This window comes from Prevotella ihumii, assembly GCF_900155655.1.
Classification (GTDB): Bacteria; Bacteroidota; Bacteroidia; order Bacteroidales; family Bacteroidaceae; genus Prevotella; species Prevotella ihumii.
In genome coordinates, this window is the sequence record NZ_LT706987.1 from 325,688 (window position 1) to 383,358 (window position 57,671).

Sequence of the window (57,671 nt, forward strand, 5' to 3'; positions counted from 1 at the left end):
GCTATACGTCAGCGTATGGCACCATTCGTCGATTTCCCTATCATCTTTGCATCGGCTGTAACCAAGCAACGCATCTTTAAGATACTTGATGTAGCAGAAGAGGTGTATCGAAATCGTAAGATACACATTGGAACAACCAAACTAAACGAAGTATTGTTGCCAATTATTGAAGCTACACCACCACCATCGGTAAAAGGAAAGTATATTAAGATAAAGTATTGTTCACAGTTGCCTAACACACAGATACCTTCTTTCGTGTTCTATGCCAACCTGCCACAATACATTCGTGAACCTTATAGACGTTTCTTAGAGAACAAAATACGCGAACATTGGCATCTTACAGGTAGCCCAATACACGTGTTTATCCGTCAAAAGTAAGTAGAATACAATGCGTTACAAAGGACTTTTTCTTGCTATAGCGTTAGGCATTTTGGCTTCTTGTTCGAAAGAAAAGGAGATAGATCATAGTGCCATAGCTGCTAAGGCTGCACAACATTACTATGAGAATTTAGCTCACGGCAAGTTTGAGTTGTTTCTTGATGGTACGAATATGGCAAAAAAGCTTCCAACCTCTTATCGTCAGCAGCTGATAGCTAATCTTGAGCGTTTTACAGAACAACAGCAGAAGGCGCATAGTGGTATAAAATCTGTTTCAATAGCCAATGCCCAGTTCTTTGCAAAGGATAGTACAGCAAGCGTGTTTCTTATCTTACATTATGGCGACAGCAGTTCCGAACAAATTGTAGTTCAAATGTTGAAGCGCAAAGACTTGTGGATAATGCGTTAAGCAATTTATCTTTTTAGTAAAAAAAATATAGCTATTAATGATTAAGTCTCCAATCGAGGTTTTCGATTGGAGACTTTTTGTTTCTCAAAATGTTGTGTATCTACTGAAAATGCGGTAAATTTGTATGCTAAAACCCAAATAAAACAGAACATTATAATGGAAATCCAGCAGACTGAGCGCTATGCTATCGACCTTTTGCGTTGTGTATTGATGGTGTTTATCGTCACCATTCACACCAATTTGGTTGTAGATTTGCATTTAGACAATACATCTTACGGACAGGCATACGCTTACCTATCAGAGCTTTTATGGTTGTCCAATTCGCTTTTCTTTACCATCTCTGGCTATCTTTATTTTAAAGGTTCTACCTTCAATCTTGATACTTATATCGACAAAACGAAGCGTAGAATACGCTCATTAGTGCTACCTTATTTTCTTTGGAATACCATCATTTGGGGACTATATAGCGTAGGAGCGTGCTTTGTTCCTTCACTTTCTAACGATATTATCAAGCCCATTGGTAGTGCAAATCTCGTAGATGTATTTCACGTTTATTTTGCTACTTATGGCGAAGGGTTGGCGTCAATGCCTATTAATGGGCCATTTTGGTTTCTTCGCAATCTTATTTTCTTGTCGCTTCTTACCCCTCTTTTCTATCTGTTGTTTAGAGGGCATCGGTTCACATTCCTTGTTCTTCCCCTTGTGTGCTTTATTCCTATGCCGTCTGCTCCATTAGCCTCTATTATCTTTTTTGGCTTGGGTTGCTATGTTGGGATTTGGTCTGTTGATGTTATGAAATTAACGTCTAAGGTTCGTTATGCCCTTGTGACCTATTTGTTTACTCTTGCTTTGCCTTATTTGTTCACTATTCCTGAGCAATATGCTATGCTATTGGGCTGCTTTAAACATTGTGCTGCTTTTGTTATTGCATTGTGGCTTGCAGAACATTATCTTGCAGCAAAGCGTTACATCCCTAATACTTTGTTCCACAAATCACTATTTTTTATCTTTGCTTTTCACGGCTTTGTAGCTCGTTTTCTTACCAAGTCTTCAGCGTTATTGATAACGAAATACCCCGAAATACCCCCAGCTTTGCTCCATTTTGTGAACGTCGTTTTAAGTATTTTGGTTTGCATTTTACTTTATAAAACATTGCAGAAACTCTCGCCTAAACTCTGCAAAGTGCTTGGCTCACGTGCATAGTGGAATGGGGTTCACATGTAGCGTGGAAAAAGAAATATGTAATACAGCGAAACTTATAAACCAACGTTTATTTCACGATTGTTGAAATTTTGGGGCAAAAAACCTCCTCCAAATAGCCTTTCTTATGCTATCAATGGGGTACGTGATGAGGCATATAGCAAGCACTAACCCCACAATATAAGCAATGGAGGTAATACCTGATGAAGCGAAAAAAATACGTTTTACCGTTGGGAAAAAGTAATATTGGTACATCAAATTATTATCGTGGAGCAAGTAGACAGCAAAAGACAAGCCCCCAAGTATATTGATAAACTTGCTTTGCACGCTAACTTTTACAAATGTAAGCAAGAATAAAACGCTAAGTGCAATGGTAAATGGAGATGCATAACTTATGAGTTGACAAGCTTTGTCCAATTGCTTGTTAAGTGTAAACATGGTTACTCCGCCTGCAACTAATGCTACCAATGCGCCTAAAATAATAAGTGTATGCTTTGTTGTCAGCTTGTTATAACATTCTGGATAAAGCCGTAAATAGCGTGCCAATAGATAGATGCCAATAAAAGAAAGCGGCGAAGCACCATTGTCATAGAATGGTAGTTGAACTATCCAACCATAATAAAAACTAAGCAGATAAAAGCCTATCAGCGTATTGCGAAATGTTTTGCGGTCAACATTCTCAACAAAGATATTAAGAACAGGCGAAAGAAACATTAACACAAGATAAGCTGCTACAAACCAATAACCATCTAAAGCTACTAAATGAGCTGTGTAGCGAAAAGAAAAAATTACGGTAGGAATGCAAGCGAGCGTTACCCCGTATGTTAAAATGAGATAGAAAAACACTTGAAACCAAAGGCTTGCTAATTTCTTGAACGAAAAAAGGATGCCATACCAACCTGATATAAGAACAAAGATGTTGACACAACAGCAAGTGAAAGTTTTTACCAATGCATAGCTATATATCTGCCAGTCTGAGAACAACGTTACATCAGTAGCCTCTGAAGCCAAAGACAAAAAGTCGCAATGGTAAACCACCACCATAAGGGCAGCAATAAATCGCAATAACTCAAGGTTAGAATTGCGCATTAGTAGTTTGTCCTTTGTGGTCTGCATTATGCTTTCCTTTCCTCTTCCAATTCCACTTCTTTCACCTTTTTAAACAAGTCTGAAGCAAAGACAAGGTCGTTTAGCTTTTTGTTCTTTGCAGAAATTACCGTATCTTTCGTACCTTGCCATTCCTTCTTACCATCAGCAATAAAGATGATATTTTCACCTATGCCCATCACCGAGTTCATATCGTGGGTATTGATGATGGTTGTCATATTGTATTCGCGTGTAATTTCTGTTATCAGTTGGTCTATCACTAACGATGTTTTAGGGTCAAGACCAGAGTTTGGTTCGTCGCAAAACAAGTACTTAGGGTTCATCACTATGGCTCTTGCTATTGCCACTCGCTTCTGCATACCACCTGATATTTCACCAGGGAACTTTGCTTCTGCGCTCGTAAGATTTACACGGTCAAGACATTTTTGTGCCTGTTTGTCGCGCTCTTTGGCTGTCATATCCGAGAACATATCTAACGGAAAACGCACATTCTCAAATACTGTTTGCGAGTCGAACAATGCAGATCCTTGGAATATCATACCCATTTCACGGCGCATCAAGATTTTCTCACGCTTGGTCATTGTTACAATGTTGCGACCATCGTACAGCACTTCGCCCTTTGTAGGGTCAAGCAGTCCCACGAGGTTTTGCATCAATACCGTCTTTCCCGCACCACTCTGTCCGATGATAAGATTGGTTTTTCCGTCCTCAAACACCGTGTTGATGTCGTGAAGCACTTCCTTTTCGCCAAACGATTTATAGAGATGTTTTATTTCAATCATAATGTTTTTTAGCTGAGAAGTTGGGTTAAGAACACGTCACTGAAAAGGATTAGCACGCTGGAACTTACCACTGCATCGGTAGAAGCCTTACCAACGTTTACCGAACCTCCTTTTACAGTGTAGCCAAAGTAAGATGCCACGCTCGAAATGATGAACGCAAAGAACAAACTCTTCAATATGCTCATGTACATAAACCACGGATTGAACGAGTGCTGAATACCTGCTGTAAGGTCGGTAGGTGTAATAATGTGGGCAAAATATGCAGTGGCGTAAGCTCCTACCATACCCATTGCAGCTGAGAAAATAACGAGGAAGGGCATAATGGTTATCAGTCCTGCAATCTTGGGCAAGATAAGATAGCTGGCTGAGTTGATACCCATAATTTCTAAAGCATCAATTTGTTGGGTTACACGCATTGTTCCCAACTCGGAAGCAATGTTCGAACCCACCTTTCCCGACAAGATGAGACACATAATGCTGGACGAAAACTCGAGCAGCATAATCTCTCTTGTTACGTATCCCGACACCCAATGTGGCATCCAAGGGCTTTGCACGTTAAGTTTTATCTGAATACAAATCACTGCTCCGATGAAGAACGATATGAGCAAGACAATGCCAATAGAGTCGACACCCAACTGCGACATCTCTGTTACATAGCGTTTTAGAAACATTCTGAAACGTTCAGGACGGCTAAAGGTTCGACCCATAAGAAGCAAATACTTGCCAAAAGCTGTGAGCCATTTTGTTATAAGCATAATTGTTGTTTGTGAATACGAGTACAAAAGTAATTAAAATCAAATAAAATACTGCAATATATTCAAGAGTTTTAGCATATAACAAGGTTATTAGCGTTTATTTTACTACTTTTGCATCGGAAACTAAAGGTATGCTATGCTTTCTGTTTGGGCGGATAGGTTAAAAGTTTGGTCGGACAAGTCGGACGAGTCGGACGAGTCTGACAAAACTAAAGGACGGGTCTGACAAAACTAAAGGGCTGGTCTGACAAAACTAAAGGACGAGTCTGACAAAACTAAAGGACGAGTCTGATAAAACTAAAGGGTTGGTCTGACAAAGCTAAAGAAAGAAGCTTACTGCTTAAAGAGAGCGCAAAGCATAGTATTTCTTAAAACAAAACGCAACAAAAATGGCTGAAACAGATAATATTATAGTACGTCCAGAGGAAGAAAAAAGCAGCCTTCTGCGCACCGAAGGATTGGTAAAGCGATATGGCAAACGCACCGTGGCTAATGGTGTGAGCATCAATGTGCGACAAGGCGAAATCGTTGGACTATTAGGTCCGAATGGTGCAGGTAAAACCACATCGTTCTATATGACCACAGGGCTTGTTATCCCAAACGAAGGTCACGTTTATATAGACGATGAGGAGATAACCAATTACCCCGTGTACAAGCGTGCCAAAGCTGGCATTGGCTATCTTCCACAGGAAGCAAGCGTGTTCCGCAAAATGAGTGTGGAAGACAATATTATGAGCGTACTCGAAATGACAAAACTCACTAAGGAGCAGCGACTTGAAAAGATGGAAGGCCTCATTCGAGAGTTTAGATTGGAAAAGGTACGCAAGAACCTTGGCGACCGCCTGTCGGGAGGTGAGCGACGTCGTTGCGAGATAGCGCGTTGTTTGGCTATCGACCCCAAATTTATTATGCTTGATGAGCCTTTTGCAGGTGTCGACCCTATTGCTGTGGAAGATATTCAGCACATTGTGTGGCGTTTGAAGTTCCGCAACATTGGTATTCTCATCACCGACCATAATGTACACGAAACTCTCAACATTACCGACCGTGCCTACCTGCTCTTTGAAGGGCGCATACTTTTTAAGGGTACGCCTGAAGAATTGGCACAAAACAAGGTGGTAAAAGAGAAGTATCTCGGTACCGACTTTGTGCTTCAGAAGAAAGACTTCCAATTGTTGGATGAGCGCAAACGTGCCAAGGAAGCAGAAGCAGAGCAAGAAATGCAACTTTAAAATAAGGTAGGGTATAGCGTTTTGATGGCTTTCGTAAATCATTGAACCATAGAAGAATAAATAGAATATAATTTGAATACGACAAGAGCGTGCATCACAAAAAGGGTGCACGCTCTTTTTGGTTTCTTCATATTTTAACAATAATTCCAATATTATTTGATATTAAAATATTATCTTTGGCAATAGTTTAGTTAAAAATAGGATAAAATAATAATAATAAATAGATTTCTTAAAAAATATGGCAATATTAATATCAATTATTCCCATCGTCTTACTATTTGTATTGATGTTAGGATTTAAAATGGCAGGACATAAGAGTGCCTTTCTTACGCTTGTTGTTACCATAGTTTTAGCTTTGTTCGTAGCTCCCCAAATGGGCTTTACACCTAATGATTTTACCTCCGTTGGAGTGGGGTGGGCTGTGGTAGAAGGTGTGCTAAAAGCAGTTTTCCCTATTCTTATCATCATCTTGATGGCGATTTTTAGCTACAATGTGTTAGTAGAAAGCAAAGAAATAGAGGTGATAAAAAATCAGTTTACCTCCTTTTCCGATGATGATGGCATCACCGTTCTTATGCTTGTATGGGGCTTTGGTGGACTTTTAGAGGGTATGGCAGGCTTCGGAACAGCTGTAGCCATTCCTGCTGCTATCCTCATTTCGTTAGGTTATAAGCCTGTGTTCTCTGCCCTTGTTTCGCTCATTGCCAACACTGTGCCTACGGGCTTTGGTGCTGTGGGTGTGCCTATCATTACGTTGTGCAACGAGGTTGCGCCTACTGGGGCAGCCACACCCGAACTAATCCACACCGTAGCTGGCAATTGCGTCTTGCAGCTATCACCCTTGTTCATCATTTTGCCTTTCATTATTCTCACATTGACCAATCACGACAAGAAAGCCATTCTACGCAATGCACTGTTGTCGTTATGGGTAGGCGGTATATCGCTTGCAGCCCAATATGCGGTGGCTGTATTTTGGGGAGCAGAAACGCCAGCCATTATCGGAAGTATAGCTGCCATCGTGGCTATTTTGGCTTATAGCAAACTCTTTGCACCTAAGAAGAATACGGACAATATGAAGCGATACACCGCTGCCGAAACCTTCCGTGCGTGGAGTGTTTACCTCTTCATTTTGCTCTTTATTCTCGTATCTGGTCCGTTGTGTCCACCTGTCAATAGCTTCCTCAAGTCGCATCTTGTCAGTCACGTGGCTTTACCTATCTATGCTGATGGACACACGTTCAATTTTGGTTGGATAGGCAATGCGGGATTGATGTTGCTTTTGGGGACAACCATTGGTGGACTAATTCAAGGTTTAAGCCTCCGTCAGCTTGTTGTTATTCTTGCCCGTACAGCGGTAAATCTGAAGAAAACAGTCATTACTATCATTAGTCTTGTATCGTTGGCATCGGTAATGAACTATGCAGGAATGATACTTGTCATTGCTTCGGCATTGGCTTTCATCACGGGGCAACTTTACCCACTTTTTGCGCCACTCATTGGTGCGATAGGCACATTCGTTACGGGTAGCGATACATCGTCTAATATCTTGTTTGCTAAGCTTCAAGCCAATGTGGCGCACCAACTGAACTATAGCGACCCCAACTGGCTTGTGGCTTCTAATACCACAGGTGCTACGGGCGGCAAAATGATTTCGCCACAGAGTATAGCCATTGCCACAGCGGCTTGCAATATGCAGGGCAGAGATGGCGAAATACTTCGTGCAGCCTTGCCTTACGCTGTAGGTTATATCCTCATCGGTGGACTTATGGTGCTGTTGGCTGTGTAAGCAGTCTAAAAAGCGTGCAACCTATTTTTGCGTGTAATATACTTGTTAGGTTCTTCGCTGAGTTTGGTGAATGTTTCGGTTTTATCACATAGATGGGCTAAATGTTAAATCCCATTTCTCACGATATGTTTTTGGCATACTGTTTGCCGTGTTATGGAAACAAAAAAAGCGAGCAAATAGTTGGCTCTATTTGCTCGCTTGTATGGTGGAGGTAGTCTGTTTTATATTATTTCTTGCACACTTTGTACACCCTCTATCTGTTTTAGGCTGTTCATTATCATACTCACATCTTCTCTGTCGTGTACGCCTATTTCTATTCTTCCCTCGCAGATACCATTATTGCTCGATAGTGCAACCTTGTGAATATTGATACCCAATTGGTCGGAAATAACGTTTGCCACATCACGCAACATACCTTGGCGGTCGATGCTTCGAATGGCGATGGTGGCATCAAAGAACAATGTTTTGTGCATATCCCATTTGGCATCTACAATACGTGGACCGAAGCTGGCTTTCAGACGAGTAGCAACAGGGCACGCACGCTTGTGTATCTCTATGTGACCATTGTTGTCGATGTAGCCTAATGCGTCATCACCTGGGATAGGGTGGCAGCAGTGAGGAATGATGTATCGTGATATGTTGTCCTCGTTGATGTAGATAGGTTTCTTCTTGTTGAAGTCTTTGCCCACAACTATCAGTCCGCCTTCCACTTTAAGTCCTTTGGAGGTAGGTGTTGTTTGCGCTTCTTCGTTGGTTTTGGTCTTGAGGAAAGGCACGTACTTGCGCCAACTTGAGGTGTTGGTTTCTTTCTTTTGCTTGTTCTTACCTGTCAATTCGTCAAGGTCGGGTTCGCCCAAAATAATGCTTTTGTTGCCAATAGCCACAAACAATTCGCTGTGTTTGTTGGTGTTGTGTAGGTCGCAAAGTTTGTCAAGCACCGAGGTGGTCATCTCAAAGTTGTGCGCTATGAGCCATTTCTTCAACATCTCTTCACCACTCTTTTGCACTTCACGATTTTCGCGGCGTAGTATGGCAAGCACTTTGCCCTTTGCCTTGGCTGTAGAAACAAAGTTTATCCACGTAGGTTCTACACGTTGTGCCTTAGAAGTGAGGATTTCCACTTGGTCGCCGCTTTGCAGTTTGTAGCTTAGCGGTACAAGTTTGTGGTTCACCTTTGCACCTATGCAGTGGCTACCTAAGAAGGTGTGAATTTGGAAAGCAAAGTCTAAGGCTGTACACCCTGCAGGCATCATTTTTATTTCGCCCTTTGGTGTAAAGATAAATATCTCTGATGCAAACAGGTTAAGCTTAATGGCATCGAGGAAATCCATAGCATCGGGCTGTGGGTCGTCGAGTATTTCTTTGATGGTTTGTAACCAGTCGTTCAGTTCGTCTTCTTCCTCTGTTACCTCTTCGCCCTCTTTGTATTTCCAATGAGCTGCAAATCCTTGCTCGGCTATTTCGTCCATACGGCGTGAACGGATTTGTATTTCAATCCACTGACCCAATTTCGACATCATTGTAACGTGCAAAGCTTGGTAGCCATTGGCTTTGGGGTGGTTCACCCAATCGCGAAGTCGGTCGGGGTGACTCTTATACAACTTGTTGATAGCAACATAGATTTGGAAGCACTCGTTGGCTTCTTCCTCCTTGCTCTTTGGGTCGTAGATAATTCTTACGGCAAGTATATCGTAGATTTCTTCGAAAGGTACGTGCTTGTTTTGCATCTTATTCCAAATAGAATAAGGGCTCTTTATGCGGGCTTTGATTTCATATTTTAAGCCCATTTTGTCGAGTGCTTCACGTATAGGAGCTGTGAATGATTCGAAAAGGAAGTCGCGTTTTTCTTGGGTTGAGGCTATCTTGTTTTCGATAGCTTTATATGCGTCAGGGTGTTCGTATCGGAAGCTAAGGTCTTCAAGTTCGGTCTTTATCTTGTTCAAACCCAATCGATTGGCCAATGGAGCATAGATGTAAAGTGTTTCTCCTGCTATCTTATATTGCTTGTTGGCAGGCTGCGAAGCAAGTGTACGCATATTGTGGAGGCGGTCGCATATCTTGATAAGGATTACACGAATGTCGTCGCTCATCGTGAGAAGTAGCTTTTTGAAGTTCTCAGCTTGTGCTGAGGCCTTGTCACCAAAGATACCTCCTGAGATTTTGGTCAATCCATCAACTATCATTGCTATCTTTGCGCCAAAGATATTTGCAATGTCTTCTACCGTATAATCGGTGTCTTCCACCACATCGTGCAATAGGGCAGCGCAAATACTTGTAGACCCTAAGCCTATTTCTTCGCAGGCTATTTGTGCTACAGATATAGGGTGAAGGATATAAGGCTCGCCCGATAAGCGGCGCACACCTTTATGTGCTTGCTTTGAAAAGTGATAGGCTTTTGTTATAATATCCACCTTTTTGCGGTGTGGCGATGCCAAATAGGTCTGTAAAAGGTGCTGGAAGGCTTCCTCTATGACTTGGTCTTCCTTTACCTCGTCTATGCTATTGTTTTTAATATCTTTCTCCATAAGCGTGCCTCCATTCTATATAGTTAATGTAAAAAATGTTGTTTGGGTGTTGATAGCTTCATTAATAGACCTCAATAGTTTTTCCTTTATATTTTTATCGTTTGTTCTTTTTGGTTTTATTGTTTGTGTTTCTTTGTTTTATCGTTTATGCTTTCTTGTTTAAGGAATGGACTAAAAATTTAGGCTACACCCTATTCCTATTGCCGAACTCTTGAACGGATTGCGTTCTGTGGCAAAGGAATTGTCGCTGATTACTGTAGGTTGGATATGCAAAGATAGGTCGTCAGAGATGTCAAAATCGGACAAAGAAGCGTCAACATACGCATCAATAACCGATAGCGCATAAACTGCCACAGTGGCAAAGATGCTTAAATCGCGCCAACGGCGGAATTTATCCTTGCGTTTCTTAAATACATTCTTGTAATAGTCTTTGTTTGCTTCGGTGATGGTATTGCCCAAATGAAGAAACTCGTTGTAACTTTGTGTATTTGGGTCATCATCGGCTATGTCGATATAGGCTTGCGAATAATCCTTATACTTCTGATTATTCCACGTCATAGCATAGATGCAGCCTGCTATACCACCATAAAAGATGGGCAGTTTCCAATACTTTCTGTTGTACACCTGGCCAGCTCCTGGGAGGGCAATGGCCAACCATACGGCTTTTTTAGGTTTAGGTTTCCATTTGCTCCAATCCTTTTTAGCCTTCTTTTCGTCCATCTTTGCAAGGTCGGACAATTGAGTATCATAAGTGTCCACGTGCATAGTTGGTTCGTTTTTCATCAAGTTGACAGCCTTAACAGTTGTGCTATCTTCTGGATAAAGTACAGTAAGGGTATCTGTAGCTATGGTTTGTGCCACTGCTGAAACCGAGCTAATAGCCACTGCTGCGAGTGCTATCAATTGTCGGCGAATGATATTTTTTGAGCTATACACGTATCGAACAGTATTAAAAAAACTATGCTTTATTTCATTTTGTCCATTACTTCCATAATGTGCAAGAGCTCTTCTTCAGATGCAAAAGGTATGCTTATTTTGCCTTTACCATTTGCGTTACAACTCATTTGAACCTTGGTATCGAAGAAGTCGGATAGACGTTTCTTGAGTATATTAAACTCTTCGGGAAGTTTAGACTTTGCTGCAATCTTCTTCTTAGCCGATGTTATGTCCTCACCATTTTTAAGTTGTTGACAAAGTTCCTCCACCTTTCGCACGCTGTATCCATTCTTTTGAATTTCCTTAAACAACTTCAACTGCAACGAAGGGTCGTCCAAAGAAAGCAATGCACGAGCGTGTCCCATATCTATTTCTTTCTTTTGCAATGCCATTTGTACCTGTGCAGGAAGTTTGAGCAGGCGCAAATAGTTGGCTACGGCTGCACGACTCTTGCTCACACGTTCAGCCACACGCTCTTGGGTCATACCGCTCTTCTCCACTAAGTGTTCGTATGCCAAAGCTATTTCAATAGCGTTGAGGTCTTCACGTTGAATATTCTCCACCAAAGCCAGCTCCATAACGTTTTCATCCTTTATCATTCGGATGTACGCAGGTATGGCTGTGAGGCCCGCAAGTTGAGATGCGCGCCATCGGCGTTCACCTGCCACAATCTGATACTTATGGTCTGCAATCTGACGGAGCGTAATAGGCTGAACGATACCCAACTGCTTGATGCTGTTAGCCAACTCTTCCAAGCCTACTTGCTCGAAGTCTCGGCGTGGCTGGTTGGGGTTTGGTTCTATTTGGTCTAATGGTATTTCGTTGATGGTTGAACTTCCGTGCGTGCTAACGCTTTCTGTTGAAATCAACGCATCAAGTCCACGTCCTAATGCACTTGTCTTATTGCCTAAATTGTATTTCTTGTGTGTAGCCATTCGTTGAATTTAATGTTTATTAAAGATGATACTTTCAGTCCTTTTCCTTAGTTCTTTTTATTCTTTTCGATTATCTCTTTAGCCAACGCTAAGTGATTTTTTGCGCCTGTAGAATCGGCATCATAGAGAATAACAGGCAAACCGTGGCTCGGACTTTCTGACAGTTTCACATTACGTTGGATAACGGTCTTGAACACCAACTCTTGGAAATGGCGTTTTACCTCGTCATATATCTGGCGTGCCAAACGGAGTCGGCTGTCGTACATTGTGAGCAAAAAGCCTTCAATCTCCAACTTTGGATTGAGCTTACTCTTAATAATCTTGATAGTATTGAGCAATTTACTAATTCCTTCCAATGCAAAATACTCGCATTGTACAGGGATAATTACAGAGTCGGCAGCTGTAAGTGCATTCACTGTAATCAAGCCTAATGAAGGGCTACAGTCGATGAGAATAAAGTCGTAATCATTGCGAACGGGTGCCAAAATAGCTTCTAACACATTCTCACGCTGGGCAATTTGGAGCATCTCTATTTCAGCTCCGACAAGGTCGATATGGCTCGGAACGATGTCCAACCCCTCTATATCAGTAGTGTAAATTGCTTCCCTTATGTCAGCTTTGTTAATGATACATTCGTATAATGAGCAGTCTACCTCGTTCAATTCCACACCCAACCCACTCGAAGCATTAGCCTGAGGGTCGGCATCGATTACAAGTACGCTCTTTTCAAGTGTAGCCAATGAAGCAGCAAGGTTGATTGTGGAGGTTGTTTTGCCCACACCACCTTTCTGATTTGCCATTGCAATTATTTTTCCCATTTCCGTTTTATCCTAAGATGTTTTGCCTACAAAGATACATATTTATTGTGAGATTGCGCCAAGTATGAACCTTTTTTAGTATTTTTGCAATCAAAAGAAAACGGAAATATGAATTCAAACAAACCATTAATTCTCATCTCAAATGATGATGGATACGATGCAGTCGGCATAAAAACCCTTGTAAGTTTCTTAACCGACTTTGCTGAAGTCTTTGTATGTGCGCCCGATTCGGCTCGTTCGGGCTTCTCTTGCGCCTTTACAGCAAGCAATTATCTGCGATTAAAACAACAAAATAATATTCCTAACTGCACAGTATGGTCGTGTAGCGGTACACCTGTCGACTGCGTAAAGATAGCAATGGACCAATTGCTTGACGGACGTCGCCCCGACTTAATATTAGGTGGTATCAATCACGGCGACAACTCTTCGGTGAACAATCATTACAGCGGAACAATGGGCATAGCAAAGGAAGGATGCTTGAAGTATATCCCTTCGATAGCTTTCTCATCGTGCGATTATAACCCAAATGCTAATCTCGACCACCTAAAATCGTATGTGGTAAAAATAGTAAAACGGGTTTTAAACGAAGGATTACCTAAAGGAATATGTCTTAATGTCAACTTCCCTGCGCTGCAAGAATTTAAGGGTTTAAAGGTGTGTCGAATGGGGTGTGGCTCGTGGATAAATGAAGTTCTTCGCTGCGAACATCCAAGGGGTTTCGATTATTACTGGATGTTAGGCGAATATAGGAACGACGAACCCTCTGCAACCGATAATGACCAGTGGGCTTTGGCGAATGGATACATTTCTGTAACACCTACACGCATCGATGTAACCGATTATGAATGGGTAGAGAAAATGAAGAGTTGGGAGGCATAATCTTTCAATTCTGAAATGCTTTAGATAGGTAGCAAATAGCAGTTGAACACAATGGTTGAGCAATAGGGAGGAAATTGTGAGGGGGAGAAAAATAGAACAATTCTGTTTTATAGATGAAACTCCGATATGCAATTTGTAACCTATTGTAAATCAAAGGATTAGTGATGTGTCCTGAAACATATATGTTTCACCACCCAAAACATATATGTTTTACCCTGTCAAAGTTGAACTTTGGGAACGTCAAACATATATGTTTGGGATTGTGAAAGTTGATGTTTGGGGAAAGGAAAGATGGACGAGGAAGAATAGAACAATAATAGCCAAACGGCAAAAGGTAGTTTTCTCCTTGCTGTATATAATGTAGTGGACGGCAAAGCGTAAGTGTAGTTTCTTATGAAATGAAGACTTGTGCACAAGAAATTGAACAATATCTGTATAAAATATGAAATATTACATCATTGTAGGAGAGGCTTCGGGCGATTTGCACGCATCTCGACTGATGGCTTCGTTAAAGAAATTTGATGCTAACGCTGACTTTCGCTTCTTTGGAGGCGACCTTATGAACAGCGTAGGTGGCACACGTGTGCGTCATTACAAGGAGTTGGCGTATATGGGCTTTATACCCGTGTTGCTCCATCTGCCTACCATCATCAAGAGTATGAAGATGTGCAAGGAGGATATTGTGGCGTGGAAACCTGATGTGGTAATACTTGTAGACTATCCTGGGTTCAATCTAAAGATAGCTAAGTTCTTGAAAAAGAACACCCAAATCCCTGTTTACTACTATATCTCGCCTAAGATTTGGGCGTGGAAGGAGTGGCGCATACGTGCCATAAAGCGTGATGTGGCTGAGATGTTTTCCATTCTGCCGTTCGAAATACCATTCTATGAGGGGAAACACAATTACAAAATACATTACGTGGGTAATCCTACGGCAGAGGAAATTGTGACTTTTAAAACGGAATACACCGAAACAAAGGAGGCGTTTTGCGCTCGGCACAACCTACCCAACAAACCTATCATTGCTGTATTGCCAGGGAGTAGGAAACAAGAGATAAAAGACAATCTGCCTGCGATGCTTGAGGCGGCTTCACACTTCGAGGATTATCAAATAATAGTTGCTGGTGCACCTGCCTTAGATAATGCTTATTATCGACAATATGCAACTAATTGCGTTGCGAAGACAATAAAAAATGAAACGTATGAACTGCTTTCGCACTCTATAGCTGCACTTGTGACAAGCGGAACGGCAACCTTAGAGACGGCTTTGCTCAATGTTCCACAGGTGGTTTGTTACGAAACGCCACTGCCATCATTGATACGTTTTGCCTTCAAACATATTATTAAGGTGAAGTATATTTCACTTGTCAATCTTATTGCAGATAGAGAAATTGTGCAAGAGTTGTTTGCTGATCGTTTCAAGGTGTACAATATAGCAAACGAGTTGTATAAGATTTTACCCCATCAAGAAGGGCGTCAAGCAATGCTTCAGAACTATGAATTGGTGCGTGAACGATTGGGCGATAACATCGCTCCCGATAATGCAGCAAACCTAATGGTTTACCTCTTAGAGCGCAAGGCAGTTGCTTCAAAACCTATCGAACCAATGTCTGCTCTGCCCGAGGTGAATGAAACGGAAGAATATGAATAAACGAAAATCGGTCGTTAGTAGCTCAAAAGGCTCACTAACGACCGATTTTCGTTTGTCAACGGCTTAGCTTTATTCCGCTATTACATCCTTATTCTTTGGCTTTTTGTTGGCAAGTGATACACCAAGAAGAATGAGTACACTGCCGATACCTGCCTCTATTGTCATCTGTTCGCCAAGGAAAATGGCACTGATGATTACTGTACAAATAGGACTAAGATAGTTGTAGTTGGCTGTCTTTACCGCTCCAAGTTTCTCTGTAACAAAGCTCCACGCACCAAAGCAGAAGAATGAAGCAATAAGACCTAAGAAGAGAAGATTGAATGTTACAGGGAGGTCGGTTAAGAAATGACCCAATGGGAAAGTCCAAGGTTTATAGATGAAGAGTGGGAAGCTGGTTAACGCACCATAAAAGAACATTTTACGTGTTAAGAATGCTGCACCGTACTTTTCGCCTAATGGACGTAATAACAAGCAATAAGCACCAAAACAACCTGTAGAAAGCAGTGCTAAAGCATCGCCCAATACACGATTGGTAACTGTGCTGCTTGTGCTATTGCCACCAAAGATAATGAATGCTACACCTGCCAATGCTATTAAAGTACCCAATGCCAAAGGTTTGGTAAGTTTTTCTTTGCAGAAAAGAATAGCAAAGAACATTGTGAAGATAGGCGAAGTACAAAGAATGAAGCTAATATCGTTTACACTTCCTACTTCTACAGCAAAGTTTTCAGGGATAAAATATAACGAGCCACCCAAAATACCACAAGCTACCATAAGTAATTCGTCCTTCAAGTTGTTAGACCAAAGTTTCTTGAACGAGAGTGTCCACATCGCCAAATAAGCGATTATATAGCGAGCAAGAAACACTTCTTCGGGACGCATACCGCCACCGATAACTACTTTCGTGTTTACAAGCGTTGCTCCCCAAATGCTTACTACCAAAATTGCAATAATGTGATAGAATACTGTTATATTCTTATTTCCTTGTAAAGTATTTGGCATAGTATTTTTAATTAGGTGTTATATTTGAATTTAAGCGCTGCAAAGATACTTAAATAAAGTAACATAAACAAAATTATATCCTTACTTTTTCTATCTTTTTTTGTTGAAAATTCATATTTCATTCACATTTAGCATAAATTTGTGCTAAGAGAGTATTAATTTTTGCTAAACATAGCTTTGCTTTTGCTGTTTATAACTCTCCATATAGAACTGTCTTTTTTCTTGTTTTTCCAATTTGTTTATTGGTTTCTTCGCATTGTTCCTGCATTGTTTAGCAAATCTTTAATCACTTCTCCGCCTGCAATAAGTCCTGCTGTGGCTGGCACCCACGCATTCGATGCTGGCGTAGAACGCTTGTTGTGTGCAATACCTGTGGGAACTTCTTCTAACGAAGGGTTAAGGTTTTGGTTGTCAGACCTATTTTTTATCTCCTCTTCGTTCCCCTTTATTGGCTCATTGCTTGTTTTTGTTATGTATTCGCTCGATGTTGTGCCTTCGTCTGTCGATACTATTTCCATACTTTCTAAGGGATCTTCGGGGCTGTAAACCACTTTGAGGTGTCGCACATTTGTCTTTCTTAGTTTCTTGCGCAGTACCTTTGCCAGGGGGTCGTTTATGGTTTTGTAGAGGTCGGTTACACAGAATAGGGTGGCATCGAGCTTGAATGCTGCCCCCATACTGCTGATAAGAGGCACATTGAGGTTGTAGCAGCGAGTTATGATGTCTATTTTTGCCACCACGGTGTCGATGCAATCTACTACATAATCATAGTTTGCGAAGTCGAAAAGGTCGGCATTTGCAGGGAGATAAAAGGTTTGAAACTTCTTCACCTTGCAGTTGGGATTGATGTCAAGGATACGTTGTTCAGCCACATCCACCTTTGCTTTGCCCAATGAAGTGTGTGTTGCAATGATTTGACGATTAAGGTTGGAAAGACAAACATAGTCGTCGTCCACAATGTCGATGTGTCCTACGCCGCTACGTGCTAAAACTTCTACCACGTAACCACCTACACCACCCACACCAAAGACCAACACGTGGCTATTCTTTAATGTCTCTATGGCAGCCGAACCTACTAATAATTCGGTTCTTGAAAATTGATTTTCCATTCTTTTTTCGTTTATGTTGAGCTGTTTGTAGATTGTGCGAATACAGCAGTTGTTTGTATATTTTAAAGTCTATCCTTCAACCTCTCTCCTTTAAAAGGAAGGCTTTCTTAATTTAAAAAGATGGTCTTTTGATTTAAAAAGATGGTCTTTTGATTTGAAAACGATGGTTTCTTGATTTTTAAAAGAGAGCTTCTTAATTTTTAAGAGATAGTTTTCTTATGCTTTCCTCATTGAGCTTTCATCTTGTTTAAAGTGATGTTGCTCTTCTTTATCCTATGTGTGCGACTTGCGATAGGTGGTTGGTGAGCAATGTTTCATCTTTTTAAAGAACTTATTGAATTGAACTTGTGAAGAGAAACCAAAGGCAAAAGCTATCTCTTGGATATTCTTTGTCGTTCCTACAAGATGTGTTTCCACCTCTTTTATTATATAGTCGTCTATCAGTTGTTTGGGTGTTCTACCTGCCACACGTCGTGTTACCTGCGCAAGGTATCGTGGAGTAACGTTCAGACAATTGGCATAGAAACTCACTTCAGCCGTACTTCTATGATGCGTAGCTATCTCGTTCATCAGCATATTGTAGAGCTCTAACATACGTGAGGATATGTTTTGATAGTCGAACCCATTACTATGGTCGAGCAATTGAGCATTCGTTCCGAGCTTAGAGTCCGCAGAACGAAGGATTAATTGGCTCATATACTCTTGTGCAAGTTTGATAGCTGAAGCAATATTTTCCCCATTGCAGAGGTACACAGCAACGGCAGAAGAGAACGCTCCACCTGAACCGTGGGTAATTCTGTCAATAAACCCTGGGCGTGTAAAGAAGTGGGTTTCTTTTGCGGAAGACTCAACCAAAACATCTGTTAGTGACGCCTTTGCAATTGCACCACCTTGTAGGACAATGGCTTTACTTCCATATTTTAAAAGTCGGTGTGCTATCTCTTCCAACTCTTCATTGCTTCGTATATCTTTGCTCTTTAGAATATAAGCAGCACTATCTTGCTTGATTACGACCACCGAACTTAACGGAAAAAGCAATTCTATTACAGCTTTTACCACTTCCAAAGGCATCAACATCTTCCCTTTACTACTGATAACAACAACATCAAGCACAACGAATTGGGGTTGAAACTCCTTCAATAATCGGTCTACCGCTATAACTTGTTCTACTGTACGCAACATTCCCACCTTAACAGCTGTAGGGCGTAAAACATTCATTGCTGAATGAATTTGCGCCTCAAGCACGTTTGCAGGGATGTCGTAGAGCTGTTGAATGCCCTCCGTATCCTGTGCTGTTACAGACGTAATGGCTGTTGCAGCGTATGCACCAAGCGATGTTATGGTCTTTATATCAGCCTGAATACCAGAGCCTCCTGTGCTATCCGAACCCGTTATAGATAATATGGTAGTTTTCTTTTCCATTGTGTTGTGTGAAGGAAAGATGGAAGAACGATAGATAAGAGAAGGTCGGATAAGTAGGAAGAGTCTGACTTTCTCGACTTGTCCGACTTACCCGACCAATCTGTGTTATAGAGATTTTATCCTCTTAGTCTTCCATCAACTTGCGATAACGACCCTTCTTTATTTCTTCGTTACCCAAGCGCATGGCCTTGTTGATTTCATATTCAGAGTATGTACCTTCGAAGAAGAACACCTCGCCATTGCCTTCAAAAGCAAGAATGTGTGTACAGATACGATCCAAGAACCAACGGTCGTGGCTGATAACTACGGCGCAACCTGCAAAACCCTCCAAACCTTCTTCCAAAGCACGCAATGTATTAACGTCAATATCATTGGTTGGTTCGTCGAGTAACAGAACGTTGCCTTCCTGTTTTAATGCCATTGCCAATTGCAAGCGGTTGCGTTCACCACCCGAAAGCACACCGCAGAGCTTGCTTTGGTCGGTTCCTGAGAAGTTGAAACGAGAGATATAAGCACGTGCGTTTACGTCACGACCACCCATACGAATGGTTTCGTTGCCCTGTGCTACCACTTCATAAACCGACTTGTTAGGGTCAATGTCCTTATGCTGTTGGTCTACGTATGCCAACTTTACGGTTTCGCCCACTTCGAATGTACCTTCATCGGTAGTTTCAAGCCCCATAATGAGGCGGAAGAGAGTAGTTTTACCAGCACCATTAGGACCTATTACGCCCACAATACCGTTAGGAGGGAGCATAAAGTTGAGGTCGTTGAAGAGCGTCTTTTCGCCGAACGCTTTCTTAACGTGCTGTGCTTCAATTACCTTATTACCCAATCGAGGACCATTAGGGATAAAGATTTCGAGTTTCTCTTCGCGTTCTTTCTGCTCTTGGTTCAACATTTGTTCGTACGAGTTCAAACGAGCCTTTCCCTTAGCTTGACGAGCTTTCGGAGCAAGGCGCACCCATTCCAACTCACGTTCCAATGTTTTGCGACGCTTCGAAGCTGTCTTTTCTTCTTGCTCCATACGCTTTGTCTTTTGGTCGAGCCAAGAAGAGTAGTTGCCCTTCCAAGGAATACCCTCACCACGGTCGAGTTCGAGAATCCATTCGCTCACATCGTCAAGGAAGTAACGGTCGTGCGTTACAGCAATTACTGTACCCTCATACTGTTGCAAGTGCTGTTCCAACCAGTCGATACTTTCAGCATCCAAGTGGTTGGTAGGCTCGTCAAGGAGCAACACATCAGGCTTTTGAAGCAACAAACGACAAAGTGCCACGCGGCGACGCTCACCACCAGAGAGGTTGGTAACAGGTAAATCGCCTGCAGGACAACGCAACGCAGCCATTGCACGCTCCAACTTTGAGTCCATATTCCACGCATCTGTTGCATCAATAATGTCCTGCACTTCAGCTTGGCGTTGCATAAGTTTGTCCATCTTGTCAGGGTCGCCATAGTACTCCTCCTGTCCAAACTTAAGATTGATTTCATCATATTCACGCAAGGCATCGTACACGTGCTGTACGCCTTCCTTTACATTTTCTTTCACGCTCTTTTCTTCGTTGAGCGGTGGATCTTGAGGTAGATAGCCCACGGAATAGCCTGGGCTGAACACCACCTCACCTTGTGTGGGCTGCTCAATACCAGCAATGATTTTCATCAGTGTAGACTTACCTGCACCGTTGAGACCGATAATACCTATTTTCGCTCCATAGAAGAACGAAAGATAAATATTTTTTAGAATTTGTTTTTGGTTTTGTGGGATGATTTTCGATACACCCACCATCGAGAAGATAATCTTTTTATCGTCTGTTGTTGCCATATTATATATAATGTGTAATTTATGCGTTAATCAAGAAATAGACCTATTTGGCAAATCACGGATAAGTGTGTATTGCTGCCATTGTATATCTTTCTGCAATGTTTACAACCCATAGAGCTGCCAAATTTTCCTCAAAGATACTAACTCTGTGTGAATTATGCAAATAAATGCAGCTAATTTTCTTTCCTTTAATTCGTCCGTTTAATAGTTTATACCTATCTTTGCAGCAATTTCACATTCTACCCTATAAAGTAGGGGGATAGAGAGGTAAGACAGATAAAGAATATATTCAATTATTTTAAAACTTGATAAAAACAAAATGAAAAAGGCTTTATTTCTTTGCGCAATAGCACTTTGTGCAGGTTTTGCATCGTGTTCGGACGATGATGACGATGTAACCAAGACTGATGGTGTTACAACATTCACAAACGGAGCATTCGTTTTGAACGAGGGCAATTTTGGTACAAATGGTCACGTGGGTTATGTTAGCCGCACCACAGGCACATATACCGACAGCGTGTATTACAAGGTGAACAACAAGATGTTGGGCAACACTACCGAGTCAATGTGCTTTGCCAATGGTAAGGTTTATATCGTTTCTCAGCTTGGTGAAAACAATGGCAGCGAAGGATTTATCGTTGAAGCTGATGCAAAGACCTTTAAGAAAATCAAGTCTTATTCTCCTAAAGAACTCGTAGGCAAGAACCCAGACCAAATAGCAGTAGTAGGCAACAATATATATGTGCATAGCTCTGTTTTCGGAGCTAACTATACATCTATCTACAATATCTATATGATAGATAAAGATGGTAAGGTTTCGCTCGTAGAAGGTACAAGCAAAGCTGACAACAAGGCTATGATTGTTTACAATGGTAAGCTATATGCAATGACTACAGGTAACGAAATTCTTGTTATTGAGAATGGTAAAGTAGCATCAACTATCAAAACTCCAGGCAATCTTACAGGTATCCGCTATGCTGGTAATGGCATATTGTGGGCAGCAATGGCAGGCGACTACAACGGTATTAGCAAGATAGACCTTAACCGCAACGACAATCAAGTAGTTGAGCGTCACAAGATAGCTGAACCTCTTACAGCACCTTATAGCCACGTTTCGTCTATCGCTGTAAAGGGCAACAACATTTACTTCTGTGGTGGTACAACAACTATCTACAAGCACGACTTTGCTAAGAACACTACAGCAAAGATGGTTGACGTAGTATCGGTTAGCCCTAATGCTGCTATGTATTACAACAGTTTGGCAGTAGACCCTATCACAGGCGATGTTTACTTTGCATCACTTAAGGATTATTCAGTATGGCAGACTAACGCAACAGTTGTATTTACCGACAATGGCACAACACTTGCTAAGAAGTGGGAATTTGCTAACAAGAACGCAATGCCTGCAGGTGTATTCTTTGCAGAGTAATTTCAACCCAAATCGCTCATTAGACCAGTTTAGGTGCTTACTTTATTCTTTTTGAAACTTATGAGATGTCTTTTGGCTTATTTTGGCTTTATTTTACCTATATCTGCAGTCACATAGCCCGCTATGCTCCTTTGATATATGCAAAATAAATCTCAAAATAATCGCAAAATACATTCTCATTCTAACGACCGATTTGGGTTTAAGTTATTTATAAGTTATACAAGTGGGGCGAAAACAGCAATGTTTTTGCTCCACTTTTTTATTTTCTTACCCTAATTCTTTTTGATAATACTACTGTTCTTTTGCTCTTTTATTGTTGTTTGCAAGAAGTTTGATAGAGGAAGAATAGAACAATGGTGAAATATCTCTAAAGTTTAAAATTGTCGTTTGTAATCTATTGAAAAAGAATGAGTTACCCTTGCTTTGTAAAACATATATGTTTCACCTCCCAAAACATATATGTATTGCCACCCCAAACATATATGTTTTACCCTGTCAAAGTTGAACTTTGGCAACTTCATACCTATATGTTTTGCGCAGAAAAGGTGGGTAGGTTATAAATAGAACAAATTGTTTCTTCCCCTAAAAAGGGTTACTCTTTATACAATACTTCGTTAATTCCAATGTAATCGTTTGAAAATGAGAGAGTTAATTAACTTAATATAACTAATAAAATTTGGGCAAGTGGCTGATTATCAGTAACTTTATAGTAGCAAAAACATAAAGCAAATGACATCAGAACCACTCGACCAATATACAGAAATCTGCAGAGATGCCATCAAAAGCTCATCTGCAAAATTAGGCAAAACTTTTGAGAATCTACTCTTGGAAATACTCTTATTGTACATGGCGATACAAAGAAAGATAAATTTCACTCAAATGGAGCGTTACGGCACCCATTGCGAGCAGACCTACAGAACGAATTTCAACCGCAGCCGGGCTAAGTGCATCAACTGGGTTAAGTTCAACCTCTCCCTTTCCCGGCGTTATCTGAACATGGACGGACTGTTGGCTATAGCCATAGATCCGAGCTACATCAGTAAGTCAGGCAAGAAGACTCCGCATGTTGGTACTTTCTGGTCCGGCTGTGCAGGTTCCATGAAACACGGACTTGAAATCATGGGACTTGCCCTTGTCGATGTCTACGCCAACAACTGTATGATGCTTCGTGCCCATCAAACCCCTTCTACAAGAGAGTTGAAACTGCGTAGCATGACTCTTGTGCAGCATTACATTGCCGTCATCAAACGCTACAGGAAAGAATTGTTGAAGGTCACCGATATTGTTGTCGCTGATGCTTTCTTCTCTATCCGTCCGTTTGTGGAGGGAATCAAGGAGCAAGGCTTTCATCTTGTCAGCCGTTTCAGGGATACGGCGAGCCTATACTATGTGTACACGGGACCTCGTTCCAATAAGCCCGGGCGTCCCAAAACACTTGACGGGAAAATCAATTACAAGAAACTCGACCTCATGCGTATGGCGAAGATGCATATCGAAGGACTTGAAGGCACAGCCTACACACTCATTGCCTATTCAAAGGCACTGAAGCAGAAAGTGCGTCTTGTCATTTGGGTGATGCCGAACAGCAAGCACAAGCTTTTCTTCTCCACAAAGACATCCATGTCGGGTGAGGAAGTATTGCGCACATACCGCTCAAGATTCCAAATCGAGTTTTGCTTCCGTGATGCCAAGCAGTATACCGGACTCGCGCATTGCCAGGCAAGGCACAAGAATCAGTTGGACTTCTCCTACAACGCATCATTCGCATCACAGAATGTGGCAAAGGTGATGATGAAGGAAAACGGGCTACCGTATTCCATGGCTTCTTTCAAGGAGCTCATAGCGAGCACATACATTGCAAAATTAATTTTCGACAGGTGTCGGAGCATACCGAACCGAAAGTTAATTAGTCATACTATCAAAGAACTCTTTGGCTGGCAGAGGAAAGCTGCGTAGCAATTATCTCAAATTTTAACGAACTATTGTTTATACACATCTTGATAAATTTAAAATTAGTTCCTTTTATCAAGAAGTTAGAGGAATTGAAGGAGTTAGGAGGAGTTAGGAGGGAGTTAGAGCCAAATGTATTGTGGGGATAGTTTTGGGAAATTGGTTAGACCAGTCAGACTGGTCGGACAAGTCGGACAAGTCGGACAAGTCAGACAAGTCAGACGGGTCGGACAAGTCGGACTGGTCTGACAAAACCACAGCAATAAAACATTTGGCTTTAACTCCGAGCGAGGAACGAGCGATTTTTCGTTTTGCTCAAGGAAACTTCTCCGTTAACTCCCTATAACTCCTAAATATTGGGTTAAATACATTTAATAAGGTGTACATTTTTTCTGAAAATACCTTTGTATATAAAGAATTATTGCTAAATTTGCACGCAATAAATTTTTAAATTATCCAAATTTACATACTATGTCATCATTTGTTGCAGATAAAATTGTGATGGACGGCTTAACCTACGACGACGTCCTTTTAATACCAGCTTACTCACAAGTATTGCCCAAAGGGGTAGAGTTGAAAACCAAGTTCTCTCGTAATATCGAGTTGAACGTACCTTTCGTAACAGCAGCTATGGATACTGTTACCGAAAGTTCGATGGCTATCGCTATAGCACGTGAGGGTGGTATTGGTGTAATTCATAAGAATATGACTATCGAGGAGCAAGCTCGTCAGGTGGCCATTGTGAAACGTGCCGAGAATGGAATGATTTACGACCCTGTAACAATTCGCCGTGGTCGCACCGTGCGTGATGCGTTGGCTATTATGGCTGAATATCACATTGGTGGTATTCCTGTAGTTGATGGCGAAAACCATTTGGTGGGTATCGTTACCAATCGTGACTTGCGCTTTGAACGCCAATTGGATAAGACCATCGATGAAGTGATGACACGTGAAAATCTTGTAACTACACATCAGCAAACCGACTTGATTGCCGCTGCACAGATACTTCAAGAAAACAAAATAGAAAAGCTTCCTGTTGTGGATAGCAACAACCGCTTAGTAGGCTTGATTACTTATAAAGATATTACCAAGGCTAAGGATAAGCCAATGGCTTGCAAGGACGAAAAGGGTCGTTTGCGTGTAGCTGCTGGTGTGGGTGTTACAGCCGACACTATGGAACGTGCCGAAGCCCTCGTTGCAGCAGGTGTTGATGCCATTGTTATTGATACAGCTCATGGTCACTCGCAAGGTGTTATTGGTAAGTTGCAAGATGTTAAAGCAGCCTTCCCTAACCTCGATGTAGTGGTAGGAAACATTGCTACAGGCGAGGCTGCAAAGTTCCTTGTTGAGCACGGAGCTGACGCTGTAAAGGTAGGTATTGGCCCTGGTTCTATCTGTACTACCCGTGTTGTAGCGGGCGTTGGTGTGCCACAGTTGAGTGCTATTTACGATGTTTACTCTGCACTCGAAGGTACAGACGTTCCATTGATTGCCGATGGTGGTTTGCGCTATTCGGGCGACGTGGTAAAAGCCTTGGCAGCAGGTGGCAGCAGCGTAATGATAGGTTCGTTGGTGGCAGGTACAGAAGAGTCGCCAGGCGATACCATTATCTTCAATGGTCGTAAGTTTAAGAGCTATCGTGGTATGGGTTCGTTGGAAGCTATGGAGCAGAAGAATGGCTCACGCGACCGCTATTTCCAAGGCGACATTAGCGACAATAAGAAGTTGGTTCCAGAAGGTATTGCAGGTCGTGTACCTTATAAAGGCACTGTAAACGAGGTGATTTATCAGCTTGTAGGTGGTCTTCGTTCGGGTATGGGCTACTGCGGTGCTGCTTCTATTGAGAAATTGCACGGTGCTAAATTTACGCGCATTACCAATGCTGGTGTGATGGAAAGTCACCCACACGACATTGCAATTACAAGCGAAGCACCAAACTATTCGCGTCCTGAATAATAAATTGTCTCCATTTTCGTTGATAAGACGAGAATGGAGAAAAACTTTGACTATAAAGTTTTAATGAATTAACAACGTTTCGTTGTATATCGGAACACTTAATGATACTTGTTTGAAATGAGAATTAAAGCATTAGCAGCCTTGTTGCTTGCCAGCACAATGGCTTTCGCACAGCAGAATGACCCTGTTGTGATGACTATAAATGGTCAGCCTGTAACTCGTTCTGAGTTCGAATATTCTTACAATAAGAATAATGCCGATGGTGTGATTGATAAGAAGAGTGTAAACGACTATGTTGACCTATTTATCAATTATAAGTTGAAGGTACAAGCAGCAAAGGATGCAAAATTGGATACGCTCACTTCCTTCAAACAAGAATTTGCTGTTTATCGTGACCAACAGGTACGTCCTACAATGATAACCGAGGCTGATGTTGAGACTGAAGCACAGAAGATATACAAGGATACCAAAGAGCGCATTGCTAAAAGTGGTGGCTTGGTAAAGTGTGCACACATCTTGTTTGTTGTAAACCAAAAAGCATCAAAGGAAGAACAAGATGCAATGCTCAATAGAGCCGACTCTGTTTACAATGCCATAAAGAAAGGAGCTAACTTTGCTGAAATGGCAAAGAAGTTTTCGGGCGACCCAGGTACAGCTTTGGTTGGTGGTGAACTGCCACTCATAATAAAGGGACAAACTGTTAAGGCGTTCGAAGACGCTGTGTTTGCTATGAAAGCAGGCGAAATAAGCAAACCTGTGCTTTCACCTTTTGGTTACCACATTATTAAATATATAGCAAAAGAAGAGATGCAACCATACGACTCGGTGCGTAACAATATACGCCGTTATATTGATGCTCGCAACATTCGTGAGCAGATTATCAACCAAAAACTTGATACTCTTGCTAAGCAAGCAGGCAACGGAATGACACCTAAAAAGTTGTTGGCTGACAAATTGGAACAAATGGAGGCTGCTAATCCTAACCTCAAGTACCTCATCAATGAGTACTATGATGGACTTTTGCTTATCGAGATGAGCAGTCGCACTGTATGGGACAAGGCTTCATCAGACGAAGCTGGTTTGCAGGCTTTCTTCAAGAAAAACAAGAAAAAGTATGCTTGGGAGAAGCCACGCTATAAGGGTATTGCTTACCACGTACAGAAGCAAGAAGATGTAAAGGCTGTAAAAAAATGTGTTGCTAAGTTGGCTTTCAAGGATTGGGGCGACAAGCTTCGCACCACATTCAACAACGATAGCACTATTCGTATTCGTGTAGAAAAAGGTATTTTCAAGGAAGGCGATAACACATTGATAGACAAAGAAGTCTTCAAAAAGAATGTTGAAGTGAAGAAGATGGAGAAGTATCCTATCGATGCTGTGTACGGCAAGCTGTTGAAAGCTCCAGAAGAAATGGACGATGTACGTGGTCAGGTAATTTCAGACTATCAAGAATTGCTTGAAAAAGAATGGTTGGAAAGCCTTCGCAAGACTTATAAGGTTGTAGTAAATCGTGAAGCATTGGCTACAGTAAACAAACATTAAGGAAAGAAAACTTTATGAATATAAAAAAATATGGTGCAGCCATCTTTCTCGTTGGCTCTACGCTAACGATGATGGGAATTCCCAAAGCAGCAAGCATCTGGGCAGCACAAATGGGTGCAACGGATACCCTCCACAGTGAAAAAGTCGACCCTGATAATGTGGTTGATGGCGTGCTATGGGTGGTAGGCGATGAACCTATATTGAAGTCGGACTTGGAAATGTTACGCCTACAAGGTGAGGCAGAGGGAATGAAATGGAAGGGCAATCCTAATTGCACTATATTGGAACAAATTGCTGTGCAAAAGCTTTTCTTGCACCAAGCTGCATTAGACAGTATTACGGTGAAGGAGAGTGAAGTGGCGCAGGAGGTGGAACAGCAGATCAACTATTTTATCTCGTTGCCACAAATAGGTTCGAAGGAAAAGTTAGAACAGTACCAACATAAGAGCATTGCGCAAATCAGACAAGATATGCACGATGAGCTAAAGAACCGACAATTGGTACAACGTATGCAAGAAAAATTGGTTAGCGATATAAAGGTGTCGCCTGCTGAGGTGCGTGAGTACTTCAAGAAGATACCTACAGACAGCCTTCCTATGATTCCAACAATGGTGGAGGTAGAGATACTTACGCAAACGCCAAAGTTGGAACAAGAAGAGGTGAACCGCATAAAGAACCAGTTGCGCGACTATACCGACCGTGTTACAAAGGGTGAAACATCGTTTGAAACTTTGGCACGCTTGTATTCGGAAGACCCAGGTTCGGCTCGTCAAGGTGGCGAATTGGGCTATATGGGACGTGGTATGCTTGATCCTACTTTTGCTGCGGCTGCCTTCAATCTTACCGACCCTAAAAAGGTTTCGAAGGTTATTGAGAGCGAATTTGGTTATCATATCATACAGTTGATTGACCGCCGTGGCGACAAGTTGAATTGTAGACACATCTTGATTAAACCAAAGGTATCGGCTAACGCCATCACAGCTGCAACTCAACGATTGGATAGTATTGCTAACGACATAAGAAGTGGCAAGTTTACGTTTGAAGCAGCAGCGGGTTATATCTCGGACGATAAGGATACACGCAACAACCACGGATTGATGACCAATTCTTCGTCTAATGCTCGCACATCAAGATTTGCAATGAAGGATTTGCCTACAGAGGTAGCTCGAATGGTAGAAGGATTAAAAGTGGACGAGGTTTCTGCACCTTTTACAATGGAAAACTCAAGAGGTAAAACGGTTTGTGCCATTGTCAAGTTGAAGAGTCGTGTAGACGAACATCGTGCTACCATTACCGAAGACTTCCAAGCAATGAAAGACATTGTAACCGCTGAACGCCGAAAGGAAGTGATACACAATTGGGTGGTGAAGAAGGTTAAGGAAACTTATGTAAGAATGGATCCTGCTTATCGAGATTGCAATTTCGAATATGAAGGTTGGAACAGATGATATTGAAAAATAAAAAGACAAATATTTGCGGGCATAGAATCGTTTCTTATATGATTCTATGCCTGTTTGGGCTATCTATACCCCACCTTGTTTGGGCACAAAACACAAAACCCAAACAAGGCGAAAAGGTGTATTTAGACCACGCTGATGTGCTCCGCCATAACCAATGGGAAAAGGCTGATGTGCAGATAGCTAAAGGAAATGTAAAGTTTAGACATAAAGATATGAGCCTTACTTGCGACAGCGCATATCTTAATGATAGACAAAATACCTTTGAGGCCTTTGGAGATGTGGACATTAAGCGCAAAGACGGAACACGTATCAATTGTGAACGAGTATTTTATGATGGTTTTGCACAAGTAATGAGAGCCAGAAAAAATGTACGTGTGCGCCAACCATTAAAGTCATTGAAGTGTGACAGCTTGGATTATAATTTGGTTTCTAAAGTGGCAAACTTCTTTGGAGGGCGTGGCACATTAATATATAATGGTAGCACAATCATTGCCGACGAGGGCGATTACAATACAGAAAATAGTGATGCAAACTTCTATGGAGATGTAATTATTCGTACACCTAAGTATCGCATAAATACACCAACGGCACACGGAAACACCGAAACAGGATTGATGCACGTTATAGGTAAGTCGGTGATAAGAACAAACAAAGGCGAGGTGGTACATACAAATGATGGAACATATAACAGCAAGACCGACAATATGGAATTGACAGGTTATTCCACCATTACATCACCTGAGAGAGATGTGCAAGGCAATAACATCACCTATAACAGCACAACGGGAGATGCAGAAGGCCACGGCAACGTGAAGATTTACGATAAGGTAAACAAGCGTACAATGACGGGCGAGGATATGAGATACAACAGCAAGACGGGGCAGAGCGAAGGTTCGGGCAACGTGAAGATTGTAGACCACAAAGAACAACGCACCATTACAGGTGACAACGTAATATATAACGGCAATACAGGACACAGCGAAGGTCACGGAAATGTAAAAATAGTAGATCTAAAAAAGCAACGCACCATTACGGGCGAACACCTGATGTACAACTCAAAGATACGTGAGGGGGAAGGAAAAGGCAATGTGCACTACTTAGACGAAAAGAGCAAACAAGCCTTTTATGGCGATTATATTCATTATACAGACTCGTCGGCAATAGCTTATGGGGGCAATCCTGGTCCTGTAGCAAAGGAGTTTTCGAAGGGTGATACGCTATTTGTTCACGCCGATACGATAACAATGAAGGGTTATAATGTAGATACGCCAGAGATGTATCGTAAAGTTTTCGGAGTGAATAATGTAAGGGCTTACCGAACAGATGTGCAGGCGGTGTGCGGATTTTTTGTGTATAATACTAAGGATTCGTGCCTGACAATGTATCAAGAGCCTATTGCGTGGAATGGTAATCAACAGATATTGGGCGACTCGATTAAAGTGTATATGAACGATTCCACCATCAGATCAGCACACGTATTTGGCAATGCGCTTTCGGTAGAAAAACTCAAGGACAAAGAGCATTACAACCAAATATCATCAGACTTGATGCACGCTTATTTTAAAGATGGTGCTGCACGACAGGGAGAGGCAATACGCAACGTGTTGACAATATATTATCCCCTTGATGAAAAAGACAGTTCGTTGGTGGGTTTGAACTATTTGGAAACCGATACGATGCGAATGTACATCGGTGTAGATAGACAGTTGGAAAAGATATGGACGAATAAGTTCACGTCAACAATGTATCCGATGACACAGATACCTCCCGACAAAACTGCTCTCCCCAATTTCCATTGGTATGAAGAGGTGCGTCCAAAGGACAAGAATGATATATTCCGTAACGTTGCACGCAAAGACGATACAGATATAAGACCAAAGGCTGTGCCTGCACCACCTCGACAGCAGATAATGAAATGATAGAAGTATGATGTTATTCAAACAGCGTAAGCCTCGACCATTTCATCATAGTTTTCTGTACATAGATGAACGGAAAGAACTGTTGAAGCAGATAGAGCAACGTGCAATAGCTGAACTTCAACGTGAAGAAAAGGCAAATGTGAAGAGTTGTAAGGACGACGATAGGGAGGGAAGGTTTGAAAGTTTCCGTAGCGAAAGCAATAATCCTTATCAGTTCGATTTCCATTCTTCACGCCTTAAGTATCGCACTCGCACACATCTTTTTATTATGCTTTGTATTGCAATCGCATTAATTTTGCTGTGTGGAGTGTTCTTTATTTCAATTACATCATAGAAGGAATGAGTGATATTATACAACTTTTACCCGATAGCATTGCAAATCAGATTGCCGCAGGCGAGGTTATTCAGCGTCCTGCTTCGGTAGTGAAAGAATTAGTAGAGAATGCTGTTGATGCTGGAGCAACGGTTATTAATGTCGTAATCGTTGATGCTGGGCGTACATCAATTCAGGTGGTGGACAACGGAAAAGGTATGACCGAAACCGATGCACGACTATCCTTTGAACGCCACGCCACATCTAAGATACGCAAGGCTGACGACCTTTTTGCGCTCACCACAATGGGATTTCGTGGTGAGGCTTTGGCTTCTATTGCTGCTGTGGCTCAAGTAGAGTTGCGTACACGTCAAGAGGGAGAGGAATTGGGTACACATCTTTCTATTGCTGGTGGAAATGTGACAGGTCAAGAAGTTTGCTCGTGTCCACAAGGTAGTAATTTTAAGGTGGAAAACCTTTTCTTTAATGTGCCTGCACGCAGAAAGTTCTTGAAGTCGAACACTACCGAACTCAATAATATTATCACAGCTTTTGAACGCATCGCATTGGTTTATCCCGATATAACATTCACGTTGAACAGCAATGGAACAGAGATATTTTCGCTCAAAGCTTGTAGTTTGCGACAAAGAATTGTAGAAGTTTTTGGTAAACGATTAAACCAAGACCTTCTTCCTGTGGATGTGCACACCACGTTGTGTCACATTCAAGGATTTGTGGGTAAACCTGAAGCGGCAAAAAAGAAAGGTGCATTGCAATTCTTCTTTGTCAACGACCGCTATATGAAGCATCCTTATTTTAATAAAGCGGTTATGAATGCTTTCGAACGCTTGATTCCTTTTGGCGAACAAGTGCCTTACTTCATTTATTTCAAAGTACCTGCTGAAAATATTGATGTGAACATTCATCCCACAAAGACCGAAATAAAGTTTGAAAACGAGCAAGCTATTTGGCAGATATTAATGGCAAGCGTGAAAGAGGCGATAGGCAAATTCAGTGCCATTCCTTCTATAGATTTCGATACAGAAGGCCGACCTGATATACCTGTTTACAATCCTAATACGAGCATTGAAGCACCTAAAGTGGAGGTAAACCCTAATTATAATCCTTTTTCACATACACCTTCTTTATCTTCAAGGGCAACGACAGATAGTTGGCAAGAGCTTTATAAGGGGTTGGAAATTGAAACTTCAAACTCAAATATTGAAACTATTGATGCACCAAACGCCGACTCAGAGCAACATATCTTTAAGTCAAAGGCTTCAAACCATTCGGTTATTGAAGATAAGTCGCCTATACATTATCAATATAAGGGCTGCTATATAATGACAGCAGTGAAGTCGGGATTGATGATAATCGACCAGTATCGTGCGCATACACGTATATTATATGAGCAGTATCTCAAGCAATTGAGCAAACGCACTGCGCCTACTCAGAAGTTACTCTTCCCTCAAATGATACAAATGCCTATCGCTGATGAGGCTTTTATTCAGAATATAATTCCCGAACTTCAAGCCATAGGCTTTGAACTTACAGATATGGGAGGTGGAAGTTATGCTGTTATTGGCGTTCCAACAGGAATAGATGGTCTAAACATAAAAGAATTGGTAGACGAAATGATAACAACTGCTATCGAACAAGATACTACTATTGGCGAAGAAATCGATAAAGCATTGGCATTGAGCTTAGCTAAGAATGCAGCAATCCCTCACGGGCAAATACTCGGTAACGAGGAAATGGAAAATTTAGTAAATGGTCTGTTTGCTTGTTCGAATGTGAATTATGCACCTGATGGCAAACCCATAATAAGCATACTTAAACAAGAAGAAATTGAACATTTATTGCGCTAAACGCTATAATTTGTCCTTTTTTTTATTTATTGAGGGTAAATGACGTTTTTTTTCGTAGGAAATAAGATGTTATTAAAATATAATTGCTACCTTTGCCAAAGAATTCAAAAAATAAACTTACTAATTACTAGTAGATAATTTGATTGTTTAATAAATAAAATTTATGAAAAAGTTTTTTATAGTATTGGCATTAGCTGGAGCATCAATGACCAGCTTTGCACAAGAAGAAGTACCTACACAAAAATATAGCGTTGCTACAAACTCTTTTTGGAGCAATTGGTTTATTCAAGTAGGTGGACAGTGGAGTGCTTGGTATTCAGGTCAGGAACATGGAATGAACGCTAAAGCAAGTCCTTTCAAGAGTTTCCGTGGTAAGCCAGGTGTTGCTCTTGCTATTGGTAAGTGGTTTACTCCAGGTTGGGGTCTCCGTGTTAAGGGACAAGGTATTTGGGGTAAACGTGTCGGAGAAAACGATAACGTAAACTCAACATTGGATAACACCAATAAGTATTGGTTGCTCCAAGGTCATGCTATGTTCAATCTCAGCAACTTACTCTGCGGTTACAACGAAAGCCGTGTATGGAATCTTATCCCATTCGTTGGTGCTGGTATTGGTCGTTCTATGAGCGAAGATTTTTATAGTATGGGGATTAGCGCTGGTATCCAGTCTCAATGGCGTGTTAGTAAGCTTGTTCGCATTTATGCTGAAGTAGGTTACAACCGCTTTGAAGGCGACATTGATGGTTTTGACCAGTACTATGGTAACCGTGGTTGGGATTCACACGATAACAACGTTTACGCTGAACTCGGTCTTAACTTCAACCTTGGTAAGTCTACATGGGAAAAGACTCCAGACGTAGATGCACTCAACGCACAGCACCAGTCTGCTCTTGATGCTTTGAACGCTCGTCTCCGTGATGCAGAAGCTGAAAACGCTCGTCTCCGTGATGCACTTGCTAACCAGAAGCCAGCTGAAACAGTATCTCAGTCTGTTAAGGAATTGATTGCAACTCCTATCTCTGTATTCTTCAACATTGATAAGACTAACATCGCTTCACAGAAGGATCTCGTAAACGTACAGGCACTTGCTAAGTACGCTCAGGAGAACAACAACAACCTCCTCGTTACAGGTTATGCTGATAGCGCAACAGGTAAGGCTGACCACAACCAGTGGTTGTCAGAAGAACGTGCTAAGACTGTAGCAGGCGAACTTGTTAAGATGGGTATCGAATCAAGCAAGATTACAACTGTTGGTAAGGGTGGTGTAGACACATTGTCTCCAATCTCTTTCAACCGTCGTGCTACTGTTCAGGTAACAGACTAATAAAGTTTAGAACAATAAAGAAAAGTGTTTGTCCAATGGGCAAACACTTTTTTTTATGTCTATAATTTTGTGATTACAAATCAAAGATTATTGGAATGAGCTGCGAGGGTGGGGATAAGGGGATATTAGTATCTGCTACGGATATAGGTAAAGGGTTATTAGTACGTTGCTTCTCTTTCCTTTTCATTATTCGGAACTCGATAAATCGAGCCCCTACACATTTACTCAGAAAGCAGTTGGGGTTAGCTCCTTAGCGAGGAACGAGTGGTAGAATCCTTTAATTCTGAGTGATATCATCCTTTATCTCCTCTAACTTCTAAAAAATGGAGGGTATGCCAAAATAGACATACCCTCCATATTTTTAGTTTCTAATCTGTAGATTGATGCTTTTGCTTAGAACTCTGCGTTCTTTGGTGTACGTGCGAATGGTATTACGTCACGTATGTTTTGCATACCTGTAACGAAGAGAATGAGACGCTCGAAGCCCAATCCGAAGCCACCGTGAGGACAAGTTCCGTACTTGCGAGTATCAAGATACCAATCGTAAACTTCTTCCTTCATACCACGGGTGTGGATTTCATCAAGAAGCTTTTCGTAGCTTTCTTCACGTACCGAACCACCAATGATTTCGCCAATGCGTGGGAACAACACGTCAGTACCCTGCATAGTCTTACCATCAGCGTTCTTCTTCATATAGAACGACTTGATTTCGCTTGGGTAGTCGGTCATAATAACAGGACGCTTGAAGTACTCTTCTACCAAGTAACGTTCGTGCTCGCTGCTCAAGTCCATACCCCATTCAGACACAGGGAACTCAAACTTAGTGCCGTTCTCTTGTGCTTTCTTCAATATTTCAAAGCCCTCTGTATAAGTAAGGCGTACAAACTCGTCTTTCAATACACCCTCAAGGCGAGCAATAAGTTCCTTATCAATCATTTGATTGAGGAACTCAAGGTCGTCTTTACAGTTGTCTAATGCCCAACGCACACAATACTTGATGAAGTCTTCTTCCAAATCCATCAATTCTTGTTGGTCAATGAAAGCCACCTCAGGCTCCACCATCCAGAACTCAGCCAAATGGCGTGGCGTGTTAGAGTTTTCTGCACGGAAAGTAGGACCAAATGTATAGATAGCACCCAATGAAGTTGCACCCAATTCGCCTTCCAATTGTCCAGACACTGTAAGGTGAGTAGGCTTGCCAAAGAAGTCGTTAGCATAGTCCACTTCTCCCCCTTTTGCTACACGGTCGAGGTCGAGCGTAGTAACTTGGAACATATTTCCAGCACCCTCGCAGTCGCTAGCTGTAATCAATGGAGTGTGGAAATAGTAAAATCCGTGTTCGTGGAAGTACTGGTGAATAGCCATTGCCATATTGTGGCGAATGCGGAACACAGCCCCGAAAGTATTGGTACGTAGGCGCATATGTCCATACTTACGCATATACTCCATACTCTGTCCCTTCTTTTGCATTGGGTAGTCGCTTGGGCAGAGACCATAAATTTCGATGTCTTTGCACTGAATTTCAGAAGTCTGCCCCTTACCTTGACTTTCTACCAATATACCATTTACGCTGATACAAGCACCTGTTGTAATGCTTTTCAATGCTTCAGCATCCATTGTAGATGGGTCTACTACTACCTGAATATTTTTGATTGTAGAGCCATCGTTCAAAGCAATGAAATCGACAGCCTTACTGCTGCGGTGAGAACGTACCCACCCACGCACGTTAATATCTTTTCCAAAGTCGGTGCAAGCGAGTGCATCGACGACTTTTGTTCTTTTCATTGTGATATATTTTGTTTGTCCTTAATACTAAAGGATTGAGAATAAGAACGTGCTAAGTTTTTAGCAACATTCTCATTCCCAATACTTTATAATAATATTTAGTTTATTCGAAAGCTCCCATACGAAGCATATCTACTTCTTGTTCGGTGAGGAAACGCCAGTCGCCACGACGAAGGTTCTTCTTTGTAAGACCTGCGAATTGTACACGGTCGAGCTTTACTACACGATAGCCGAGGCTTTCGAAGATACGGCGAACGATACGATTTTTGCCGCTATGGATTTCTATTCCCACTTGACACTGGTCTCTATCGTCTGCATACTGTATGTTGTCAGCCTTTATTTCACCGTCCTCAAGCGTGATACCATCAGATATTTGTTGTAATGTCTGTGGGAGCACAGGTTTGTCGAGGAATACGTGGTAAACCTTCTTCTTCAAGAACTTAGGATGTGTAAGCTTACTTGCGAGGTCGCCATCGTTGGTGAGCAACAATACACCTGTGGTATTGCGGTCGAGTCGACCAACAGGGTAGATGCGTTCAGGGCAAGCACCCTTAACAAGATCCATCACTGTTTTGCGCTGTTGTGGGTCGTTGCTTGTAGTTACATAATCCTTTGGCTTGTTCAAGAGAACATACACTTTCTTTTCCAAAGATACAAGTTCGTCCTTGAATTTCACTTCGTCCGAACGCAAAATCTTTGTACCCAATTCTGTTACCACTTCACCATTTACAGTAACGTTACCTGCCTGGATAAACTCATCAGCCTCACGGCGTGAGCACACACCTGCATTAGCAAGATACTTGTTGAGGCGCAATGGTTCGTTAGGGTCAATGTTTTCCTCCTTATATTCTATGCGCTTTTTGAGCGAATACTTTGCATTTGGGTCGTAGTCGCTGCTGTGTTGGCGATAGCCACCTTGTTGTCCGTAGGCGCCACGATTGTTGTTGTATCCTCCATATTGGTTGTATCCACCGCCTCGGTTGTTGTATCCACCGCCTCGGTTGTTGTTATATCCGCCTCGGTTGTTGTTGTATCCTCCACGTTGGTTGTTGTATCCACCGCCTCGGTTGTTGTATCCACCGCCTCGGTTGTTGTTGTATCCGCCACGATTATTGTTATATCCGCCACGTTGGTTGTTGTATCCACCACGGCTTTGGTATCCACCACGGCTCTGATACCCACCATTATTCTGCTGGTATCCACTCTCTTCGCCTTCGTTGTTGTTGTAGCGTGGGCGATAGCCTCCTTGTTGTGGTCGGCTCTGGTAGCCTCCTTGGCGTTGCTGATAGCTGTTTGTACGTGGGCGATAGCCACTTTGACGCTCTGTTCCTGAATGTCCCTGAAGATTAGAGCCGAATCCCTCTGGTCGGAATCCTCCTTCGCTATTGGTGTTTTCACGCTCTGTACCGTATGCACGTTGTGCTGTTATACGTGGGCGTTGTGTGCGCCCCACACTACTGCGGTACCCTCTTTCGTAATTGCCCTGTCCATTAGGTGAGTAGCCGTTACGGTTAGCCTCATTCTGTGTAGACTGACCTTCTTTGTTCTCAAGTTCTTCTGTCATATTTTTATCTTTTTAAGTTTTGTTTTGCAGCCTCACGGCCGCTCTTTTATTGATTACTATTATTGATAAATGTTTTTTTTCTTTTACCTTTATTACATATTATTAGTCTGTAAAGAAGTTTCCGGAGCAATTAAACTCCTGTATAGTTTTGTGGCGTAATCGCCATCAATTCTTTCTTTACCTCCTCGCTTACTTCCAATGTTTGGATAAATGCGTGAATACTATCTTCTGTCATCTTGTCATTGGTGCGTGTCAATGCTTTCAGTGCCTCGTAAGGATTAGGGTAAGCCTCACGGCGCAAAATGGTTTGAATAGCCTCAGCCACTACCGCCCAAGTATTCTCCAAGTCGGCATTGAGCTTTTCTTCGTTCAAGATGAGTTTGCGCAAACCCTTCAGTGTGCTTTGTACAGCAATGAGTGCGTGACCGAAAGGCACACCAACGTTGCGCAATACAGTAGAGTCGGTGAGGTCTCTCTGCAAACGACTTACAGGCAACTTCTGTGCCAAGAACTGCAACACGGCATTGGCAACGCCCATATTTCCTTCGCTATTTTCAAAGTCGATAGGGTTCACCTTGTGTGGCATAGCACTCGAGCCCACTTCACCCTTCTTAATCTTCTGCTTGAAATAGTCCATCGAGATGTACATCCAGAAGTCTCTATCCAAGTCGATGATGATGGTGTTGATACGGCGCATAGCATCAAAAATGCCACCCAAGTGGTCGTAATTGCTTATCTGTGTTGTCCATTGTTCGCGCTCCATACCTAAGTGTTCGCTTACAAACTTATTGCCGAATGCTTTCCAATCGTACGATGGGTAAGCCACGTGGTGTGCGTTGAAGTTGCCCGTAGCACCACCAAACTTAGCTGTAACTTTGCACGCTTTGAGTGTTGCCAATTGCTCTGTAAGGCGATATACATACACTTCTATTTCCTTGCCCAATCGTGTAGGCGAAGCAGGTTGTCCGTGTGTCTTAGCCAACATTGGTACGCCTTTCCATTCTTCAGCATATTCTTTAAGCTGTTGGATAAGCTCTTCTATCTTAGGATAGTACACTTCTTTGAGTGCGCCCATAATAGAGAGCGGTACGCTGGTGTTATTGATGTCTTGCGAAGTAAGTCCAAAGTGTATAAACTCTTTGTAGGCATCCAATCCTCCGATAGCATCAAATTGTTCTTTGATGAAATATTCTACGGCTTTCACATCGTGATTGGTTATTTTTTCAATATCCTTCACACGTGTTGCATCAGCTTCAGAGAAATTGCGATAAATTTTGCGCAATCTATCGAAGTGCTTTGCGTCAAACTTTGCCAATTGTGGCAAAGGTAATTCGCATAGGCTAATAAAGTATTCTATTTCTACTTGCACTCTGTATCTTATAAGTGCAAATTCAGAAAAATAGCTTGCTAATTTTTCTGTTTTATCTCTATAACGGCCATCAACAGGCGACACTGCGGTTAACACATCAAGATTCATAAGTCTATGTATATTTATTAAGTTGCAAATTTAATAAAATTAATTGATTAGTTGCAAACAATTGTGATAATAATTTTTAATTTGATAGATAATAGAAATATGTATATTTAATAGATCTTGATTGTTAAACAAGAAATAGCCTTGTAACATTGTGTTACAAGGCTATTTTGATAAAATGTGGGCGTTGACGGATTCGAACCGCCGACCCTCTGCTTGTAAGGCAGATGCTCTAAACCAACTGAGCTAAACGCCCTAATAAAAAACTCCCCGCAACCCCGAAAGGCTACAGGGAACACCCCTGTGGGCGTTGACGGATTCGAACCGCCGACCCTCTGCTTGTAAGGCAGATGCTCTAAACCAACTGAGCTAAACGCCCTTACTTTTCGTAAGCGGTTGCAAAGGTAAGTATAAAATGTGTATGCACCAAATTTTTGGCTCTTTTTTTTCGATATAAGGTAAAAGTTCTTGATTTTTGTACCTCGTTGCGTTTCATATTTTTCGCAGCCTTATATAAATAAGGTAGAGTGGGGGAGCGTTGTTGAAATTGCTCAGTGTGAGATTTTGGAAGAGAGAGCGCAAAAATAGGATAAGGAAAAATAGAACAATGGCGGTGTAAGGATAAATCTTTGTTTTAGATTTTGCAATATGTTGGTTATCAAGTATTTACAAACTGGTTTTAAAACATATATGTTTGACCACCTAAAACATATATGTTTTACCGCCTCAAAGTTAAACTTTGACAATGTCAAACATATATGTTTTGGAAGCGAAAGATGGAACTATTGTTATAGAAAAATGGAGAGAGGAAAAACAGAACAATATGTTCTTAGTGTTTGTTTTTTCAGTTGTTTAGCTCGCTAAACGTCTTCAAAAACAAACGAAAATAGCTCAAAATAAGCTCGCAAATCTCGAAGAAGTCTAACGACCGATTTGGGTTTAAAGGGATGTTGTTTTTGAGGAGTTAGAGGGAGTTAAGTGGAGTTGTCGCTCGTTCCTCGCTCGGAGTTAAAGCCAAATGCGTTAGGGATATTGTGTAGGGGCTCGATTTATCAAGTTCCGTTCATCATAAGTTAAGTGGAACTCGATCGATCGAGCCCCTACACGCTCTTGCACTATGTTGCAAAGTTGAAAGCCTAAAAGCGACTAAGGGTTGTTTTTTGCAAACGATTGAGCACACTTAGAGGTGAAAATGGTGCTCCACTCTGCATTAGTTAATAAATGCAGCGTGGAGCATAAATCTATAGGCAGGTTCTATAAATTAGCTTTGTTAGATTTTGAGCTTATTTTTGAACCAAAAAGAAGCCAAAAGATAACAAAACGTATTTCATAAAAAATTAATGACTATATGCGGTGGTAATTTATAGAACCCGCCTATGATGTATAGGGTTTGAATGTTCATTCTGTAAAGTGTGGTTTGCAATTGTGTGTTGTAACGAAATAATAGCAACTAAAAGCCCTCGTTTACTGCACATTTTGCAATAAAAAGTTGGTTATAATAAATATTTTGCTTAATTTTGCTTCCCTAAAATCTAATAATTTAAATCAGGTATTACTAATGAAATCAGATTTCGAGATTGCCCACGAGGCAAAGTTAGAGCTCATTGACAGCGTAGCGAAGAAAGTAGACATTCCAGTAGAAAAATTAGAACCATACGGCAAGTACATTGCTAAAGTTCCTTATACACTCATTGACGAGGAGAAGGTGAAGAAGAATAAGCTTATTCTTGTTACCGCTATTACTCCAACTAAGGCTGGTATCGGTAAGACTACCGTAAGCGTTGGTCTTGCTTTGGGTATGGCTCGTATTGGTAAAAAGGCTATCCCTGCTCTCCGTGAACCATCGTTAGGCCCTTGTTTCGGTATGAAGGGTGGTGCTGCTGGTGGCGGTTATGCTCAGGTGTTGCCTATGGAAAGAATTAATCTTCACTTCACAGGCGATTTCCACGCTATCACTTCGGCTAACAATATGATAGCTGCATTGCTCGACAATTATATCTATCAGAAGCAAGAAGAAGGCTTCGGAATGCGTGAGATATGGTGGCGTCGTGTGTTGGACGTAAACGACCGCAACCTCCGCAACGTTATTACAGGTCTTGGCGCACGCACCGATGGTAAGATGGCGGAAGGTGGTTTCGACATCACTCCAGCATCTGAAATTATGGCTATTCTTTGCTTGGCTACCGACGAAGAAGACTTGCACCGCCGTCTCGACAATATCATTCTTGGTATTAAGCTCGATGGCACACCATTATATTTGAAGGAATTGAACGTAACAGGTTCTATCGTTGCCCTCTTGCATGATGCTATCAATCCTAACTTGGTACAGACCATTGAGAATGGTCCTGCATTTATCCACGGTGGTCCTTTTGCAAACATTGCACACGGCTGTAACACCATCATTGCAACAAAGATGGGTATGACCTATGGCGATTATTGCATTACAGAGGCTGGCTTCGGTGCTGACCTCGGTGCAGAGAAGTTCCTCGATATTAAGTGTCGCAAGGCAGGTATCTCTCCTGTACTTACCGTACTCGTAGCTACTGCACAGGCATTGAAGATGCACGGCGGTGTAAACGAGAAGGAAATAAGCCAACCAAACGTAGAAGGCGTAAAGGCAGGTTTGGCTAACTTGGATAAGCACATTGCTAATATGCAGCAGTTCGGTCAGACCGTTGTGGTATGTTTGAACCGTTTTGCAAGCGATACCGACGAAGAACTCGAACTCGTAAAGAAGCATTGCGAAGAAAAGGGCATTGGTTTTGCACTCAACACAGCCTTTGGCGATGGTGGTCAGGGTGCTGAGGCATTGGCTCACTTGGTAGTAGACACTATCGAAAAGAACCCTTCTAAGCCATTAGAGTTTATCTACGACGAGGCTGACGCAGTGGAAGTGAAGTTGGAAAAGATTTGTCAGAAGATTTATGGCGCAAACCGTGTAATCCTCAAGCCTGCAGCTAAGAAGCAGTTGGAACGCATCAAGCAATTAGGTTTGGAGAAGTTCCCTGTATGTATTGCTAAGACTCAGTACTCTTTCTCTGAAGATGCTAAGGCTTACGGTATGCCAACCAACTTTGACATCACTATTCGCGACATCGTGATTAACTCTGGTGCAGAGATGATTGTTGCCGTAGCAGGAACCATTATGCGTATGCCAGGCTTGCCAAAGAGTCCACAGGCTGAACGCATCAATGTGGTAAATGGCGTGATAGAAGGTCTTTCATAAGATTTTTTATTTCATAATTATATTTTAGTGAACCCTTTCTATGAGTTTGAATATATCAAGCTCGTAGAGGGGGTTTTGTGTTTTGATAGATAGTATAGTGTGGGGTAAGAAGTGCGAATGATGCAATATTTTTCGTTTTTTAGCGTTAATCTTAACGTTATGCAATGGACGGACAGAATTAGACAAGTGAAGATTATTCTTGTGATAGCAGCAATTCTTATTGCTGTGGCTTCGCTTGTGGCTTCGCAAATCCTAACGCACGACCTTGCCCAACAAGAGCGTACACGTATGGAAGTGTGGGCTGATGCTATGCGCGCATTGAGTCAAGCTGACGAGAATACCGACCTAACATTGGTACTAAAGGTACTGAACGAAAACAATACCATTCCTGTTGTGGTGCTTGATAGCGAAGGCAACGTAACCGACTTTCGTAACGTAAAGATTGATGCCAAAACCTACGAAGACAGTTTGCACGTGGTTTCGGCTATGGCGATGCGAATGAAGGTAAACAAACAGAATATCAAAATTAAGCTGTCCGATACTGCAAAGGACTATATAGAAGTGTGTTATGACGACTCGTTGATGCTGAAGCGATTAGCACTCTATCCGTACGTACAGCTCGGCGTGGTGATGTTGTTTGTGGTGGTAGCCATCTTTGCTTTATTAACCTCAAAGCGTGCCGAACAAAACAAGGTGTGGGTGGGGCTGAGCAAGGAGACAGCGCACCAGTTGGGTACACCTATATCGTCGCTAATGGCTTGGACTACCATTCTTAAAGAGACCTATCCCGACGACGACCTATTGCCCGAAATGGATAAAGATGTGAAGCGTTTGCAGCTTATTGCTGAGCGTTTTTCGAAGATTGGGTCGTTGCCCGAACCTGTTCCCGCAAGTCTGAACGAGGTGTTAGACCACGTTATTGATTATATGGACAAGCGCACTTCTAAGAAAATTCTTATGGTGAAGGAGTTCCCCGAAGGCGATATTATCCTTAAAATGAACCCTTCGCTTTTCGAATGGGTGATAGAAAATCTTTGCAAAAACGCTGTTGATGCAATGGGAGGTGAGGCTGGACGCATTACGCTACACGTAGAAGAAACCCCAGAGCGTGCCATTATAGAAGTGAGCGATACGGGTAAAGGTATCAAAAAGAAAGATATTCGCAACGTATTCCGCCCAGGATTTACCACCAAAAGTCGTGGATGGGGCTTAGGACTTAGCCTTGCCAAACGCATTGTAGAGGAGTATCATCGTGGTCGCATCTATGTGAAAAGCTCAGAAGTGGGCAAAGGCACTACGTTTAGGATTGAATTGAAGAAGCCTAAGGAATAGCGAACACTAATTGAACATTCAAGATCTTCTCCAAAGAAGACCTATCCAACGCTCTCGGTAGTTTGTTCTCTCCTCAGTCTACTTTGCCAGATCAAAGAGAGGACGGTTAATAACCCCTTCACGAAAAGCCAAACGGCATACTTTCTTTACAGCTAAAGTCATCTTGCGATAATAACTCTGAGAATGACCATGCTTCCCACACTGTATTGATGCAAGCCGTCCAAGAAGTCCTCGGTTAATTGCCCAAAAGTAATGTCATTTGTGTGGTATCGCTCTTGGAGAAAGACTTGGAGGTGTTTCCTGAGCATATAGTAGACCGAGTGCCAGCGTTTCGAGATCTCCACACCGACAAGTTTCTTCTCTTCTTCTACCATTTGGTCGTATCGCTGTAAGAATGTTGTTCGCCCTGCATTGAGCCTTGAAACTGCTCCTTGATTTCTTTGGCAGAGAACTCTATTCCTCTATCACATAGAGTTTGATACGCTTTCTGTACGAAAAGGAGCAACTGCTCCAACTTTGGATTGGTAGTTACTGCTTCACGACTCTTACCGATTTGGGGTTAAAATATTTAAGGTCTTCTTTATTAAATCTCTACCTCTAACTGATAGTGCGTATCGCTTAAACTGGTACTACTTCTAATCCTAACTTCTTAAAAATCTTTTTTTTCTCCTTATATATATGGATTTATGCAAAATTTTAGCTACCTTTGCGCCTCGAAGTCGCTGAAGAGTTTTGGCTCTTGGGATAGGCTGTTACAATTTGAATTGATAATAAATAATAAACATATAATACTTCAAAGATGAAAATTTCATTTGAAAATCCCGACAAACTCAATGGTCTTATGACTATCGTTGTCGAAGAAGCAGATTACAAAGAAGATGTAGAGAAGGCTCTCAAAGACTATCGCAAGCGTGCTAATATGCCTGGTTTCCGTCCTGGACAAGTACCTATGGGTATGATTAAGCGTCAGGTTGGTCCACAAGTAAAGATGGATGCTATCAACAAGCTCTTGGGTGAGAACCTCCAAAAGTACATTGCTGACAATAAAATTCAGATGCTTGGACAGCCTATGGGCTCTGAAAAGCAAGAAGCAGTAGACATAGAGAAGGAAGCTCCTTACACATTTATGTTTGATATTGCTGTTGCTCCAGAGTTCAAAGCTGAATTGACTAAGAAAGATACTATTGAGTATTACGAAATAGAGGTTGATGATAAGCTCATCGATCAGCAAATAGAAATGTTCGCAAGCCGTGCAGGTCACTATGACAAGGCTGAAGAGCTCGACCCTGAAAAGCGTGATATGTTGAAGGGCGACCTCCGTGAGTTGGACGAAAACGGTAATACGCTTGAAGGTGGTGTTACTGTTGAAGCAGCTGTAATGATGCCACAATACATCAAGGTAGACGACCAAAAGAAGTTGTTCGATGGTGCTAAGTTGGGCGATATTATTACTTTCAACCCACGTGCAGCTTATCCTGAAAACGATGCAGAGGTTTCTTCATTGTTGAAGATTGACCGTGCAGAATTGGCTAACCACACTGGCAATTTCTCTTACCAAATCACAGAAATCTCTCGTTTCGTAAATGCAGAGAACAACAAGGAACTTTGGGATAGCGTATATGGTGAAGAGGCTAACATCAAGGACGAAAAGATGTTCCGCGATACCATCGCTGAAGGTGTTAAGAACCAACTCGTAGGCGACCAAGACTTCAAGTTTATTCAAGACATTCGCACTTATATGGAGAAGAAAGTTGGTGAACTTCAGTTCCCTGACGAACTCTTGAAGCGCATTATGTTGGCTAATAATCAAGATAAGGGTCAAGCATTTGTTGACGAGCACTATGCTCAAAGCGTGAAGGAACTCACTTGGCATCTCATCAAAGAGCAGTTGGCAGTGGCTAACGAAGTAAAGGTAGAAGATGCTGATGTACGTGAAAGCGCAATGCTTATGGCTCGTGCACAGTTCGCACAATATGGTATGAACAACGTACCTGAAGAGTACTTGAATAACTACGCTGAAGAAATTCTCAAGAAGCGTGAGAATATCGACCAGTTTGTTGAGGCTGCTCTCGACCGCAAACTCGGTGCTAAGTTGAAGGAAGTTGTAAAGTTGAAGAAAAAGAAGATTTCTTTGGAAGACTTCAACAAGCTCCTTGCTCCAGCTGAAGAAGCTAAGTAAGCAAAAATAAGATTACAATTATACAATAAGAAGACTTATTCAGAACTTGCCTATATATAAAAGGTGAGTTATGGATAAGTCTTTTTTCATTGCCTTTCTTACCTACTTTTTGTTTATTCTATGTCCATTTGATGCTTTAAAGTGATAGACATAGAAAAACTTTACCTACAAGCGAGTATTGTGGAAATATATCTATTACCGTACCTTTGTATCGAAATCAAATCAATAACAAATAGTCAGAAGACATTAAATGAACAAAAATATTTTGAAAGAAATGTTATGGCGAGAGTAAGGAAGAATAGAACAAATGGGAACAATGGCTTATTATTAACTTTGTCTTTTGTAATATATTGATAATAAGATAGTTGTATTTTGATTTTTAAAACATATATGGTAAGCATCCAATATTAGCCGCCTTTGTGTAACATTCTTGCTTTACTACCTTTGCCCGAAAAACTTATGTTTGTACTCAATGAAACAAATGTTTTTCGGGTTTGTTGCACTCCTGTGGACATGCGTCAGGGTATTCTTCGCCTGTCCCAATTGGTACGCAGCAATGACTTCAATCCTTCTGATGGTGTTGTCTACGTTTTCTACAATCGAGCCCGTAACCGAATTAAATTGCTGCACTGGGAACGCTGTGGTTTTGTCGTGTATCATAAACAGATGGCACAGGGTTGCCTGAGTCCTAAAATCATACGGGCGAGAGTTGGATTTTATGAACTTCGCTGGGACGAATTGGTACTCTATATTGAAGGTATAAATCCTAATTGCTACCGAAGAAAAAGATACAATAAATCTTAGTATTTTCTTGCCAGTGTCAGATATTTTTCGTAACTTTACATCGTATAAAGAACTGATAATGTGATGGATATGCCTTATAGTACAATGACATCTGACTACCATTCTCTCACTCGGGAAGCTGTTGTTAAACTTCTTGAGCAAAGGGATGCTGAGCTTAAGATTAAGGATNACTACCTGTTCTGTGGTAACAATGAGGGAGCAGAGAACAACGCCATCTTCTATACCTTTATGGCGTGTTGCAGGGAAGCAGGCATAGAGCCATACAAATGGATGAAGGAAGTTCTTTCAAGGTCCCTGCCAGATATGACGGAGGAGGAACTCACGAAAATGCTACCTTCAAACTTCAAATAACAAATAACCCTTATATGCTGCCAGACATATAAGGGTTATTTGTTGGTGTGAAAGGCGGCTAATATTGGATGCTTACCATATATGTTTCACCCTCCAATACATATATGTTTTGCCCTCCCAAAGTTCAACTTTGACCTTGTCAAACATATATGTTTGGCAAGCCAAAGATTGAAGTCTTATTTCAGAAAGATGATGTGGGGAAAAATAGAACAATAAACAAGGGTACCCCCATCTCGAGAAGTTTTAAAAAGTAAGGAGCATAAGTTAGCATTACAGACTTACGCTCCTTTTAGTTTTTTTTGTGTAATTTAACGCTTTTAGTTCTTAGAACCAGAAAGAAGAGCTATCGTGGTTTGGACGAGTACCTTCTTCGTTGAAGTAGAACTCGTTGAATGCCTTTTTCTCAGAAATGCCAAATACTGACATCAAAGTTTTCATAGAACGTTGCAATGATGCAGGAAGTTGAGCCATAGGCAATTCTTTTGCTTCATCCCAGTCGTCTACGTCAGTCTCTAATTCCTTTCTGTCAATGTGTACAACAACAGGGATAGAGATAGTAGGATACCACGCCTCGTTCTTCAATTGCTCCTCTGTTGGAGTAAAATCAGGTGCGTCGTATTCCTTGTCGTATTTATAGATAGAATCCTTTATCACGGTCTTGTGTGTGTGTTTACCCTTGCCGTTCTTTGCTTCCATCAACATAATATTGAGTGTGCAAGTGTGGCGACCATAGCCAAATGATAACATTCCCTTGAAACCGAGTGGGTTTTCCAATCCTGTACTCTTAGCTTCGTCAAAGTGCATTGTTTTGTTCCAAGGTGTTGGGTCTACATAGTCGTAGCGTACAAATTCGTGTTTCTTAGGATTGTCTAATGCTGCATCAAAGTCAGAAAGTGCCTTCAAGTCTTTTACAACAAAGAAGTGTTGGTATTTCTGGTCTTGTCCTTTTTCAATGAACTTTCCATTGATGTTGTTGCCATCTTTATCGAAATAGGTTAGAGTAATAGCATAGTAGCAAGCTGCCAGATCGTTCTGATATACATTGCTGCTCAATGCGTAAAGGTTCTTAGGGTTAGATTTGTCTGCTACCCACTGACCATCTACCATATTATAAATAAATTTCTGTGGACTGCCCATGTATTTACAGCTGTCAGGCAATGCGTTCTGATGGAAGTGAGGGAAGCCGTGCAAGTGGCCTTGATACAATTCTATTACTACCTTAGCAGGCATCACGCCTTCAATTTTCTTAGTTTCGTCCTTCTTTTGAGCTCCATCTTTGTTTTCCACTTCGTCCTTCTTAGGTTTTGGAAGATCGTCTTCCGAATTACAAGCTGTGAACGTTATGGCGAGTAACAACATTGTTGCAAGCAACATCATTGATTTGATAAGATTTTGTTTCATTGTTTTTTTTAGTTTGATAGTTAATGTTGATTTATAAATTACTTATTCTGCTATTTCTATTGGAAGGGTTACAGACAAGTCCCAAAGTGCCAAACCTTTTTGTTCTTTGCTTGGTTTGTAGAATGGTGACACAGAGCCGTCTTGGTTAAACTTAGAACTTCTACCTGCGTGCATCAACTCTACTTTGAGGTTGAAGTTCTTGTTTGATTGTACAAAACGCATAAAACCAAAGAATCCCATTGGGTTAGTAGCACCTATAAACTTGCCATTATAAGTGTCTGCGTATGTGTAGTCGTAAGGCAAGTTTTCTTTTTTACCTATACGTGCACCGTTCTCAAAGTACTCGAAGAAGTGTTGATGAATACGGTCTTGTTCATTGTCGAAGAATTGGTTGTTCATTATCTTTCCCTCTCGGTTGTAATAGTCTATTTTTAACGAATAAACCACGTCAGGGTTCTGCTTGATACTTTTCACATAAAAGCGGTCTTGACCAGCGTCCGAAGTTTTGAAATGCTCACCCTTTATCACCTCCCACACAATGGTTTGGGTTTTTCCTGTGGCTTCAAAATCTTCTTCGTGTGGCATTGCATCGAAAGTTTTTCCTGCCTTCAGTTTGCCTTCTACCAATGTGAAAACTGCCTTTGTAGGGTCTTCGTGAAGTTTGTTTTTGCCTTCATCTTCGGGTGTATCGGGGCTGCAGGCTGCAAATATTCCGATTGTGAAAATACCCAATAAGATGGGCAAAGTTGATGTCTTAATTCTTTTCATATTACGTTTTTATTTTTATAGTTTTACTTTTTGTTTCCTTAGAACTTCCAACCGAGTGTGAAGCGTATGTCTCTTCCTAAGTCGTGAGCGTAGTATCGGGCGCGGTTGGTGTATTCTTTATATTCCTTATTGAAAATGTTGTTGCCTGCAACATATATACTTAGCGTGTTATGGGCATCTATTTTCCATTCTGTTCCTGCCTCAAAGCCAAACAAACTGTAGGCTGGTGGCGCAAAATTGATGAGGTCTGTTGCTGCATCAAATCTGTTTTGGCGTGCCACAAATCTATGATTTACTTCTATCCAAGGCGTAAATCTTCCGCAAGACTTTGGTGTAAAGGTGAGACTATGCGTTAGTCGGAACGACGGAATGTAAGGTAGGTAATTGTTGGTGCGCTTTTCGTTTGCCCAAATCATAGCCGAAACAAAATGATAAGCCAATACAGGGAGCGGACGAATGGTAAAGTCTAAGTCTACACCACGAATAAAAGCATCTGTTTGCATATACTGGAAAAGTGGGTAAGTGCCCGAAATTACGGTTACATCTTGCCCTTTCATAGGGCAATCATAGATGTAGTTCTTCACCCATTGTAAGTAAGCGTCTATGCGAACATCAACGTATTTGCTTTTATAATCTGCCGAAGTTACCCACTTGTAGCTGTTTTCCGAATTCATAGTTGAGTCGCCACGCACATAACGTCCAGCACCCAACTCGCTTCCGTTGCTATATAGCTCAAAAACGTGGGGCGCACGCCACGCCAAACCTAAGTTGGAGGTGAGTATGAGATGCGGATTTATGTGGTAATGACCGCCTATGCTGTATGTGAAGTTTGCAAATGTGCGATGCCCACCATAATATTTTCCTGTGTAATCGTAGCCTGCAGCTTTGGTATCTTGCCAGTCGAAGCGCACGCCACCTTCAACTCCCCATTGGTTGTTATCATATTTTTGCAATGCGTAACTTCCAAGCAATGTTTCTGTATGATTAGGAATAATGGGTACAACGCCTGTTCCCTTCTCATTAGAATGGTCAATATTGGTGAGTTGCATACCTATTTCGCTCTGCCAAAAGCCATAATTCTTGCGCCATCGCAATTGATTTTGCAATGATTTAAGGTGCATACTCACAGCTGGAATGTGCGACAAGTTCATCCTTCGAATGCGATTTTCTTCTCTGTCGTCTGCCTGATAAGAAGCCATATAATAAAATCTTCCAAGTCGTTCCATATCGTAGAAGAGTTTTAAAGTTGCATTGGTGTGTACAACGTGTTGGAATGGGTAGTTGATATGGCGTGTGTATGGGAACACTTCCACAGGTTTTCCTATTGCAATACGCTCTGCCAACAAGTCTTTTTCACCCATTTGTGCATTGTAAAGCACACCCATCTTCAAGTCGTAACGACTGAAATAGCCTTCTATTCGAAGGTTATTGTGGCGATAACCCAAGGCTGTCGAGAAGTCAAACTCGCGTGTTCCTGTATTGTTCAGCAAGTAGTTGGGCGACCATTGGTCACCGCTGTTGGCGTATGTAATCTGTGTACGCCATGCCAACGATGGCAGAAAAGGCATTGAACCTTCAGCGAAACCCATCGTTTGATAGCGATAGCCATTCGAACCATACATTGCCGACAATTGTCCGCTCACACGTTCTTGTCCGTAGGGTAGGGCTTTCTGTTCCATTAGCACAATTCCTCCCAACGCTTCAGAACCATATCGCACACTTTCAGCTCCTTTGACAACCTCGATAGATTGTGCGCTGTTCTTGTCAACTTCGGGTGCGTGGTCAGCTCCCCATTGCTGTCCTGTTTGTCGAGCACCATTCACCACCATCAAAATACGATTGCCGTACATTCCGTGGATAACAGGTTTAGACACCGTTGTTCCTGTTTGGATAGAGCTAACACCACTCACACGTTCCAACATTGTGGCCAACGAAAGCCCCATAGCTCGTTTTATGGTTTCCTGATTGAGATTTGCACTTACCGAGTTGATGCTTGCTGTCTTGCGTGTAGTTGTTATTTCTACTTCTTCCAATAGATGTTCCCCCTGATTTATACTATCAGGAACTGCCGCTATACGTGTATTTACTTGCTGCGCATATCCTTGTAACGATGCACCAACAAGCAAGCCTGCAACACCCATTATGGTGTGCGCAAGTTTGTTCGTATGTTTCATTACGAATACTTAATAAGTTTTGTTATATTGTGAAATGCAATTATCCTTAACGTATGATGAATAAGCTTGCAATGAACTGTATAATAAGCAATTGCAAATGTTGTAGGTCACAGATATAACAAGCCAATAGTTTGTTTCATAGCGTTATAATTTTTACGACACAGCTATGAACACTCCATTTGTCTTGCATCTGTCTATGTCAACACAAACATACAAGTATTGCTAATAAACGTTATTGCGCTTATAGCTTTAAGAATAATATTAAAATGATTTTTACATTATGCCACTGAGGGAGGCGAATGGGCGTTTATCGAATAAATCGTTAGATAAACGGTTTGCTCGGGTGTGATATAATGTATGATGGGTTCGACGTTGATAATCGGCACATAAACTATTGTGCGTGCAACATCTGCCTTATGCCAAGTAAATTCACAGATAGAGCAAACAGACTTTATGGTATGCTTGGCTGTGGTTTGCTCTTTATCGTGATGATGATTTAACTCATTAAGATGCAAGTCGGCCATTTTGCACACGTTCGCTGTGATGAACACTAACAATAGTGCCCAAGCATAGAAAAGTTTGCGTGTCTTTGCCTTCTTCAACATCAGTTTTTTCTGTTAATTCTGTCTACTTTTTAAAATAAATCTGCTACAAATTTATAACTAATCGTTTAGAGAAAACGAATTTTATCCTAAAACTTAAACTAATTTAACGATGATTAGTATTGATGCATAAGTTGATTTTTTACACACCCACCCTTAATTATTGGGCGTTGATAAGCGAACGAGCAAACTCTATGATGGTATCTTTACCACGCTGAAAATCGTCTGCGGTAAGGCCAACTTTGTGTTCAGGAACGATGCCAAACTCAGTGAGCTGCTTATTCTTATCATACATTGGACACGCAGAAAAACGTATGCTCCACCCATTGGGCAATTCTGATGAGAAAGGAAGTCCTGCTCCGCCACCTGTACGGTCGCCCACAGTGGTTACATTAGGGCAACATTGCATATATTTCACAAATTCGTTGGCTGCTGAATACACACTTCTGTTGGTCAATACCACCACAGGTTTTTGCCATCTGATGCCTTTCCCTGGCTTCAAAGTTTGTACCTGCATTTCCGAAAAGTCGTTATGTCCCTTGCCTGTCTTATGTTGCATATAGCCAACGAGCAACTCCTTATTGGTAAAACGTGCTGCCAACTCCTCCGCATTTGTAAGTGCGCCTCCGCCATTGTTTCTTATGTCAATGATAAGAGCCTTGCAAGGCTGAAAATAAAACAATATATCGTCCAAATTGCCTGCACCTATGCCACGTTGAAAACTGCTACAATGCAAATAGCCTATGTTGTCATCAAAGATGGTATAGTCCATTCCGCTTGCTATAAGGTAATCGGTCTTGAGGTATTTTCTTATCAGCGAGTCCGAATAGTTCTGTGGATAATTCTCGTGCCACGACCAATAGCGTGCCATATTGAACGATGTATAAAGGTTTACGTGACCGTCTTTCAGTTCGGAAAGCATATTTGCCATTACTTCAAACTGTTGTTTCTCGCTCATATCATCGTCAAACTGCTTTGCGTAACGCTCTTTCACCTCGTTCCAATCGATGTTTTTCTGCTCAAAGAAGCAGTAATGCTCGTCCAAGATGGTCCATAGCGCTTCAAAGTTTCCACGTTTTGAGTCTTCAAACTCATCGTTGGTAACACACGAATTGAGGGTAAAGAGAGCAATAAATACGCCTAAGCATATTGTTGATAACTTCAGAACAGATAATAGTTTCATCTTGTACGTGCGATAGCGTAACGCATAAAGCATTGCTGATAACTTTAGAAAAGATGGCTGTTTCATAGTTGTTAAGGAATAATTTTAGTTATAGAAAACTTTCGCACAATGCCTATCATAAAGAGATTGCTCCACGTATGATATTTTAATCCGTTTATCTTTGCTTGCTGATAATCGCCAAGGTAGCCAAAGCGCAGTGTGGTGTGATGCAACGTACAGTCGAAAGTTAGCATCTGTCGCATTGATGGCGCACAACCGATGGTGGTCAATACGATGTTATGGTCGTAATTGCCCTTTGCAAACAATTCGTAATAGCTTTGTCCGAACTGAGGTGAGAACATCACACCTACAAGTGGTACTTGCGCTTCATAAGTGATTTGGAACGGGCGATTCCATAAACGGAACTCGTAGTTTGCAGCTATTGTAGGAGCAAGATTGAGGTTAGCGTAGCCTTGTGCTGGATTGTTGCCATTGCGAAGGTTGTACAAGAACCCAAGGTTAGCATCTATGCCTCCTCCAGCTTTCACCTTTAGCGAGCCTTGGGAGGTATCCCATTTGCCCAACTCATACAGCACATTGTATTGAAAGTTGTATGCTCCGCCTATTTCTTGGTTGTTATCGGCTCTGTTCTTTGTATATGCGAGGTGCGATTGATGCACCAATTCTCTCGAAAACTTCGTTCCGTTCTCTCTTATCGTGTGTGATAGGTAGCGCAACTCTAACCCTTTGTATTCTTCGGGCGAAAGATAGGTATCCAATTGGTTTACAGTTCCAATGCCCACCATTTGTGCATTGGTTATTATCTTGCCCGTGCGAAGGGTGTCTTGAGCCTGTGTACACAAACTCGTTGCACACAATAGTATCGTTAGAAAGCTATGTTTCATTGTTTTTATCATCATTCATCGCCAAATAGGTTTCCTTCTTTTGCGTGGTTGGTGGGGAGACCTTGGGCAAAATTGTTAGATTGGTCAGACTTGTCGGACTTGTCGGACGAGTCTGATGCCGCAGGTGAAGCCTCTGTGTCGGGGGTGTTTTCTTCTTCCACAGGTTCTGGAAAGCGGATAGGTTCAAGCTCTGTTACCTTGCTTACTTTAAGCGTAGTAATACGTTTTCCCTTCGCTTTATAGCCCTTGACACCTACAAACTGTTCGGCATCAATCTCCTCTTTGCCCTTTGCAGCATCGCTTCCACCGTATGTAACCTCAATGCGTGGATACACCTCGTCGGTAAGCAAAGCCCATTTAGATGAAGGATTGTCGCCCACAAAACTTTGATGACGGATGGTCTTTTCCATTAGGAAACGCTTTAAATAAGCAAATCCTTGATTGTCAGCATCAAATATGACGGCTGTCCACGCCTTTTCGGGATCAAATTTCTCTATCTTTAGGATATTGTCCTCATAGTGGTTGGAAGTGTCGAACGTAGTTGTATAAAATTCACCATTGTCTAACACTACCAATATCTTGTCGTTGTCGTTAAATTCGCCGAGCAATTCGCCCTGTTCCTCGTAGTTGATGCGATTTACATCAGGGTCGAACCACACCTTGCGACCGCCCAATGTTGAACCGCCGTGGCTCTTTAGTGATATACGATGTACTTTTTCTTTGGTCAGAATATTACCCTTTGCACCCTTACCCTTGATAAGAATTTCGGAGAAGTTGCGTTCAAATATCTGAACCTGTCGTTTCTTCTTCGGGTCGTTCTCAAGTGTAACCTTTATCACTTCAGCCTCGCCATTAGGATTGGCTGTGAAATAAAGCACACGTGTGCCGGGTTTGCCACTTGTAAGGTCGTATTCTCGGTCGCGTGTTACGGTTGGAATGTCGAAACGCTTTATGTAGTTGATGCCGTTTTGTCCATCTCGATACACCATATTATATATAGTGCGACGGTCGTTTTTCTTGTACACTTGTATGTGCTGTACGTTTTTGCCAACAAATACCTTGTCGGCAATGCGCACCACCTTAAACTTTCCGTCCTTGTAGAACACGATAACATCATCGAAACTTGAACAGTTTTCTACAAATTCAGCCTTCTTCAGGCCTGTACCCATAAAGCCTTCTTTGGCATCGAAATAGAGTTTTTCGTTTGCCTCCACTACCTTTGAAGCCACAATGGTATCAAAACTCTTTATTTCGGTACGACGTGGGTGGTTCTTTCCGTATTTCTCCTTCAAGTGTTTGAACCACTCTATCGTTACACGAACCATTTCGCTAAGGTCTTTGTCTATATCTTTTATCTCGGCTTCTATCTTCTCTATCAGTTCGTCAGCCTTATCCTTATTGAACTTCAAGATACGTTGCATCTTTATTTCAAGCAGGCGCAGAATGTCCTCACGGGTTACTTCGCGAATGAAGCTTGGCTTATGAGGTTCGAGACGTGAGTCTACAAACTTCACTACCTCGTCCATATCCTTCGAGGTTTCAAACTTTCGTTCCTTGTAGATGCGTTCTTCTATGAAGATGCGTTCCAACGAGTTGAAGAAAAGCTGTTCCAAGAGTTCGCCCTTGCGTATCTCCAATTCCTTTTGCAACAATCCTTTGGTGTGCAGAACCGACTGTTTCAGCACATCAGACACAGTTAGGAATTGTGGTTTCTTATCCGCTATGACGCAGCAATTAGGTGATATAGATATTTCGCAGTCGGTAAATGCGTAGAGTGCGTCCATCGTCTTGTCGCTTGATGTACTGGGGGTGAGGTGCAATTGTATCTCTACCTCTGACGCAGTCATATCCTCCACCTTGCGGATTTTTAGTTTCCCCTTCTCAATAGCTTTGGTTATCGACTCTTGTATGGTGCTTGCCGTTTTGGTAAAAGGTACTTCACGTATAACAAGGGTCTTGTTGTCTATCTTTTCCACCTTGGCTCTTACCTTGAGCGAGCCACCTCTCTGTCCGTCGTTATATTTAGATACATCGATGCTACCCCCTGTCGGAAAGTCGGGATAAAGCTCAAAAGGCTTGTCTTTCAAGAACTTTATGGCGGCATTGCAAATGTCGTTAACGTTGTGAGGCAAGATTTTAGAAGTCAGTCCTACGGCTATTCCTTCTGCTCCTTGTGCTAAAAGGAGTGGAAACTTTACAGGCAACGTAATAGGTTCTTTGTTGCGTCCGTCGTAAGAGAGTTGCCATTCGGTGGTTTTAGGGTTAAAGACGGTTTCCAACGCAAACTTAGATAAGCGCGACTCTATGTAACGAGGAGCAGCCGCACGGTCGCCCGTAAGAATGTTACCCCAGTTGCCTTGGGTGTCGATAAGCAAGTCTTTCTGTCCCATCTGCACCAACGCATCGCCAATAGAGGCATCGCCGTGAGGGTGGAACTGCATAGTATGTCCCACGATGTTTGCCACCTTGTTGTATCGCCCATCGTCCATTCGTTTCATAGAGTGGAGAATACGGCGTTGCACAGGCTTTAGTCCGTCCTCAATGTGTGGAACAGCACGCTCTAAGATAACATAACTGGCATAATCTAAAAACCAGTTTTTGTACATTCCCGATAGGTGTTTCACAGCCGAGGCATCAAATTTATCGGCAGGAACATAGTCCGAACTCCCCACTTCCGTAGCAAGTTCTTCGTTCTCTACCTCTTCATTATCAGCTGTTTCACGGCTGTTTTCGCTTTCGGTAGCGTTGTTTTTTGAGGTCAATTCTTCCTCTTCGTGCTTATCTTTTATCTTATCGTCGTCCATAGCGTGGGATAGTCTTTATTTTTAAGGTTCAAAGTTACGAAAAAAAACTCAAAATGCCAAAATTAAGGCATTAAAGCCAAATATTGTGTTGTTGCAGTTTTGTCAGACCTGCCCGACTTGTCTGACCTGTCTGACCCGTCCGACTGGTCTGACTGATCTAATGACGATTTGGGTTTAACCATAACCCCCTTTAACTCCTCTAACTTGTTGATAAAAGGAACGAATTTAAACAGAGATGTGTACAAAGAGTAGCCCAACGGACGGGGGTGGCACTTGTTCTATTTATAACCTCCCTATCTTTCGTTTCTCAACCATCAATCTTTGGCGTGCAAAACATATATGTTTGGCATTGTCAAAGTTGAACTTTGAGGCGGTAAAACATATATGTTTTGGGTGGTGAAACATATATGTTTTGGAACGCTTGCGTAAGTGGTTTATAATCAGATAGTTGAAAGATGATATTTTCTTCGTTTAGTGTTAAACAGTGATTGTTCTATTTTTCCTTTTGTTCACCTTGTGCTTTTCGGTGGATAATATACTTTTGTGCGCTATTCTTTCAAGAAATCAACTTTAATAGATAGAGGAAGTAAAAGTGAAAGATATTTAACTTTTTTGTTCTGTAACTTGTGGA

The 57,671-nt window shown here is 41.8% G+C and carries 42 protein-coding genes, 2 tRNA genes and 1 pseudogene (1 of these 45 cut by a window edge); 21 read left to right on the forward strand and 24 right to left on the reverse strand.

Going from position 1 to position 57,671, the window contains the following annotated elements; all coding sequences use genetic code 11:
- The 3 genes from der to CZ367_RS01590 all read left to right on the forward strand — a co-directional run.
- A protein-coding gene (der, locus tag CZ367_RS01580; protein ID WP_077195421.1) for a ribosome biogenesis GTPase Der crosses the window boundary here: on the forward strand, positions 1-378 show its final stretch. It extends 936 nt beyond the left edge of the window; only the last 378 of its 1,314 coding nucleotides appear in the window; its start codon lies off the left edge, out of view; it ends in the stop codon at positions 376-378.
- Positions 379-388: 10 nt separating this feature from the next.
- Positions 389-787 (forward strand): hypothetical protein, encoded by a 399-nt coding sequence (locus tag CZ367_RS01585; protein WP_077195422.1) that lies wholly within the window; start codon positions 389-391, stop codon positions 785-787.
- A gap of 156 nt (positions 788-943) precedes the next feature.
- Positions 944-1,990, forward strand: a complete 1,047-nt coding sequence (locus tag CZ367_RS01590; protein ID WP_077195423.1) for an acyltransferase family protein — start codon at positions 944-946, stop codon at positions 1,988-1,990.
- 72 nt (positions 1,991-2,062) lie between these two features.
- On the opposite strand, the gene CZ367_RS01595 is transcribed toward CZ367_RS01590, so the two are convergent.
- The 3 genes from CZ367_RS01595 to CZ367_RS01605 are packed head-to-tail and all read right to left on the reverse strand — an operon-like array spanning position 2,063 to position 4,631.
- A complete protein-coding gene (locus CZ367_RS01595; protein WP_077195424.1) occupies positions 2,063-3,103 on the reverse strand; it encodes an acyltransferase family protein in 1,041 nt (346 codons plus the stop codon).
- Complete coding sequence (locus CZ367_RS01600) at positions 3,103-3,876, reverse strand: ABC transporter ATP-binding protein (RefSeq protein ID WP_077195425.1); 774 nt, start codon at positions 3,874-3,876, stop codon at positions 3,103-3,105. Before CZ367_RS01600 ends, CZ367_RS01595 begins: the two co-directional genes overlap by 1 nt.
- 8 nt (positions 3,877-3,884) lie before the next feature.
- Positions 3,885-4,631, reverse strand: a complete 747-nt coding sequence (locus tag CZ367_RS01605) for an MlaE family ABC transporter permease (protein ID WP_077195426.1) — start codon at positions 4,629-4,631, stop codon at positions 3,885-3,887.
- A gap of 389 nt (positions 4,632-5,020) precedes the next feature.
- Between CZ367_RS01605 and lptB the strand changes: the two genes are divergently transcribed.
- The gene (lptB, locus tag CZ367_RS01610; RefSeq protein WP_077195427.1) at positions 5,021-5,863 is read left to right on the forward strand and encodes an LPS export ABC transporter ATP-binding protein; all 843 of its coding nucleotides are present in this window, start codon (positions 5,021-5,023) and stop codon (positions 5,861-5,863) included.
- A 238-nt stretch (positions 5,864-6,101) separates the two neighbouring features.
- The gene (locus tag CZ367_RS01615; RefSeq protein WP_077195428.1) at positions 6,102-7,649 is read left to right on the forward strand and encodes an L-lactate permease; all 1,548 of its coding nucleotides are present in this window, start codon (positions 6,102-6,104) and stop codon (positions 7,647-7,649) included.
- A gap of 221 nt (positions 7,650-7,870) precedes the next feature.
- On the opposite strand, the gene CZ367_RS01620 is transcribed toward CZ367_RS01615, so the two are convergent.
- The 4 genes from CZ367_RS01620 to CZ367_RS01635 form a co-directional block, all read right to left on the reverse strand.
- Entirely contained in the window at positions 7,871-10,174 is a 2,304-nt protein-coding gene (locus CZ367_RS01620; protein WP_077195429.1) for a RelA/SpoT family protein, read from the reverse strand.
- A gap of 171 nt (positions 10,175-10,345) precedes the next feature.
- Positions 10,346-11,110, reverse strand: coding sequence for a DUF5683 domain-containing protein (locus CZ367_RS01625; RefSeq protein WP_077195430.1), 765 nt, complete (start codon positions 11,108-11,110; stop codon positions 10,346-10,348).
- A 29-nt stretch (positions 11,111-11,139) separates the two neighbouring features.
- Positions 11,140-12,045: a ParB/RepB/Spo0J family partition protein gene (locus tag CZ367_RS01630; RefSeq protein ID WP_077195431.1), complete on the reverse strand. Its 906-nt coding sequence runs from the start codon at positions 12,043-12,045 to the stop codon at positions 11,140-11,142.
- 47 nt (positions 12,046-12,092) lie between these two features.
- Positions 12,093-12,863, reverse strand: a complete 771-nt coding sequence (locus tag CZ367_RS01635) for a ParA family protein (RefSeq protein ID WP_077195432.1) — start codon at positions 12,861-12,863, stop codon at positions 12,093-12,095.
- 108 nt (positions 12,864-12,971) lie between these two features.
- On the opposite strand from CZ367_RS01635, the gene surE reads away from it, so the two are divergent.
- Both surE and lpxB read left to right on the forward strand, forming a co-directional pair.
- Positions 12,972-13,742, forward strand: a complete 771-nt coding sequence (gene surE / locus CZ367_RS01640; protein ID WP_077195433.1) for a 5'/3'-nucleotidase SurE — start codon at positions 12,972-12,974, stop codon at positions 13,740-13,742.
- A gap of 442 nt (positions 13,743-14,184) precedes the next feature.
- Positions 14,185-15,393, forward strand: coding sequence for a lipid-A-disaccharide synthase (lpxB, locus tag CZ367_RS01645; RefSeq protein WP_077195434.1), 1,209 nt, complete (start codon positions 14,185-14,187; stop codon positions 15,391-15,393).
- Between the two features lie 69 nt (positions 15,394-15,462).
- Here lpxB and CZ367_RS01650 read toward each other — a convergent pair whose 3' ends face one another.
- The 4 genes from CZ367_RS01650 to ettA form a co-directional block, all read right to left on the reverse strand.
- Complete coding sequence (locus CZ367_RS01650) at positions 15,463-16,395, reverse strand: DMT family transporter (RefSeq protein ID WP_077195435.1); 933 nt, start codon at positions 16,393-16,395, stop codon at positions 15,463-15,465.
- Positions 16,396-16,634: 239 nt separating this feature from the next.
- Positions 16,635-17,504 (reverse strand): tRNA threonylcarbamoyladenosine dehydratase, encoded by an 870-nt coding sequence (locus tag CZ367_RS01655; protein ID WP_077195436.1) that lies wholly within the window; start codon positions 17,502-17,504, stop codon positions 16,635-16,637.
- Positions 17,505-17,777: 273 nt separating this feature from the next.
- Positions 17,778-18,926 carry a hydroxymethylpyrimidine/phosphomethylpyrimidine kinase gene (locus tag CZ367_RS01660; protein WP_077195437.1) on the reverse strand — a complete coding sequence of 383 codons (1,149 nt, stop codon included), beginning with the start codon at positions 18,924-18,926 and terminating at the stop codon, positions 17,778-17,780.
- Between the two features lie 124 nt (positions 18,927-19,050).
- Entirely contained in the window at positions 19,051-20,748 is a 1,698-nt protein-coding gene (gene ettA, locus CZ367_RS01665) for an energy-dependent translational throttle protein EttA (protein ID WP_077195438.1), read from the reverse strand.
- 319 nt (positions 20,749-21,067) lie between these two features.
- On the opposite strand from ettA, the gene CZ367_RS01670 reads away from it, so the two are divergent.
- From CZ367_RS01670 to CZ367_RS01710, 10 genes are all read left to right on the forward strand, one after another.
- Positions 21,068-22,177 (forward strand): DUF5074 domain-containing protein, encoded by a 1,110-nt coding sequence (locus CZ367_RS01670; protein WP_077195439.1) that lies wholly within the window; start codon positions 21,068-21,070, stop codon positions 22,175-22,177.
- Positions 22,178-22,906: 729 nt separating this feature from the next.
- Entirely contained in the window at positions 22,907-24,133 is a 1,227-nt protein-coding gene (locus tag CZ367_RS01675; RefSeq protein WP_077195440.1) for a transposase, read from the forward strand.
- A 145-nt stretch (positions 24,134-24,278) separates the two neighbouring features.
- Positions 24,279-24,473 carry a hypothetical protein gene (locus CZ367_RS15765; protein WP_202613103.1) on the forward strand — a complete coding sequence of 65 codons (195 nt, stop codon included), beginning with the start codon at positions 24,279-24,281 and terminating at the stop codon, positions 24,471-24,473.
- Positions 24,474-24,598: 125 nt separating this feature from the next.
- Positions 24,599-26,083 (forward strand): IMP dehydrogenase, encoded by a 1,485-nt coding sequence (gene guaB / locus CZ367_RS01680; protein WP_077195441.1) that lies wholly within the window; start codon positions 24,599-24,601, stop codon positions 26,081-26,083.
- 117 nt (positions 26,084-26,200) lie between these two features.
- Positions 26,201-27,625 carry a peptidylprolyl isomerase gene (locus CZ367_RS01685; protein ID WP_077195442.1) on the forward strand — a complete coding sequence of 475 codons (1,425 nt, stop codon included), beginning with the start codon at positions 26,201-26,203 and terminating at the stop codon, positions 27,623-27,625.
- Between the two features lie 110 nt (positions 27,626-27,735).
- Complete coding sequence (locus CZ367_RS01690; protein WP_394334153.1) at positions 27,736-29,073, forward strand: peptidylprolyl isomerase; 1,338 nt, start codon at positions 27,736-27,738, stop codon at positions 29,071-29,073.
- Between the two features lie 50 nt (positions 29,074-29,123).
- Positions 29,124-31,004, forward strand: a complete 1,881-nt coding sequence (locus CZ367_RS01695; RefSeq protein ID WP_394334134.1) for an OstA-like protein — start codon at positions 29,124-29,126, stop codon at positions 31,002-31,004.
- Positions 31,005-31,011: 7 nt separating this feature from the next.
- Positions 31,012-31,338: a hypothetical protein gene (locus CZ367_RS01700; protein ID WP_077195445.1), complete on the forward strand. Its 327-nt coding sequence runs from the start codon at positions 31,012-31,014 to the stop codon at positions 31,336-31,338.
- A 5-nt stretch (positions 31,339-31,343) separates the two neighbouring features.
- A complete protein-coding gene (mutL, locus tag CZ367_RS01705) occupies positions 31,344-33,185 on the forward strand; it encodes a DNA mismatch repair endonuclease MutL (protein ID WP_077195446.1) in 1,842 nt (613 codons plus the stop codon).
- A gap of 163 nt (positions 33,186-33,348) precedes the next feature.
- On the forward strand, positions 33,349-34,509 hold the full coding sequence (locus CZ367_RS01710) for an OmpA family protein (protein ID WP_077195447.1): 1,161 nt from the start codon (positions 33,349-33,351) through the stop codon (positions 34,507-34,509).
- 393 nt (positions 34,510-34,902) lie between these two features.
- Here the strand turns inward: CZ367_RS01710 and asnS are convergent, their stop codons facing one another.
- The 5 genes from asnS to CZ367_RS01735 all read right to left on the reverse strand — a co-directional run bounded on the left by asnS (position 34,903) and on the right by CZ367_RS01735 (position 39,711).
- Positions 34,903-36,294, reverse strand: coding sequence for an asparagine--tRNA ligase (gene asnS / locus CZ367_RS01715; protein ID WP_077195448.1), 1,392 nt, complete (start codon positions 36,292-36,294; stop codon positions 34,903-34,905).
- A gap of 103 nt (positions 36,295-36,397) precedes the next feature.
- Complete coding sequence (locus CZ367_RS01720) at positions 36,398-37,858, reverse strand: pseudouridine synthase (RefSeq protein WP_077195449.1); 1,461 nt, start codon at positions 37,856-37,858, stop codon at positions 36,398-36,400.
- Between the two features lie 130 nt (positions 37,859-37,988).
- A complete protein-coding gene (purB, locus tag CZ367_RS01725) occupies positions 37,989-39,335 on the reverse strand; it encodes an adenylosuccinate lyase (RefSeq protein ID WP_077195450.1) in 1,347 nt (448 codons plus the stop codon).
- A gap of 178 nt (positions 39,336-39,513) precedes the next feature.
- Positions 39,514-39,588: transfer RNA gene (locus tag CZ367_RS01730), tRNA-Val, on the reverse strand.
- 48 nt (positions 39,589-39,636) lie between these two features.
- Positions 39,637-39,711: transfer RNA gene (locus CZ367_RS01735), tRNA-Val, on the reverse strand.
- Positions 39,712-40,890: 1,179 nt separating this feature from the next.
- On the opposite strand from CZ367_RS01735, the gene CZ367_RS01740 reads away from it, so the two are divergent.
- The gene (locus tag CZ367_RS01740) at positions 40,891-42,558 is read left to right on the forward strand and encodes a formate--tetrahydrofolate ligase (RefSeq protein WP_077195451.1); all 1,668 of its coding nucleotides are present in this window, start codon (positions 40,891-40,893) and stop codon (positions 42,556-42,558) included.
- A gap of 159 nt (positions 42,559-42,717) precedes the next feature.
- Entirely contained in the window at positions 42,718-43,890 is a 1,173-nt protein-coding gene (locus CZ367_RS01745) for a sensor histidine kinase (RefSeq protein WP_077197328.1), read from the forward strand.
- A 76-nt stretch (positions 43,891-43,966) separates the two neighbouring features.
- Here CZ367_RS01745 and CZ367_RS16110 read toward each other — a convergent pair.
- Positions 43,967-44,302 (reverse strand): annotated as a pseudogene (locus tag CZ367_RS16110) (phage integrase SAM-like domain-containing protein); the annotation flags it as partial.
- 387 nt (positions 44,303-44,689) lie between these two features.
- On the opposite strand from CZ367_RS16110, the gene tig reads away from it, so the two are divergent.
- Both tig and tnpB read left to right on the forward strand, forming a co-directional pair.
- Positions 44,690-46,069 (forward strand): trigger factor, encoded by a 1,380-nt coding sequence (gene tig / locus CZ367_RS01755; protein ID WP_077195452.1) that lies wholly within the window; start codon positions 44,690-44,692, stop codon positions 46,067-46,069.
- A gap of 459 nt (positions 46,070-46,528) precedes the next feature.
- Positions 46,529-46,873, forward strand: a complete 345-nt coding sequence (gene tnpB, locus CZ367_RS01760) for an IS66 family insertion sequence element accessory protein TnpB (protein WP_077195453.1) — start codon at positions 46,529-46,531, stop codon at positions 46,871-46,873.
- 675 nt (positions 46,874-47,548) lie between these two features.
- Here tnpB and CZ367_RS01770 read toward each other — a convergent pair.
- The 7 genes from CZ367_RS01770 to CZ367_RS01800 form a co-directional block, all read right to left on the reverse strand.
- A complete protein-coding gene (locus CZ367_RS01770) occupies positions 47,549-48,625 on the reverse strand; it encodes a hypothetical protein (RefSeq protein WP_077195455.1) in 1,077 nt (358 codons plus the stop codon).
- A 42-nt stretch (positions 48,626-48,667) separates the two neighbouring features.
- Positions 48,668-49,393, reverse strand: coding sequence for a hypothetical protein (locus CZ367_RS01775; protein ID WP_077195456.1), 726 nt, complete (start codon positions 49,391-49,393; stop codon positions 48,668-48,670).
- A gap of 38 nt (positions 49,394-49,431) precedes the next feature.
- Positions 49,432-51,567: a TonB-dependent receptor gene (locus CZ367_RS01780; protein ID WP_077195457.1), complete on the reverse strand. Its 2,136-nt coding sequence runs from the start codon at positions 51,565-51,567 to the stop codon at positions 49,432-49,434.
- A 278-nt stretch (positions 51,568-51,845) separates the two neighbouring features.
- Positions 51,846-52,172, reverse strand: a complete 327-nt coding sequence (locus tag CZ367_RS01785) for a hypothetical protein (protein ID WP_084793464.1) — start codon at positions 52,170-52,172, stop codon at positions 51,846-51,848.
- 157 nt (positions 52,173-52,329) lie between these two features.
- A complete protein-coding gene (locus CZ367_RS01790) occupies positions 52,330-53,352 on the reverse strand; it encodes a S41 family peptidase (protein WP_077197329.1) in 1,023 nt (340 codons plus the stop codon).
- A 71-nt stretch (positions 53,353-53,423) separates the two neighbouring features.
- Positions 53,424-54,236 (reverse strand): DUF3316 domain-containing protein, encoded by an 813-nt coding sequence (locus CZ367_RS01795; protein WP_077197330.1) that lies wholly within the window; start codon positions 54,234-54,236, stop codon positions 53,424-53,426.
- Between the two features lie 11 nt (positions 54,237-54,247).
- Entirely contained in the window at positions 54,248-57,040 is a 2,793-nt protein-coding gene (locus CZ367_RS01800; protein WP_084793465.1) for a DNA gyrase/topoisomerase IV subunit A, read from the reverse strand.
- Between the last annotated feature and the right edge of the window lie 631 nt (positions 57,041-57,671).

Bases quoted from the DNA above. Each gene is read 5' to 3' on its own strand.
- CZ367_RS01620 (WP_077195429.1), bottom strand. From the start codon at position 10,174: ATGGAGAAAGATATTAAAAACAATAGCATAGACGAGGTAAAGGAAGAC.
- asnS (WP_077195448.1), bottom strand. From the start codon at position 36,294: ATGAAAAGAACAAAAGTCGTCGATGCACTCGCTTGCACCGACTTTGGA.
- CZ367_RS01780 (WP_077195457.1), bottom strand. From the start codon at position 51,567: ATGAAACATACGAACAAACTTGCGCACACCATAATGGGTGTTGCAGGC.
- CZ367_RS01585 (WP_077195422.1), top strand. From the start codon at position 389: ATGCGTTACAAAGGACTTTTTCTTGCTATAGCGTTAGGCATTTTGGCT.
- mutL (WP_077195446.1), top strand. From the start codon at position 31,344: ATGAGTGATATTATACAACTTTTACCCGATAGCATTGCAAATCAGATT.
- CZ367_RS01630 (WP_077195431.1), bottom strand. From the start codon at position 12,045: ATGGCTACACACAAGAAATACAATTTAGGCAATAAGACAAGTGCATTA.
- CZ367_RS01695 (WP_394334134.1), top strand. From the start codon at position 29,124: ATGATTCTATGCCTGTTTGGGCTATCTATACCCCACCTTGTTTGGGCA.
- CZ367_RS01795 (WP_077197330.1), bottom strand. From the start codon at position 54,236: ATGAAACATAGCTTTCTAACGATACTATTGTGTGCAACGAGTTTGTGT.
- CZ367_RS01720 (WP_077195449.1), bottom strand. From the start codon at position 37,858: ATGACAGAAGAACTTGAGAACAAAGAAGGTCAGTCTACACAGAATGAG.
- CZ367_RS01790 (WP_077197329.1), bottom strand. From the start codon at position 53,352: ATGAAACTATTATCTGTTCTGAAGTTATCAACAATATGCTTAGGCGTA.
- surE (WP_077195433.1), top strand. From the start codon at position 12,972: ATGAATTCAAACAAACCATTAATTCTCATCTCAAATGATGATGGATAC.
- CZ367_RS01710 (WP_077195447.1), top strand. From the start codon at position 33,349: ATGAAAAAGTTTTTTATAGTATTGGCATTAGCTGGAGCATCAATGACC.
- CZ367_RS01785 (WP_084793464.1), bottom strand. From the start codon at position 52,172: ATGTTGAAGAAGGCAAAGACACGCAAACTTTTCTATGCTTGGGCACTA.
- CZ367_RS01605 (WP_077195426.1), bottom strand. From the start codon at position 4,631: ATGCTTATAACAAAATGGCTCACAGCTTTTGGCAAGTATTTGCTTCTT.
- CZ367_RS01615 (WP_077195428.1), top strand. From the start codon at position 6,102: ATGGCAATATTAATATCAATTATTCCCATCGTCTTACTATTTGTATTG.
- guaB (WP_077195441.1), top strand. From the start codon at position 24,599: ATGTCATCATTTGTTGCAGATAAAATTGTGATGGACGGCTTAACCTAC.
- CZ367_RS01690 (WP_394334153.1), top strand. From the start codon at position 27,736: ATGGGTGCAACGGATACCCTCCACAGTGAAAAAGTCGACCCTGATAAT.
- CZ367_RS01655 (WP_077195436.1), bottom strand. From the start codon at position 17,504: ATGGAAAATCAATTTTCAAGAACCGAATTATTAGTAGGTTCGGCTGCC.
- CZ367_RS01685 (WP_077195442.1), top strand. From the start codon at position 26,201: ATGAGAATTAAAGCATTAGCAGCCTTGTTGCTTGCCAGCACAATGGCT.
- tig (WP_077195452.1), top strand. From the start codon at position 44,690: ATGAAAATTTCATTTGAAAATCCCGACAAACTCAATGGTCTTATGACT.
- CZ367_RS01635 (WP_077195432.1), bottom strand. From the start codon at position 12,863: ATGGGAAAAATAATTGCAATGGCAAATCAGAAAGGTGGTGTGGGCAAA.
- CZ367_RS01745 (WP_077197328.1), top strand. From the start codon at position 42,718: ATGCAATGGACGGACAGAATTAGACAAGTGAAGATTATTCTTGTGATA.
- CZ367_RS01800 (WP_084793465.1), bottom strand. From the start codon at position 57,040: ATGGACGACGATAAGATAAAAGATAAGCACGAAGAGGAAGAATTGACC.
- CZ367_RS01770 (WP_077195455.1), bottom strand. From the start codon at position 48,625: ATGAAACAAAATCTTATCAAATCAATGATGTTGCTTGCAACAATGTTG.
- CZ367_RS01600 (WP_077195425.1), bottom strand. From the start codon at position 3,876: ATGATTGAAATAAAACATCTCTATAAATCGTTTGGCGAAAAGGAAGTG.
- CZ367_RS01595 (WP_077195424.1), bottom strand. From the start codon at position 3,103: ATGCAGACCACAAAGGACAAACTACTAATGCGCAATTCTAACCTTGAG.
- CZ367_RS01660 (WP_077195437.1), bottom strand. From the start codon at position 18,926: ATGGAAAAGAAAACTACCATATTATCTATAACGGGTTCGGATAGCACA.
- lptB (WP_077195427.1), top strand. From the start codon at position 5,021: ATGGCTGAAACAGATAATATTATAGTACGTCCAGAGGAAGAAAAAAGC.
- lpxB (WP_077195434.1), top strand. From the start codon at position 14,185: ATGAAATATTACATCATTGTAGGAGAGGCTTCGGGCGATTTGCACGCA.
- CZ367_RS01650 (WP_077195435.1), bottom strand. From the start codon at position 16,395: ATGCCAAATACTTTACAAGGAAATAAGAATATAACAGTATTCTATCAC.
- ettA (WP_077195438.1), bottom strand. From the start codon at position 20,748: ATGGCAACAACAGACGATAAAAAGATTATCTTCTCGATGGTGGGTGTA.
- CZ367_RS01700 (WP_077195445.1), top strand. From the start codon at position 31,012: ATGATGTTATTCAAACAGCGTAAGCCTCGACCATTTCATCATAGTTTT.
- CZ367_RS01670 (WP_077195439.1), top strand. From the start codon at position 21,068: ATGAAAAAGGCTTTATTTCTTTGCGCAATAGCACTTTGTGCAGGTTTT.
- CZ367_RS01775 (WP_077195456.1), bottom strand. From the start codon at position 49,393: ATGAAAAGAATTAAGACATCAACTTTGCCCATCTTATTGGGTATTTTC.
- purB (WP_077195450.1), bottom strand. From the start codon at position 39,335: ATGAATCTTGATGTGTTAACCGCAGTGTCGCCTGTTGATGGCCGTTAT.
- CZ367_RS01740 (WP_077195451.1), top strand. From the start codon at position 40,891: ATGAAATCAGATTTCGAGATTGCCCACGAGGCAAAGTTAGAGCTCATT.
- tnpB (WP_077195453.1), top strand. From the start codon at position 46,529: ATGTTTGTACTCAATGAAACAAATGTTTTTCGGGTTTGTTGCACTCCT.
- CZ367_RS01675 (WP_077195440.1), top strand. From the start codon at position 22,907: ATGACATCAGAACCACTCGACCAATATACAGAAATCTGCAGAGATGCC.
- CZ367_RS01590 (WP_077195423.1), top strand. From the start codon at position 944: ATGGAAATCCAGCAGACTGAGCGCTATGCTATCGACCTTTTGCGTTGT.